The sequence below is a fragment of the Eubacterium sp. BIOML-A2 genome, from assembly GCF_009680135.1.
GTDB classification, from domain to species: Bacteria; Bacillota; Clostridia; order Lachnospirales; family Lachnospiraceae; genus Faecalicatena; species Faecalicatena contortus_B.
Map to the genome: position 1 here is coordinate 1 of NZ_WKZK01000039.1, position 45,217 is coordinate 45,217.

Sequence of the window (45,217 nt, forward strand, 5' to 3'; positions counted from 1 at the left end):
TTATTTCTGTATAGTTTAACATTTGGACTTACCTATGTCCTGAAACTTTTTACTTACCTATGTCCTGAAACTGGACAAGACGGGGCACGGCACAGGAGACATATTCCTCCTGTGCCGTGCCCCGTCTCTTTCTTTCCCCAGGCTGGTTCTTCCAGACGGCAGGAAAGACCGGACCCCCTCGTGGGGGCTACAGAGTGTGGTGGCGTATGAATTCGCTTAAGGGAACGTATTATTAATGGGAGTGAAGGAGAGCTTTCTGAAACATAGACATTAGCGAAAGATAAGAAAAAACGTATCAATAGTTAATTCATAACGCAAAATGCCAGCACAAATCCGCAGCTCCCGTACAAGTCCCCTAGGATTTGCTCTTAACTGCCGATTGGATGCAACAGCGAATGACAAGGCGGGGACGGTGCGCGGCGGGGGGATGTCTGCTGGTGAAAAGTCCATAAAGCAAGCGTTAGAAGCTGTTGAAGAAAGCGGAAGTAAAATGGAGGGCAAAATTTGCCTCACCAGGCAAATTTTGATGCCGCCTGCGGCGCGAATGCATCGGCATTCGGGCCAAATGCGGCATGTACCTCCATTTTACTTCCGCTTTCTTCAACAGCTTCTTCGCGAAGTGTCAGGACATTTCACCAGCAGACATCCCCCCGCCGCGCACCGTCCCCGCCTTGTCATTCGCGTCCCCCATTCGAATTCAAGAAAAACTCCCACCCCGTTGTACGCAAAAATAAACAAAAAATGGGGTACCCTGACTAGACTTTTGCCGATTTAGGCGATATAATGGAAGCACATGTGAAAAAATAAACTTTTACAATGTAATTTTAAGGAGGAACAAGAAATGGCAAGAAAAATGAAGACCATGGATGGTAACCAGGCAGCAGCTCACGTGTCATATGCATATACGGAAGTTGCAGCAATATACCCAATCACACCATCATCTGTTATGCCAGAACATATCGATGAATGGGCTACCGAGGGCAGAGAGAACATTTTTGGACAAACTGTTCAGGTAACAGAGATGCAGTCTGAAGCGGGTGCGGCCGGAGCTGTACATGGATCATTAGCAGCGGGAGCTTTGACAACCACATTTACAGCATCTCAGGGATTGCTTTTGATGATCCCTAACTTATATAAAGTAGCCGGAGAACAATTACCAGGAGTATTCAACGTATCAGCACGTGCAATTGCAAGCCATGCACTGTCCATTTTCGGTGACCACTCTGACGTTTATGCCTGTCGCCAGACAGGAGCAGCTATGCTCTGTGAAGGCAGTGTACAGGAGGTAATGGACCTGACAGCAGTTGCACACTGTGCAGCACTTGAAGGAAAGATTCCATTTATCAATTTCTTTGACGGATTCAGAACATCCCACGAGATCCAGAAGATCGAAGCATGGGATTATGAAGACTTGAAAGATATGGTAAACATGGACGCCATCGACGCATTCCGTGCACACGCACTGAATCCGAACCACCCATGCCATAGAGGTTCCGCTCAGAATCCTGATATCTTCTTCCAGGCAAGAGAAGCATGCAATCCTTATTATGATGCTCTTCCGGGAATCGTTCAGAATTACATGGACAAGGTGAATGCCAAGATTGGTACAGATTATAAATTGTTTAACTACTATGGAGCAGAAGACGCAGAGCGCGTGATCGTAGCGATGGGTTCTGCATGTGACACAATCGAGGAGACGATTGATTACCTGCTTGCTGCAGGCGAGAAAGTCGGCGTTGTCAAAGTACGCCTTTACAGACCATTCTGCGCAGAGGCTCTGATCAATGCGATTCCTGAGACTGTTAAGACAATTTCTGTACTTGACAGAACAAAAGAGCCGGGAGCGCTTGGTGAGCCATTATACCTGGACGTTGTAGCTGCACTCAAAGGCTCCAAGTTTGATGCAGTTCCGGTATTCTCAGGACGTTACGGCTTAGGATCCAAAGACACAACACCAGCTCAGATCGTAGCTGTATTTAATAACACAGAGAAACAGAAATTCACAATCGGTATCGAAGATGATGTGACAAATCTGTCTCTGGATGCAGGCGCTCCGCTTGTAACGACTCCGGAAGGAACAATCAACTGTAAGTTCTGGGGACTTGGAGCAGACGGTACTGTCGGCGCTAACAAGAACTCCATCAAGATCATTGGTGACAACACAGACATGTACGCACAGGCTTACTTTGACTATGACTCTAAGAAGTCCGGCGGCGTTACGATGTCCCACTTACGTTTTGGTAAGAAACCGATCAAGTCAACATACCTGATCAGACAGGCTAACTTTGTAGCATGCCACAACCCATCTTATATTGACAAATATAACATGGTTCAGGAGCTGGTTGACGGAGGAACATTCCTTCTGAACTGCCCGTGGGATGCCGAAGGACTTGACAAACACTTACCGGGACAGGTAAAAGCGTTTATCGCAAACCACGGCATCAAGTTCTACACAATCGATGGTATCAAGATTGGTAAGGAGATCGGACTTGGCGGACGTATCAATACAGTTCTTCAGTCAGCATTCTTCAAACTCGCAGCGATCATTCCGGAAGAGGAAGCAATTGACCTGATGAAGAAAGCAGCTAAGGCTACTTACGGAAGAAAAGGTGACAAGATCGTACAGATGAACTACGATGCAATCGATGCAGGCGCTAAGCAGGTTGTAGAAGTTACAGTTCCGGAGAGCTGGAAAGATGCAGCTGACGAAGGCCTGACAACTCCGCATGTAAATGAAAAAGGCAAGAGAGAAATCGTTGATTTCGTTAAGAATATCCAGGCAAAAGTAAATGCACAGGAAGGAAATTCACTACCGGTATCCGCATTTAAGGATTATGTAGATGGTTCTACACCGTCAGGTACTTCCGCATACGAGAAACGCGGTATCGCAGTAGATATTCCGATGTGGAAACCAGAGAACTGTATCCAGTGTAACCGCTGTGCATATGTCTGCCCGCACGCAGTTATCCGTCCGGTTGCCCTGACAGAAGAAGAGGCAGCGAAAGTTCCGGAAGGATTCCAGACAATCGATATGGTTGGTATGCCAAACATGAAGTTTGCTATCACAGTATCTGCATATGACTGTACAGGATGTGGATCATGTGCGAATGTCTGCCCGGGCAAGAAGGGTGAAAAAGCTCTTGTTATGGAGAACATGGAAGCAAATGCAGGTGTACAGGAATACTTCGACTTTGGCAGAGAGATCCCCGTAAAACCGGAAGTTGTAACTAAGTTCAAAGAGACAACCGTTAAGGGAAGCCAGTTCAAACAGCCTCTGCTCGAATTCTCTGGAGCATGTGCAGGATGTGGTGAGACACCTTACGCGAAATTAATCACACAGTTATTCGGTGAGAGAATGTACATTGCAAATGCAACAGGATGTTCCTCTATCTGGGGCAACTCTTCACCGTCCACACCATACACAGTAACACCAGAGGGCAAAGGACCGGCATGGTGCAACTCTCTGTTCGAAGATAACGCAGAGTTTGGATATGGTATGCTGCTCGCTCAGAATACAATCAGAGAGAGAATGAAAGGCCACGTTGAGAAACTTGCTGAGAATGCAGGAAACGAAGACGTTAAGGCTGCAGCTCAGGATTACCTGGATACATTTGCAAGCGGCGCTACAAACGGAACAGCTACAGACAAGCTGGTTGCAGCTCTGGAAGCATGTGGCTGTGATTCCGAAGATAAGGCAGAACTGCTGAAGCACAAGGATTTCCTTGCTAAGAAATCCCAGTGGATCTTTGGTGGTGACGGATGGGCTTATGATATTGGATTCGGCGGCGTTGACCATGTACTGGCAAGTGGACAGGACATCAACATCATGGTATTTGATACAGAAGTTTACTCCAACACTGGCGGACAGTCATCCAAGGCTACCAAGACAGGTGCAACTGCACAGTTTGCAGCAGGCGGAAAAGAAACAAAGAAAAAAGACCTTGCCGGAATCGCTATGAGCTATGGTTATGTATATGTAGCGCAGATCGCTATGGGTGCAGATTACAACCAGACAGTAAAAGCAATTGCAGAGGCAGAGGCATATCCGGGACCATCACTCATCATCGCTTACGCTCCATGTATCAACCATGGTATTAAGAAAGGTATGAGCAAAGCTCAGACCGAGGAGCAACTGGCAGTAGAATGCGGTTACTGGAACAACTTCAGATTCAATCCGGCAGCTGAGGGTGCGAAGTTCACACTGGACAGCAAAGAGCCAAAACAGGATGAATACCAGGCATTCCTTGACGGAGAAGTTCGTTACAATGCCCTGAAGAGAGCAAATCCGGAAAAAGCTGAAAAACTCTTTGCAAAGAATGAGAAAGAAGCTATGGAAAGATATGCTTACCTGAAGAAACTGGTTACTCTTTACGGAGAGGAATAAAAAGGCCGGTCTTCCCGCGGGAAGCGGCAGGTAATAAAAGGGGCGGTACACTTATTACAGTGTACCGCCTTTTAGATATAGCCGGCTATATGCATGGCCGGATAATGTCCTACGAGACGAGCTTGATTGTGAGGAGTCTGTATGAACGAAAATATATTTGTGGCACTGCTGATCGTCGGTATTCTTGTTATATTCTTCCTGATCTCTTTCTTTGACCAGAAAAGAAGGCTGCGGAAAATGAAACGGAGAATGCTTTACTATTACGGACGAGACAGAGAAATTGAATATTCGGACGAAATTCTTTCTGTGATCGGAGCCTATACTGAGGCAAAAGATACCATGGTGGACGACATCACATGGAATGACCTGGATTTGGATTCCGTATTTTTGAAGATGAACCATACATGGTCTTTTGCAGGGGAGGACTACCTGTATTATCTGATGCATATCCCGGCTGAGGGGCCGGTAACCTGCGGGGAACAGGAGGAAATGATCAGTTACTATCAAACCCATGAAAAAGAGCGTCTGCAGATGCAGATGGAATTTGCAGCAATCGGTAAGAATCATTCGTCTTCCGCCTACCATTATATTATGAACAGCATCCATCTAAGTAAAAATGTTCCGATCCAGCACTATGGTGCGCTGCTGCTTCTGATCGTGTCAGTTATATGTGTAATCGCTGCCCCAGCTACGGGAATTGGACTTTTGATTCTCTGTATGGGCGTGAATATCGCGTTGTATATGTCTCAGAGGAGAAAACTGGAGGCATCCATACAGGCGCTTCACCTCTTTTTGAAGCTGGAGGGAAGTGCGGGGAGAATACTGAAAAGAAAGCTTGTCTGCAGTGAGGAATACCGGAAGCGGCTGGAACAGGATTATAAAAAGCTGAAAAAACAGATTGGCAATGTATCATTTATTAAATCGGGAAACGCAGACAGCCAGTCATTGACGGAAATCGTGTTGGATTATATCCGGATGATTTCCCATGTAGACTGTATTCAGTTCTACAAGTGTATGAAAAGGCTGGAAAAATCTATAGATGTGGTGGAAGATATCATCAGTACTATGGGCTTTCTGGAGAGTCTCATATCCATAGGTTCTCTGCGGGAGTCGCTGCCGTATTACTGTATTCCTGAATTTACGGAAGAACCTGTGCTTGAAATTGTGGATGCCTATCATCCGGAATTATCCGAACCGGTGTCGAACTCCGTGAAAGCAGAGCGCGGAATACTGATTACCGGATCCAATGCCTCGGGAAAGTCCACATTTCTGAAAACGATTGCCTTAAATGTTATACTAGCGCAGTCCATCCATACCTGTTCCGCCAGACAATATAAGGGTGCATGGTTCCGTGTATTTTCCTCCATGGCCCTGCGGGACAATCTGTATAATGGTGAGAGTTATTATATAGCAGAGATCCGTGCATTGAAAAGGATCTTTGACTGGGAGGGAAATGAGACAGTTCTCTGTTTTGTAGATGAAGTACTCAGGGGAACCAATACAGTGGAAAGAATTGCGGCTTCCACACAGGTACTGAAGAAGTTCAGCGAGCGGGGAATTCTCTGTTTTGCCGCAACTCATGACATTGAGCTGACTTACCTGCTGGAAGAACGGTACGGGAATTATCATTTCCAGGAACAGATTCTTGAGGAGGAGGTAGTCTTTGACTATCTGCTCTATGAAGGAAGGTCCAATTCCAGAAATGCAATCCGGCTGCTGGAAATTCTCGGATATGATCCGGACATCACAGCCGGTGCAGAAAAGATGGTGGAAGGATTCCTGGCGACAGGAAAATGGACGCCGGCAGCCGGTTAATCAAACCAGTTTTTGATCTTAAACAGCCAGATCTCGACTAGTACAATCAGAAGACTGATGACACAGACCAGAATATAGCCATAAGGAGAATCCAGCTCCGGCATATTGACAAAATTCATACCGTACCATCCCGCAATCAGAGTCAGCGGCATGAATATAGTTGTGACAATCGTGAGGAACTTCATAATCTGGTTCTGGTGCATATCCACCTGAGTCTGATGCATCTCCCTCAGCTGCATGGAATACTCCTTGAGCATCTGGACATTGGAATACAGCCGCCCTGCCCGGTCAGCAAAAAGACCGAACAGGAGGCTGTTTTTTTCGTCCTCGGCACAGAAACCATCCGATGCGAAAGCCTCTCCCATATCCTGGAGCTGTTCATAGTAACTCCCTAAGACTGCAAGTTTTCTGCGCATTTGAAAGATCTGACGGTTAAAAGAGGCATCATTTTTATCCAGTAGCTGTTCCTCAAGCGATGTCAGAATTTCCTCAAAATGCTGGAGGAAGAAGACATCGTCCTTAATCAGATATTCCAAAAAAGCTGCAAAAAAGCGAAGAACAGAGGTGGGATGAGATAAAGGGATTTCCTTCATCTGTTCCAAAACAGAGGTGGAGAATCCCTGGTCATCAATAAAGACCAACTCTGTTCTTTCTATAAAAAAGGCAAAAGCGGACCGTTCTCCTGTCAGGGCTTCTCTGGACGGACATGAAAAGGAGCCGGATATGAAATCCCCCATCATATCGGCCTTACAGTACTGGATATTGGCAATCCCCTGCTTCATCATTCTGTAATGACCAGTTTCATGAAAAAGTTCTTCATATTCACTTGAGGTAAGAACAGTAACCAAGCCGGCCCCTTCCGGCAGGGTATCTCCCTCCTGGACCGAAGTTAATTTGTTGTATAAAATATATCTTACCATAGCTGGAATCTTCCTTTCTATACAGAGTGCGGATTCTCTTGCATAAAAACAAAGACATCCGAGTGGGTGAACAGTTACTGCGGAATCTATTTGGGCGTATACAGCAACGTTGAATAACCCCATCGAAAAGTCTGTTTTGGCCTGCTCGACATGTTTATCTAATTCTGATAGAATGAAAAAGGTAAACAGTAATTAGTTTTCCTCTTCCCTATCTGTGAATTCAACAACGTCGCAGATATCACAATTCAATATTTTACAGATATCCTGCAGCGTGTTCAAAGTGATGCTCTTATTTTTTCTGAGGGAGTCCAGTGTCCCGTTTGAAAAATGATATTCATTAATTAGTTTATATTGTGTGAGTCCCTTCTTTTTCAAGGTATCCCACAATGGAGCGTAACTTATGATAATTCTCACTCCCTTCATTCCGTTAAACTAATTATAGGAAAGATCGTAAAATTTCACATTGCCGGTAATCCGGCTATACTAAACGGTTCAGAGGGTAAGTGTTTATTAAATTGGTGTTATATGGGCGAGCCTGTAACAAACTGCGGAATAATGTATTTCTAAAAAAAACACATAAAGACCTGAAAAAATTTCCAACCTTTTAATAGTATATATGATAAACTAATAAAAAATAAAAACAATTACCGGCTTTAAGTTCCTGGCGCTATGTACAAGAGGGTGCAGGTGTCAGGCCAAGAGGGAACAAGGTGAGAATCCTTGACAGTCGTGCTACTGTATGCGTGTAGGTTTTTCAGAACCATTGTACACTGGGTGTATGAGAAGGGAAAAGCCGCGATTGCGTAAGTCAGGATACCTGCTTAGAGCTGCTGCCAGTTATTACACGCAATGATAAATGGAGTGGGAAATTGTCTTAGTTATGGTACAGTTTTTGCTGTAAGGGCAATTTTCTATTTGCATGTAATCAAACTGCGGCGGTGTAGGTAATCTGTTAATAGCAATCCATTTCGTATTGGATAAAGACAGAGGACGCAGCAAAAAACTGCGTCCCTTTATATTCAAATGGTTCAGTTTTTAAGTTTAGGAAAAGGGGAGAAACGTATGGCAGGGGTGGTATCTCTCTGGAAAGCATATGAGAAAGATACTCTGGATAAGGTGCAGGGGAAAAACAATGGAAACATAAAAGAATTGGTGGCAGACAGCCACTATAGAAAGATCGGCGAAAGGGCATTTAAAAACAATACAAAGCTCCGCCGTGTTATTCTGCCTGAAAATGTTGTGGAAATAGGGGCACAGAGTTTTTACAATACGATGCTGCGGGAAGTTGAGCTGAAAGGTACAATCTTAATCCGTAAGGAAGCATTTTATAACTGTACAAAGCTGAAGCAGGTAAAGCTTCCTAAAACTACTAACTTTATTGGAAACAGAGCGTTTGCGCAGTGCAAAAGTCTGGAGAGGATGGAGATTGATGTAGGCAGCATATGCAGAGAAGTGAAGGCGGAGGCTTTTTCCGGGTGTGTTAATCTAAAACACATTGCCCTTCCGGCAACGCTCGAAAAGATAGAGCGGCGGGCATTTTATAAATGTACGGCCCTGGAGCAGATTGTTTTGCCGGATAGATTAAGGGAGATCGGCGCAGAGGCTTTTTATCAGAACGCATTGACATCCTTGGAACTGCCGGAGGGACTAATAAAAATTGGGGACAGTGCATTTTTAAAATGCAACAGCCTGCAATATACAAAGATTCCCTCAACTGTAAAAGTAATCGAAAAGTGGGCGTTTCATGGCTGCAACAGGCTGAAAGTGCTTGAGATTGGTCATGATCCCGAAGAGATCGGGCCATGGGTCATCAACCGCAGTGCAAAGATACGATGTAAAAAGGGCGGGGCAGTGGAAAAGTACTGCCGTGATTCAGGGTTTGAAACAGAATATATCTAGGTAAAAAAAGAATTCAGGGGAACAGTCTGAATCGGGAGTGGAATATTATGGTATATGCAAGTCATCTTCTTAAGGATGAAGAGATGAGACAGGTAGTAGAAGCGACTGATGTTGGGATCGAGAGTATTGAGTTCTCCATTTCTGAAAATCTGGACTGCCTGAATGAAAAGATCGTTGAATACATAGAACGGTTAGAATACATAGGTACCAGGAACCTGACACTGCATGGGCCATTTCTGGATTTGAATCCAATGGCATATGACTCCATGGTAAGGGCAGTGACAAAAGCCCGTTTTACGCAGACATATGAGGCTGCGAAGAGACTGGGGGCCAAAAAGATAATTTTCCATACGGGCTTTCTTCCCGGTGTGTATTATCTGACAGACTGGGCAAAACGAATGGCTGAGTTCTGGAATGAATTTATGAAAGGAAAAAGCGGTGTCCAGATTCTTATGGAGAATGTGTATGATAAGGAAATATCGCCGATGATTGAAGTGGAACAGAAGGTTGAATCCCCGGATTTTAAACTGTGCCTGGATATTGGCCATGCACATTGCTATTCGCCCAGATCTTTGAGTGACTGGATTCAGACGTTTGGAGAGCACGCGGGACATGTCCATATCCACGATAACTGTGGGGACAGGGATTCGCACCTGGGGCTGGGACGCGGGAATATACCGATAGACGAGACATTGGAAATGCTTATGGCGTACATGCCGGATGCAGACTATACGATTGAGTGCAGCATAATGGAAGATGTGCTGATGTCCGGCAGGGCAGTGAGCAGCTGCAGGGAGAAAATGCAGTCAGCAATGAAGACCGGGTGATAAATATCGAATATTTTTGCATATCTATCTAGAAAAATTACCAAAGTTATATCTGGAAAATGGTAGTCTGATACAGTCTGTTAATGCTCTGTGAAATTGTGAAAAGTTGCGGAATTTTTTGTGAAAAATGTGAGAAAACCGTGTGAAAAAACAGTGGACTTTTACTAGTTGATACTATATAATGAACTACATAGATTAAATAGATTATTGTTGTTAGTAAGTAATTAAATATATATATTGCGGTGCATTTCCCGGATAATCGGGAAATGATAATAGGGAAACCGGTGCAAAACCGGTACAGTCACCTCTACTGTAACGTGGACGAAGAAACGATATACCATTGGCATTTATATGCTGAGAAGGTGTTTCGGAGGATGAAGCGAAGTCAGAAAACCTGCCGTGATGATTGTTACGATGTATTTCTGGGATGAAGAAATAGTCCGTTTTGTATACTTAAAATATAATATTATAAAAAAGATGAGCTCTTCTATCGGAATGATGGAAGAGCTTTTATTTTTTAGTTATAGGGTATTGGTTTGAAATAAATAGTATAGATACGGAAAAGAACAGAAGAATGCATTACTAAAAGATAGCTAACAGTCAATGCATGAAACGGGATGCTGGCTGTTTCTATAGTACATTTCAAGCCTATGGCTAAAAAGGAGAAACAGGAGGGATTAAAAAGAATGAAACGAAAGAAAAGAACAAGAAGGGGGTTGTCCTGGCTATTGGCGGTGGCAGTGATGATGACCACTGTATTTGCTGGAGGAATGCCGGTTTTGGCAGAAGGAACTGCAGCGGATACGAATATGTTGTCTGAGATCAGCTTTTCTTCTGATCCAAATGAAGAGGGTGAACCTGTCAAACTAATATCAGAGGTTGACCCTGAAACAAAAGAATGCACAGTAGGTGTTGTTGAAGAGTCGGGGACATTGGGCATATGTGCAGTTTTGAAGGAAGAAGCTGCAGGAGCTACAATTGAGGCTAAGTACCAGAATATTTATAACGATAGCGTGACAACAGCAATGACCAGTGGTGAAGAACTGCTGTTAGACAACTTGGTCGAGTATGGCGGGATCAAAGGTGGAGAGGTTCATATCACTGTCACATTAGACGACAAGATAGAAGAATATACAGTACACGTGGTTCGATTAACGCCTCTTATGGAAATTTTGGTAAAAGATGGAGATAATTCATATTTGACCGGCTTTGATGGAAGCAAAACAGAGTACGAGATTACAGTTCCGGGTGGGACAGAATCAGTTGAAGTCAGCCTGGTGGCCATGGTGTGGGGAGATATTGATAATAATGTATACACTGTCAATGGTGAGCCTGCTGTATTAGAAGACGGTGCTTTCTACGCAACACGCCAGGTTCCATTAACGGAAGAAAAAACTACAATTGTCGCCAAAGCAGAAAAGGAAGGGACTGTCGGGAAAGAATATACTCTTAATATCATCAAAGATATTAAAAAAGTCGACCTGACCGTTACAACGAACCCCGCAGATGCCACTGTAACCATTACAGACGATGCCGGAGCGGCAGTCCAGGGAACAGATGGAGTTTACAGTCTGGAGGCCGGAAAAGATTACAACTATACGATCGAAAGAGAAGGATTTGTAACTCAGACAGGGACGGTTAATCTGACTGACTCAGAGACCAAAAACTTCACACTGGAGTCCGCGGAAGCACCGCTTCTCCTGAAAGGTATTGAAGGATATCAGGCTCAAAATGTTGTATTTGACGTACTTACAAAAGAGGCAACGCTGGTATGCGACACATCCACAAACGTTCAATTAAGAGTCAAGCTGCATCAAGGCACGACAGATAAAGACATGAAGGTCGTTTATACTTATACGGATAGCGCAGGCAAGGATGTAAATGTTGAATCTACGGCAAAGAATCAGTATGAGTCTATGGCAGGTGCTATAAAAGATGATGGCACTCCTAATGATATCACCATTACTGCTACAAAAGGCGGGGTAACAGAAGTTTATACCGTGCATATAAAACAGCTCACGATTCTGACAGGCCTGCAGTTGAATTATGAAAATGGAGATACACTGAAATTTGATCCTGCATTTAAAAAAACAACCACAGAGTATAGGGCGAAAGTTCTGAGTGATGTGAATGCGGTTAACATTACAGTTAAGAATCCGGCTGCTGGTAATTCAAAGGTAATGGTTAACGGAACAGAAGTGACCGGCTCAACCTATAAAATGGATTTGGTTAATGGTGAGAATAAGGCTGTTATTAAAGTGGAAAAAGGGGCAGCAGAGCAAACTTCCTATACCGTCATTATCGATAGAGTACAGAAAGTTGAATTATCCGTGCAGGTGAACCCCAAAGATGCATTGTTTACGATCTATGATGAGGAGAATGAGCGTATATGGCCGGAGAATGGCAAGTATAATCTTTTCCCAGGTGACGATTACAGCTATGCAGTAACAAAACTCGGATATGTAGGCCAGTCAGGTATTCTGAATATCAGCCAGTCCGAGACAAAAGAATTTGAACTGAAGAAGGCGGCAGAAATCACGCTTCCTGAACTTGATGCGGATTATCCGGGCTTCCGTTCCGGCCGCGACAATATGTCAGTTGTGGATGCAAAGACTCCCATTACTCCTGATTCCATTGAAGTAAAGTGGGAACGCCAGACGGGGGAATATGTTAAGCCGACTAGCGGAACAACACCGATCATCGTTGACAACAAAGTCTACACACTTTCAGGGAATAAACTTTATGTTCTGGATAAGGAAACAGGAGAGATCCTGAAGACAAGCGAGACAGTAACACCAACCACATTTGGTTTGATGCCTCCTACATACGCTGAGGGAATGCTCTTTGTACCGCTGGGGAATGGTACAATTCAGTGCTTTAATGCAGAAACACTGGAATCCCTTTGGGTTTATGAGGATCCGGCAGGCGGACGGAGCGAGAGTGCAATTCGTTATGATGATGGATATATCTATGTTGGATTCTTTACCACTAAAAAATCAGGTTTCGTTTGTATTTCCGTAACTGATGAAGATCCATCTCAGCAAACGGAAAGAAAGGCAGCAACCTGGAGAGATGACACTCTTGGCAGCTTTTATTGGGATGGCTGCTGGACCAATGAAAATTATGTAATCTTGTGTACCAATAATGGAGTATTAAACTGTATTGATAAGATGACCGGTGAGATTAAGCAGCAGGTAGATTTAGGAGAACAGGTTCGCTGCGATGTTTCCTATTATAATGGAAGAATTTATGTTGCCAGCCAAAAGGGCAAAGTCCATTCTTATAATTTGAAAGAGGACGGAACACTGGATACAGAGAATCTGATTAATCCGCTGCCTATAGGCGTGCAGAGTACGAGTACACCGGCCATATACAATAACCGACTTTATGTAGGTATTAACGGCGGTGAAATGTTCGGCGTAGAAGGCAATGCGATCCTGGTGGCAGATATCGATCCGAAGACAGGGGCAATGACACCGGCATATGCAGTACCGACAGATGGTTACTGCCAGACTTCCGGTTTGATTATTACCGGTTATGAAAAAGAAGACGGATATGTGTATGTATACTTCCTGGCTAATTCAGCACACGGACAGTTATACATGATTAAGGACAAAGCTGGCCTGAAAGAGGCTGATCCGGCATCCGGTTTATTCTATACACCGACTCATGAGCAGTATTGCATCGCAAGTGCGGTTGCAGACAGCGATGGCAATCTGTACTTAAAGAATGACTCCGCATGGCAGTTCGTATTAAAGCGTTCAGACGTATATCTGAAAGAGGTAAATATAGACGGCGGAAACGGAATTATAGACGGTGGAAAACCATTTGACGGAAGTATCAATTCCCACACGATTCAAGTGGATCCGGGAACAGAAAGCTTCAAGCTGGATCTGACTGCAAATGAAGGTACAGAGGTTATGATTAATGGAGTACCTGGTTCAATGCAGGATATCAAACTTGTTGACGGAAGAGCTGAGATTGAAGTACAGCTTAAGAAGGGCGGTACAGTCAGAACATTTACTTTCCATGTTGTAACAGGACCGGTAGTAAAAGAAATCAGGATTGATAATTCTCCGAATGAAGGAATGGCAAGTGCAGCGTATTCGTTAGATCCTGCATTTGATCCGATGACTACCGAATATACGGCAGGTGTTGACAAGGTTATGAGTGATGCGTATATCTGGCCGACGCTTATGAGTTCAAAAGATAAGATGACAATGACCGTTATCAGTGGAGTTTATAATAAGAACGAAGGCGATGAGATTAAGGGCAGCATGAATTACAAAGGTAACACATATTTTAATGTTTCCTTTGCTGACAGAGAAAATCCAACAATTGCAAAGGTGAAGCTGACTGTAGCTTCAGAGGATGGAACACAATCTAAAGATTATACATTTACCCTGTTTACGCAGAATGCGCTTCCGATTATTACAACTGATGATGGCGCTGTCTCAGAACGTACAGATAACAGTGCAAAGATTAATATGACATCGAATAAGGCGGCAGAGCTGTATTATCTGGTTCAGGCAGCGGATGCAGCAGCGCCGGACAGCGCTAAGATTATAGCAGAAGGAACAAAGGCAGATGTTGTGGAAGGCAAGAATACGATTGAAGTAACGGGCCTGCAAAGAAATGCACAGAAGCTCTATATGGTTCTGAAAGACGCATCAGGCGCCGAATCTGCAGTACGTATTCTGGATATCGCATCTGTGATTATATCCGGTGACATGAATGGCGATGGGAAATTAACCAACCTGGATGTATCCATGCTGTTGAACAAGGTAACAGCAAACGAAGATGTTGATCTGGAAACAGGAGACATCAATGGAGATGGAAAGATAAGCAATTTAGACGTATCTATGCTGTTGAATAAGGTAACAGCAGGCAATAATTAAAATAATTTAGAAGGATGATAAGATGAAGGCTGGAATAGCAGAACACAGAAAACAGAAAAAAAGATGGATGGCGGGAATATTGGCTATGCTGACTGCTTTTTCAGCCATTATCTGGCAGCCGTTAGTCACGAAGGCGGAGGAGACCATTCCTGTGGAGGAATTTGTTCCTGCGGAAGAATCCGTTCCTGTGGAAGAACCTGGTGAAACGGTTCCTCTCGAAGGAATTAAACTTAATAAAACCGGCCTGGTGATGAAGTCGGGAGACCAGAGAAGCCTGACAGCACAACTGCTTCCGGAAGATACAACTGAGCAGCCGGAAATCATATGGAATTCGGATGATACGGAAGTTGCAGTAGTGGAAGGAAACGGAAATGAGGCAATTATAACTGCAGCAGAAGGTGGCGGAGGCACGGCTGTCATAACAGCATCGGCAGGAGATTTTTCTGCTGAATGTCTCGTTCTGGTAACCGTGCGGGAGCCGTTACTGGAGAGTATCATCTTTATGCAGAATAGTTCTGGCAGCAATCGGTATGAACTCACAGAAGGAGTACCGGGCAGCAATGAGTATACGCTCAGAATTTCGGAGAACACCAATGTGCTGTATGCCAGGCCCCAGCTCAGAGATGATGTGATGGGAACGATTACAGCCAGGTTCATGGATTTGAATACTGGTCAGGAAACTGCGGTTGAGATGCCGGTAGACGAATCCACATCTCTGACCAATAATACTACCGGGCGGATTATCAATGCCTATGATACAGAACCAAAAGAGCTGGTACTGGAAGTGACGGCGGATGATTGGACGGAAATTTATCAGGTTCATATCGTAAGGGGAACCTATCTGGGTGATTTTAGTCTTACGGATGACAAGGGGGAAGAGATTCCCTATACCCCTGATTTTAAAAAGACCGTTTATGAGTATGCCGTGCATGTGCCCTCGACTGCCGAGCAGATCAGGATTAACCTGTCACCGGCGGAAGAGACCAGTACAAGTCTGATGGTGAATGGAGAACCGGCAGAAAACGGCAGTTACATTTTGCCGCTGCAGGGTCAGGATACAACGGCAGTTTTGAGTGCCGGTGATGGATACCAGTCATCGCCTTATGAATACCAGCTTTCTGTGTATGTGGATCCGGTCTGCCGCTTGGATGTAAAGGTAGAACCGGAGGATGCGGTGTTTGCCATTTATGATGCCGGACATGTGAAGCTGACCCCAAAAGACGGAAGCTATGAACTGGTCAGTGGGGACGAATATACATATACTGTTTCCGCAGAGGGATATCAGACGCAGAATGGAGCAATCAGACTAATACAAGATGAAGAGAGGACTTTTACCCTGCATAAATCTTCCGGCAGCGGGCTTGAAGAACTGGATGCGCAGTGGGGCGGATACTGGAAAAATGAAAGCAATCAGAACATAGTAGATGCCATGGCGCCGGCTGCCCGATTGGAGGCGGAGGTTTCATGGCAAAAGCAGTATGGTGAGAATGCTGATTATGGTAAGAGTGTCAGTGACGGAATTCTTGTGGAGAATTATATCTGCTGCTTCAACGGCAATATACTCATGTATTTGGATAAGGATACTGGTGAGATTGTAAAAAGCGTAAAGATGGCAGCATGGGGGAACAGCTCTTTTACGAAGCCGTTATATGCAGCCGGGATGATCTTTGTTCCGCTCAGCGATGGAAAACTGCAGGCGTTTAATGCAAGAACGCTGGAGTCTATGTGGATCTATAAAGATAATGTGGGCGGAAATGCAGCATCGGCGCTTCGATACGATTCCGGATATATATATGCCGCATTTGCGAATGGCAATCTGGTGTGTATCTCTATAAATGACGAGAAACCGAACAGCACAAACGAAGAAAAACTCGCAGTGTGGAAACAGTATGACAGTAAGGGATATTATAGAACCGGTGTTTATACCAGTGAAAAATATCTGTTTGGCTGCAGTCATTCCACAACGTTGTACTGTCTGGATAAAAAAACAGGAGAGATCGTGCAGAAGACTTCTCTGCCCTTAGAGGCCGGGGCGGCTTCGACAGCGGTCAGTTACGAAAACGGGCGAATATATTTTGCCACAGAAAATGGATATTTATACAGTTATACATTGGCCGAAGATGGAAAGCTAGATACAGAAAGCAGCACATCCCTGAAGCTGGGAGGCGCAGTCTTTGGAACGCCCCTTGTCTACAATAACCGGATCTACGTAGGCAGTGCATCCAAAGATAAGTATGGTGTTGTCCAGGGGCCGTATTACCTGAATGTTGTACAGATAGATGAAACGGCCGGAAGTTTGACACTGGCGTATCAGATGGAGACTGAATATGGAGCAAAAGGGCCGGGTACTCTGACAACAGCTTATGAACAGCAGGATGGATATGTATATGTATATTTCACTACTGACAGTCCAAACGGAATGCTGTACCTCTTAAAGGACAAGGCAGGCGCAGATGCGCCGGGAGAGGGAAGCGGTTTATTCTATCAGCAGAGAGAGGTCTCGGGGGCTGGAAGCGGAAGTGTATTGATTGATCAGAATGGACACATGTATATTCGTTATGAATCCGCATGGCTGTATGCCCTGCGTCCAACAGGGGTATATCTGGAGGGCGTAGAGCTGGCCGGAGGCAACCCGGTGCTGGATGGTGGCCGGGAGTTTGACGGACAGGCGGTAAAGCACAGTATTCTGCTGGATAGTGGTGAAGATAAGGTCACTCTTACCCTGAAGGCCAATGAGGGAACGACGGTCTCTGTGGACGGCAAGGAGGGGAATGTACAGGAGATAACATTGACAGACGGCCGGGCGGAGGTGACCGTGATTCTGACAAATGGGCAGGAGACCCGCAGTTATCAATTCTCTATCCAGCAGAGAAGCAGCGATATATTATTGGAAAATCTGCAGGTGAGTTTTTCACCCATGGTAACTGTTATGGAGATGGAAATGGAACCGGCTTTCGAGCCGGAGCGTACAGATTATAAAGCCTCGATTTATGGTGAAAGCAGCCAGGCAGCTTATTATATCTGGCCAAGGCTGCCGGAGGGTTCTTCATCTACAATAAAAGTTACGGTCGAAAGCGGATCAAGTGCGGGGACAGAACTGAAGCCTGTGCCGATTTATCTTGGCAAGGAAGTGTTGCAGCGATATACATTACTTACATCGGGACTGATACCGACTGAGGTTGCGGTTACCGTAACGGCTGAGGACGGAAACACCCAAAAAGTGTATAGAATTACCTTATTTCAGAACAACGAGCAGCCCAAGATAACAGCCGGTTCAAACGCGCTGATTACCCGCGCGGAGAAAAGTGTGACGGTTCGTGTGAACGCGAGTATGGACGGATACTTATACTATCTGTCCGAGCCAAAGTCAGCGGTCACAAAAATGCCTACGGCAGCCGAGATACGAAAGAATGGGAAAAGGATGGCAGTGAAGGCCGGGGAAAATACCGTGACCATTGATGGGTTCGACCGGGAAGCCGCTGTTCTCTATCTCTATGAGATGAGTTATGCACAACGCTGGAGCAGCGGCGTGCAGATTGATATACCGGCTTACACATTTGTGCCGGTCGATCCCTCAGGAAAAGGCGACCTGAATGGGGACGGTAAGATAACCAATTTAGATGTGAGTATTCTGCTGGATGCAGTCACGGCGGGGCGACCGTTGTCACCGGATATAGCAGATATGAATAATGACGGAAAAGTAACCAATGTAGATGTAAGTGCGCTGCTGGATCTGGTAACGAAGGGCAGCTAAAACGCTTAGGGTGCCAGAAAAAGAGTGGACAACATGGTTTTTGAACCATGATAATCCTATATAAACAATATAATTACAAAGCAAAGGAGAATTATTATGAAAGTAAAAAGAAAGTGGGCGGCATTGTTAGGTGCAGTAGTTATGGCAGCATCCTGTGCCATGCTGTCTGATGGAAATGTCGTTAAGGCGGCCAGTAAACCTGTGGTTTCATCAAGTGCGGCAAATGCAACCGGAAATATTGGAGATACGATTGTAGTACCTGTCTCATTTTCAAGTGAGAGTGAAGATCTGGTTGCTATCCATGGGGAACCTTCTTTTGATACGTCAGTTCTGAAATTTGCAGGCGTTGATTATGTAGGGATTCCAGCAGGAATGCCCTCTGTGGCAGGTGGGAATTTTGGATTTGTAACAACAGAAAACTTCAGTAGCGGTACAATTAATGTGAAGTTTGAAGTTTTAAAATGTACTACTGATCCGATTACTGTAACAATTAATAATTTATACTACACCAGCAGTGAGGCAGACGGCGACCCAACAGTTGTTTCAGCAAATGTTACAGTGAACCATCCTGCTGACCAGAATCAGGTAGAAGAGACGAAAGCAACTTGTGTAGATCCGGGCCACAAGAAAGTGACTTGCGGTGTTTGCGGCAAAGTGCTTTCCGACGAAGATACTCCGGTTCTCGGACATGACGATGGAAAATGGAAAGTGGTAAAAGAAGCAACCTGTAAAGAAAAAGGTACAAAAGAATTACGCTGTACAAGAGATAATGCACTTCTGAAAACAGAAGATATACCGCTTCTTGACCATTCCTGGGATAAAGGAAAAGTAACAAAAGAAGCAACCTGCAAGGAAAAAGGCGAGAAAACTTAAACATGTAAAGTTTGCGGAGATACAAAAAAAGAAGCAATTGCAGTGAAAGAACACTCTTGGGATAAAGGAAAAGTTACAAATGAAGCAACCTGCAAAGAAAAAGGCGAGAAAACTTACACCTGCAGTATTTGCGGAGATACAAAAAAAGAAGCAATTGCAGTGAAAGAACACTCCTGGGATAAGGGGAAAGTAACAAAAGAAGCAACATGCAAAGAAAAAGGTGAGAAAGTTTACACCTGTAAAGTTTGCGGAGATACAAAAAAAGAAGCAATTGCAGCGAAAGAACATGAATGGGTTGTCAGTGATGATACCGATAAAGACGGATGGAAGGTAGTAACCAAGGCGACAACTACGAAAGAAGGAAGCAAAGAAAGAGTTTGCTCCATATGTGGTGAAAAAGAGACCGCTGTGATCGCTAAGCTTTCAGCAGATCCTGCAAAACCAGGAAACACCGATAATAAGAACAATACTGACAATAAAAAGAATACAAAGTCATCTACTGTAAAGACTGGAGATACCATGAACATTGCGTATCTGGTAGTGCTTCTTGCAGCAGCAGGCGGTGCAGCTGTTATTGCAGCAGGACGTCGTAAAAAAAATAAATAGCAATTAAAAAACAGTTTCTGCCCCAGGGTATCAGGTCATGCATACCTTTGGGCGGAACTGCGGCTTAACTGCAGAATAAGGCGTTCCCAAGGGCATTCCGTAATACATGCCCTGCGGGGATAAAGTGTTAGAGAATGATTCAGCCTTAAGCCTTCTGATCAGGGTTTTGAGGCTGGGTCATATTTTGAGTAAATTGGGAGTGGAGTTTAAAGTATGAAGCGACATAAGATGATAGAAACATTAAAAAAAATAGGTGCAGCATCCGCAGCAGTGTGTCTCGCAGCACTGTTTTTTATCATGCTGGCGGTTTCTGGCCATACAGCTCCGGAGAATCCCATGGAAGACAAAGATGCGGATGCATCCCGTATGTATTTGACATCGTCCACACTTGCTATGGATGAGACGCAGCTGGCAGATGTGGAGAATGCCAACATCAATACCGGAGAAGAAGGGCATAAAGAGGCCCAGGAGGAAAAAGAAAAGGAACAGGAAGAAGATCAGGCAGAGCAGGGGGAGATGCAGCAGGAGGATGATAATGCGCAGGAGAACCAGCGGGAACAGGTAAATGCGAATACCTCAGATCCGTCCTTAAGCACGCCTTCAAGAGACAGCTTGCTTGCCTTGATTGATAAGCATAAGAATAACGATCCATCCAATCCATCTCAAGGAGGAGAAGGACCAGGGGGGGAAGAAGGAGATCATGGCAATCAGGGAGGCGGGGAGCCGGGAGGAAATGGTAGCAAGCCTACGGAGGGCGGCAAGGTCATTACCTTGAATCCGGAGGAATCCAGTAATTTATTTGAGACCAATCTCAAGAATGGAAGGGTAGATGAACCAAAGTATGACTTAAAGATTACACTTACAGAGAAAGGGAAAAAATTAAAGTTACTCAGCCGAAAAGTAACTCGGAATGGTTCCTCATTCCTGTATCCGAAGGATAAGGGGATTTCACTCGAACAAGGGCACAATAAAGTTTCAGTGACGCTATGTTTCCGGGATCCAAAGACGAATGATCAGATTTATGCATCTACGGAGGTATATAATATTATCTACACACCGAAAGATCACTTTTTACTTACAGTACAGGTCTTAGGCACTAACGACATAGTATATCTAAAAAATGGAGACGATTATACCGTTTATAATAAAAACATCAGCCTAAGAGTTACTGTATCGAAGGGGACTAAGCAGTATAAAGAATATTTAAGGAAGATTCCCTCAGACGGGGACGATCTAACCCCCAGCGATTCTTCCGGCAGATATGATTTAAAGTTGAATGTGGGTCCTAATAAATATCGTGCACGTGGAGGAGATGGGCAAAACCAAGAAGTGTGTGAATTTACAATCACCTATAAAACAGAGATAGATACACTGCAGTTAATAAGCAGAGATAAGAAAATTGACGAAAAGGCTGAAAGTACCAGCTTTGGGGGTCGCAAGGAGCTAGACTATAAATCAAAGTCAGACGAACTTGAGTTTCTTGTTACTCTCTCAAACGGTAATGACCAGATAACAAGAGTCGATGTGGAGAATCGGTTAGGGTCTACCGCTCTGCATGAGCAGATATCTCCAGGTGAGTATATGTCTTATAAATTAGATGCCGCCGGGCCGACAAGTATAAAAGTGACATTTAAAGACTCCCAGGGGATGGAACAGTTTTATATTTGGGATATCAAATATGAACCAGACAGAAGTGAAAGCGAAAACAATGACAAGGCGCCGTTTATTAAAACTAATCTTGGATCAGAAAAAGTAGACCGCAGCCCGTGGCAATTTGAGGCTGCATTTTATGCACATGACGGGCGTAAACTTTCAGCAAGATACGCTCAGGTATATTTGAATGGAGAAGAATTGATATTTTCCGGTATAGCCGGTGAATTTTTTGTATATGATCTATACCTGACAGAAGGACCCAATTATCTCAGTGTTACAGTAACGGATGACGAACAGTATACAATCACGGAACAGTATACGGTGACATTTAGTCCGGATAAAGAAAGCGTTCAGGTGCGTTTGATTCTTTCGGCTAATGTAATAGGGCTGGGAACCAAGATAGATGAGTATGTGACTGTCCCTGGCGGACAGACCATTGCCCAGATTGTGAATGACCGGCTGGAGGCTTATGGATATACACCAATATATGAGGGCACTCCAACAGACGCTGCATATTTCCTGAATTATATCGATAAACCCGGGATTCTCGATGGATGGTCAATATCCGATGAACAGCGGGAAATGTATGAGTTGCAGGGAATTACTATTGAAGAGCCAGCCAGCAATGACAGTCTGGGAAAAGATGTATTCGCAAGCGGCAGCGCAGGGTGGATGGTTACACAGAATAATGGTTTTATCGGAAAGAGCATGGGCGTATATGGAGTTAGGGACGGTGATGTCATACAGGTAATGTTTACGATTAATAATGGGGAAGATATTAACGTGGATCCCAACAGCGGAGCCTACTAACAGCTAATAAGACGATGTACGAGGAGGAAGAAGAAATGAATAGTCAGACAGATTCGGTCATACAGGAGATTGAAAAGGTAATCATCGGCAAGCGGGAGGTGGTAGAGAGGGTGCTCATGGCGATCCTTTCAGAGGGGCACATCCTGCTGGACGATGTACCTGGTGTGGGAAAGACAACGCTTGCAGTTGCCTGCTCCAGAGTCATGGGGATGGATTATAACCGAATCCAGTTTACTCCGGATGTAGTGCCTTCCGATATTGTCGGATTCTCTATCTATAATAAAGAATATGGAAGCTTTGATTATAAGCCCGGCGTGGTGATGACAAATCTCCTGCTGGCAGATGAGATTAACCGAACTTCCAGCAAGACTCAGTCTGCTCTTCTGGAGGTTATGGAAGAGGGACAGGTGACGGTAGACGGCACAACCCATCTGCTTCCACGGCCATTTGTGGTGATCGCCACACAGAACCCCGTGGGGTCAGCAGGTACCCAGCTCCTGCCTCAGGCGCAGCTGGACCGTTTTATGATTAAACTGGAGATGGGGTACCCGGACTTTGAAAGCCAGGTGAATATCCTGCGGGACCGCCAGACGGCAAACCCCATTGACGAAACGGATGAAATTATCCACAGAGACACAATCCTTTCAATGCAGGAGGAAGTCCGTGGAATTCATGTCAAAGATTCCATTCTGGAATATGTAACGGCATTGGCTATGGAAACCCGGAAGGATGAGATGATCCGTCTGGGAGTCAGTCCCCGAGGCGCACTGGCGGTAGTAAGGATGGCAAAAGCCCACGCCTATCTGGACGGCAGAGATTTTGTGATGCCGGAAGATGTACAGCAGGTCTTTGTGGATGTCTGTGCACACCGTCTTATTATGAACCCGAAAGCAAGGGTCTCAGAGCTTTCGGCGGCGGATGTCCTGAAACAGGTTATGAATAGAACAAAATCTCCGGACAGCGGACGTTGAGGAGGCAGAAATGGTAAAATCCAGAGTTCTGTGGGCTATATGGCTGTTATTTACGGTATGCTTTTGTATAATGGCAGGCGGCACGGCCGGATATCTGCTGATTGCTGTTTCCGTGGTGCTGCCGCTTCTGGCAGGTTTGCTGACCAGGCTGGCAGCGTCCGGGCTGAAGGCAGAGCTTACAGCAGAGTCCTACAGTGAAAAAGGAGCCGCGGCATCCGGCCAGGTGATTGTTACGAATACCAGCTTTCTTCCGGCCGACCGCCTGCTGTGCAGGGTCAGCTGCGAGAATCTGCTGACCGGAGAAGTTGAGAATACAACGCTGCGGATGGCGGCACCAGGAAAGATGCGTGCGGCAACGGAAATAGAGATAAAAAGCCGGCATTCCGGCCGGGTGAGATTGACGCTGCGGCAGCTTACACTTTTTGATCCCTTCGGCCTGTTCCGGTTCCGCATCCGATTAGGCCGTGAGATTTCGGCGCTGACGATGTTTGCCCCGCGTACATTTTCTGTGGAAACGCAGATTGCCTATGGGGAAAATGCAAATCTGGACAGTGATGAATACTCCATGAAAAAGGCGGGATATGATCCGTCAGAGACATTTGCGGTTCGTGAGTATCAGCCGGGTGACCGGATCCGGCAGATCCACTGGAAGCTGACGGAGAAGTTCGATAGTCTTATGGTACGAGATTATGGCCTGCCGATTCAGAACACGATACTGCTGCTGCTTGAAACCGGAAGAATAAAAGGGACAGAGAAGACAGATCCGTCCTGTCTGGACGCATTGGCGGAGGCAATTCTCTCGGTATCCCAGGAATTGATCAGCCAGCAGATTGTACATACGATAGGCTGGCAGAATCATGAGGAGAATACGTTTTCCAGTATGGAAATTGAAACAGATGAGGATCTGAATATTGTGCTTCCGGGGCTTCTTGGAGCAGTTCCGGGAGAAGATGAGATGTCTGCTGCGGAACATTACCTGAAGACCCGTGAACAGCTGGAGTTTGCCCATGTGGTTCTGTTTACCCCGCAGCACCGTTCGGCATTAAGCTTTCTGGCAGACCAGTGTCTGCTGACGGAAGTTCTGTGTGAAGAAGGCGGGGCAGGTTATGACCGGCAGGATGGGATATCCATGATTGGAACCGGACCTGAGACAATGATGGAATATCTTTCTTATATAGAAATATAGAATCAACTGCAGTTGTAAATGAAAGCATATTAAGAATATATCAAGAGAAGTGGCGGAAGATAAGCAAATGGTAGAGAAAACAACGAAAAAAGCGAAGGCTGCTGAACAGAAAGCATTTCATCTGTACAGCGTTGAAAAACAGGGAAATAAGAAAAACAGAGCAGCGGCTTATCTTGTGGACTGGATTTTTTTGTGGCTGTATCTGGCCGGAAGCACAGGATGGCTGGTATCGGCGTTTCAGATTCCGGTCAGTCCGGGATTGTTCGCAGGTATGCAGGGAGTCATTGCCCTGCTGATGCTCCTGGCCGGAGCGGGCAGGGGAAAAGCCCGTTTTTTAAAGATCGCGGCATGGTGTGGCCTGTTGGCGGTTACGGTCCTGATGTTTAGGGATATCTGGAACGACGGCATACATATTTTATATAATCATGCGGTAGACGTACTGGGAAAGCAGTATCCCTATCTTTTGCCGGCTTATTATGTGGCGGCAGAGGGAACAATGGAGACGGCCTGCATGTATGCTGCACTGGCCTGGATGTCCGGAATGCTTGCAGTGTTAGGGCAATATCTGGTCCGGACCGGAAACAGACTTCTTCTGGGTATACAGATTGTGTTTATTCTGCTGGTGCAGATGGTTGTCGGGATCGCTCCGGAACTGTTATGGAATATAGGTTCTTTCTTATGCCTGCTTGCCGTGTGGATACGGGGGCATGGGGAGATGGTTCCGGCAGGGAAACAGCGTCTGGCTTCTCTCCAGGTATTCGCCCTCGTGGCAGCGGGAAGTGCTCTCCTGCTTTTGGGGGGCAGCATTGTACTTGGGAAGACCACTGTTACGGAGGATGATTTATTTGCAGGATGGAAAGAAACCTGGAAGTCTATGATGGAAGAGTCACGCTACAGCGGGGACGCAGAGGTTCTTCCGGAGGGCCGGTTTAAAGGGCTTGGATCTTTTGAAACCGAAAATAAGCCGGTACTGGAAGTGACCATGACAACACCGGAGTCCTATTACCTGAGAGGGTATACCGGCAGTCAGTATACGGGTACCGGATGGACAGATATTCCGTCGGAAAAGCTCTGGGAGGGAAGAAATTTGTTTTATTGGCTCCACCAGGGGGGATTCTACGGACAAGAATGTCTGGGAGATGCGGCAGTGGCGCTGGATGAAGAGGCGGCTGCGGAAGAAAAGAATACAGTCGCGGTCAGGAACCTGGCGGGCAGTTCCAAGTACTGTTATGTGCCATATGAATTACAGTCGGTGAAAGAAGCGGATCTGCAGACCAGGATGGATGCCCAGAAAATAGGAGATGCCGGACTGATTGCCGGAGGCTGGAATGGAGAACGAGAATATGTATTTCAGGCGCTTTCTAACCAGGTGACCAAATACCCGGCCTACGATGCCAGGCTGCTGGATGAGAAGAATCTTACGGAAGCGGGGAAAGCATACAAGCGAAACGAAGAATTCTACAATGAATTTGTTTATGCTACCTATCTGGATATCCCATTTGAACTTACGTCTGTCTTGCATGATCTTATCGATACGGGAGAGACAGAACAGGGTGAAAAGCATGTGGACTATGCAGAGGCGAAACAAAATATACTGTACGTGCTGACGGCAGATTATACGGATACGAAGAAGCTGGAGGGAAGCTGGAACGGGTCGGATTTCATACAGGAATTTCTGAATTATTCTAAAAAGGGATATTCTGTACATTTTGCAAGTGCAGCGGCTATGATGTTCCGTTACTATGGGATCCCGTCCCGTTATGTGGAAGGATATCTGATTACGCCGGAGGATGTCAAAGCAATGACGGCAGGAGAACCGTATATTCTGGATGATACTCATGCCCATGCCTGGGTGGAATACTATCAGGACGGTGTTGGCTGGCTGCCCTTTGAGGTTACCCCATCGTACATAGGTACTATGGATAAAGCGGAGGATTTCCAGGATATTTCCGGGCTTTCAGGCCAGGGATCGGAGAACCAGCCCGATGAGCCGGAGGAAGAAAAGGAAGAGCAGAAGAAAGAAGAGGAAGACGAGATTGACTGGCTTCTGATTCTGGAGATTGTTTTAATAGCAGGAATCTGTCTCATGCTCTTGGTTATGCTTGTATTTCTAATCTGGATCCTGCTGCAGAGACACAAAAGCAGGAAGACGAAAAAGCTGTTTGGCTCTGCGGACAGAAGGCTGGCGATCAGGGCGCTCTTTGAGTACAGTATGAATATTCTGTCCGTGGCCGGACTGGATATAAGGAACACGTCCCTTTACGATTACAGAGAACCGGTGGGGGATATGTTTGACGAAGAAACAGCGGCACAATATGAGGAGATCGTGAGAATCCGTCAGGAGGCGGTCTACAGTGACCATGAGATTACAGAGGAACAGCGGGAAATGCAGGATGCATTTAAAAATAAGATCTGGAATCGGATCTATAAGAATGGAAGCATCATACAGAAGTTCCGTCTGAAATATATCTATTTCCTGTAATAGAACAAATATGCCGGGGTTATGAATAAAAGGAAGCTGCAAGGAGGAAGAAATGAGGGAAAAAAACAAAAAATCACAAAAAAGGGTTCTGGCACGGATACTGGCATTGATCCTGATATTTACGATGTCTGTCACGCCGATTTCCCCGTTTCTTTCGGAGGTTCAGGCCGCATCCGTTGAGAATCCATGGGACGGGAAAACGATGACGGTTCCGGATCTGGATGAATACGGAACGTATCTGATCCGCACGGGGGCGGAGCTGGCCTGGTTTGCAGCAGAAGTAAACCGCGGGAATGGCGAGATAAACGGAAGACTGGAAAACTATATTTACTTGAACAACTATAATACGAACCATAATTGGACGATGATTGGAGATACAGAAGAGAATCCCTACAAGGGAAACTTTGACGGAAATGGTCAGAAAGTCGTCTATATGCGGGCCGAAATCACCCAAAAGGATCCCGAACACCGTTATGCGGGGCTTTTTGGAGTTATTGACGGAGGAAATGTCAAAAATGTGACAGTTCTGGGAAAAGTACTGCAGAATTATGGGAATTACGGACTGATAGGGGGAAGCGATGAGCTATATGTCGGCAGCGGCGGTATCGCAGGATATCTGAAGAGCGGGCAGATTACGAATTGTACAAATTATGCGCGGACAACGATGGACGGAGAAGCTATGTACCGGAATTTAGGCGGTATTGTTGGAATCTGTAAAGGGATAGTGATGCGCTGTACCAATGAAGGAAAGCTGTCTACAATCATTGCTTTTGCCCAGAATCATGTGGGCGGAATTGCCGGTCTGGTTTACGGAGCAAATGCCCAGGTGACGAATTGTATGAATAGTGCTACTGTACAGGGATACATTTGCGTCGGGGGTATTGCCGGAGCAGTTAAAGGCGGTTCAGAGATCAATGCAAGCTGTAACTACGGGACAATAAAAGCCAATTCGACTGCCGGCGGAATTGCCGGACGTGTATCCACGACAGGTCTGTACACAGATGGAACGGAAAAAGAATGTGCCGTACGTAATGTTTACAGCTTGGGCGATATGGCTACATACGGAACCGGAACAGGTGCTCAGATGGGCGGTATTGTAGGAGAAGCGGGCTATGACAACTGGACACAGGAGAAACTTCCGCCGAGGCCTGTAATTGAAAACGCCTACTCCACTGTGCAATTTAGTAATAACATGAATAGCAGGCGGGGGGGGATTATCGGCTATCTGATCAGCGGTGCTTATGGCACCGTTTATGGACTTGCTACTCCGGATAAAGGTCTGAATCCGGTTGGGGCAACAAGTGACAGGGGCATTCAGATTCTGGGTGAGGCGCTTATGTTAACGGAAGCAGAATTGAAGAGCGCGGGAATGATTGAAAAACTAGGCAATGGCTTCACTATGGCCGATACCTATGATATCCAGAACAATGGTTATCCGAAGTTGGTATGGCAGGGTCTTCCGTCTGCGCTGCTGTCTGCAATCGATGATTCCCTGATGGAGCTGAATGGCTGGCTGACAGCGGCAAACCGGAAAAAATATGGAAAAAATTATCCTCGGATTGAAAAATTAGTCAAAGATTATAAGGACAAATTGGGAGCAGTTATAAACCAGGAAGAGTTGGATACGGTCATGGAGGAGGCACGCGGAAAGCTGAAAGAAGTGAAACCGGGAATCGATGCGGATAATGAATTAATGGAAGCGATTGATAACAGCATAATAGCGCTGGAGAATTATCGGAGCAGGCTCATTGATAAGCATCCTGATCTGACAGAAGGGCAGAAGCAGAATCTGGATTCTGTAGTGAGCGATTACCGTAAAAAAATGAATGCGGCTGAGACACCAGAGGAGGTGCGCCTGCTGCTCAGGGACGGACGAGATACGCTGGATGCAAGAATTGCAGGTTTTGAGGCAGATAAGAGGCTGGAAGAATTACGGGCAGATGCTATCCAGCAAATGACGGATTACCGTGCAGATGAAAGTTACGACAGTCTCTGGATGTTTAAGATTCGTTTAGCACGTGAGAAAGCCTTGGAAGTGATTACACAGGCGAAAACGGCTGCGGAAGTTACAAGCGGCCTGGCAGAAGGGCAAAATAGTATTGATGCGGTGATCGACCAGATTCCTGAGGCAGGTGCATGGGATGGTAAGACCCTGACTGAGCCGGCAGTGAGTGAACGGGGGATTTATCAGATTACGAGTGGAAGTGAGCTGGCTTGGTTTGCAAATCAGGTAAACACCGTGCAAGATGCAGAGGGGATCAGCGGCGAACTGTGTAATGACATCAGTCTCGGTTTTAAAAACTGGAAACCGATTGGCAATACAAAAGCATATACAGGAAGCTTTGACGGTAAGGGATACCAGATCAGGGGGCTTTTTATTGAACGGGCAGATATTTATTCGGGACTGTTCGGTCAGCTGCGCGGCAAAAACCAGGTGATTCAGAACCTTTCGGTTTCGGGTACAATTCAGGCAGATGGCAAAGTGGATTATGCAGGAGGGGTTGCAGCCTATGTGTATGGAGCCGATTCAGCTAACCAGAGCCAGATGATAAACTGCCATAGCAGCGTCAGCATCAGACAGGATCAGATAAAGGCCTTAGGAGGCGGATCCGGTGGTATTGTAGGTTATGCGGCCAATGTGGCTGTATCAAACTGTTCAAACACCGGATCTGTGGTCATAGGTCCTGCGGGAAAAGGCGGGATCAGCTATGCGGCAGGCGGCCTGATTGGACAAATTGGACCTTCTGTCAGATTACAGACCAGTTATAATGCAGGAACTGTACAGTCAAGCCATACAGCAGGCGGTTTGGCGGGGGCAGTCGGCGGTAGAGGATCCGAAATCTATTCAAGTTATAATTGCGGAGAAATTTCTGCTAAGTATAATTCAGGCGGCCTGGTTGGCGGTGCTTTTACAGGATCCAGTATCAAATGGTGCTACACTTCCGGTTCTGTTAATCTGAATGAATCGGGCTTAAAAGCAGGGGCAATATTTGGAGATTTCAATCCGGGTGATTATGAGGTGTTATATGCACTGAAACGTAGTGACTCTCAGAAGATTGACCTGGTTGGCGGGTCAGAAGATTTCTCAGCGTCAGGAAGATTTCTGGAGTCGGACGCGTTGCACAGTGACGATGCGCTAAATGCCCTGAACGGGGGCGGCAGCTGCTTTATCCGGGATTACCTGGAATATCAGAACGGCTATCCGATCCTGAGCTGGCAGATAACGGTGGATGATTTTAGGACAGGAGCGGTTTCAGCACTTCAGAACTATAAAAAAGCAGAAGATTACAGTGGGGAAAACTGGAGTATTATTCAGCAGCTGATTGAGGAAGGAACGGCACAGATTCAGGAAGCAGAGGATATTGAGACAATTAACGCGGCATTAACCCAGGCAAGGAATATGATTGACGAGGTTGAAACAAAGGCCGAGTCCAATGATCGGGAGCTGCAGGCAGCTAAAGATAATGCCATCTATGAAATTGAACACTACGTAGATCTCAGTGAGTACCGTGATGAGGAAAAAACAAAGATTCTGAAGTATATTGAAGAAGCGAGAAAGTATATTTTAATGTCGCTTGACCTGGAAGAGGTCACCCGTCATTTGAATGAAGCGAAGGCAAATATCGACTATGAAGAAACAGCGTGGGAGCATGAGTATAATGAGAATCGGAAAGCCGCAGAGGAGGTTGAGACTTATATCGGAGAGATTGGTGAGGTAATATATATACCTTATGTGAAAACGTCAATTCAGACTGCAAGAAGTGCTTACGACAAGTTAACAGACAGGCAGAAAGAACTGGTAACAAACGTCCAGGTACTGCTGGATGCGGAAGCTGAATGGGAAAAGCTGGAAGAAGAGTATGAGGCCACAGAAATGGATAAGGAGATGGCTGCTATAGTTGACGAACTTATTGAAGCAATTGGTGAAGTAACCGCGGACAGCAAAGAGGCCATTGATGCGGCCCGAAATGCATTCGATGCACTAACAGAAAACCAGAAAGTACTTGTCAGCTATCCTGGAAAACTGACCGAGGCAGAAGCGGCATACAATAAGCTGTGTGCATCTGTTGTTGCGGGGATGATCGCGGCAATCGGGGACATTACCATGGACAAATGGGATGTGATAGCAGAGGCTCAGAGGGCATATGACGAATTGACAGATGACCAGAAGGCCCTTGTGAATGATTATCCGGTTCTTCAAAATGCAATAGCAACCTACCAGAACCTTACAGTGGCACAGAATGTAATTGAAATGATAGAAGCAATAGGAGATGTGACACTGGAAAGCCGTAATGTTATTATGGCTGCAATCAGCGCCTATAATGGGCTGTCCGGGGCTCAGCAGGAGCTTGTACACAATTACGACATGCTGGAAGCAGCGACAATTCTCTACGAATCGCTGTCAGCTATCCAGCAGGTAATAAAAATGATCGACCAGATCGGAACGGTAAGCCAGACAAGCGGTCCCCAATTGGAGGCTGCACGCAGTGCCTACAATAACCTGACACCGGATGAGCAGAGAAGAATCACCAACCTGTCTGTACTGGAGAATGCCGAGGCAGCATTTGCAGCATTGGAAACTCCTGAGGTAGATAATAATGACACACCGGAGGAAATTCCAACGAATGACAAAACGCTGCAAGAGGCCAATAAGAACAACGGGGATGGCGGCTCAGGGACGGAGAACGGAGAAACATCCGGCGGGGAAGAAGATAAAGAGAACAAAGAAGAGACAGCAGAGGCCGGTGTGGGAGTAGATGATAACGATGACCAGGATGGAGGGCTTCCCTCCTGGCTGGAGGATGAACTGGACGGAACAAATACAGAAGAGACAGCGAATCTTGCAGCAGAACAAAAAAAGACAGCGGCACGGAAGCGTTTCCTGCTGGTTCTTGGAATCATCCTGGCTGTATGTATGGTAACGACAGGAACGTTTGCTGTTGCTCTTCGCAAGTCAGCACACAAGCGAAAGGAAAAGAGAGTTCATTTTTAATGGCTTTTGAAAAAAGAGGGAGTGTTCTAAAGATGAATAGAATGTATAGAAATATAGAAAAAAGGGTGCTGCATAAAGTACTGGCGGTATTTTTGCTCCTGGCAGCAGCGGTTACCGCCGCCTATCCGAGGACAGTAACCGCTTACGCGGCTGAGAACTCAGTGGCAGAATTGCGTGGGATGCAGGATATGATTTTAAACTGGAAATATGCGAATGGCGGTGAAAATCAGATTTTAGCCGGAGATCTGCTGGATGGTGCAGGAGAGGGCGGCAGTGACTGGATTGCCTTTAATATCAGCAGAATGGGTGTAGAAGATAACCAGGCTGCATATTTGAGCAGGCTGCAGGACGTGGTGGAAAAATTATATCAGGATACGGAAGGCAATGGAAAAAAGTATCGTTTGTCAGATATATACCGGATGATTATTACTATTAAAGCGTGCGGCGGAAATCCCGAAGCATTCGGTAAAGATCCGGAGGGGAATTCCATTAATCTGTTAGATGACGGCATCTGGAACAGTATATGGGGAGACCCGGGAAAGCAGGGAATCAACGGTTACATCTGGGCGCTGATGGCTGTTGACAGCAAAGCATGGGAAGAGCCCCAGGATGCAGAATGGACAAGAGAGAAGCTTGTAACCTCCATTTTATCCAGACAGCTGGAAGACGGAGGATTCGGTTTGATTAAGACAGATGCATCGGATGTGGATCTGACTTCCATGGCATTGACCGCACTGGCGCCTTATGCAGGTTCAGAAGTACAGTATACATTTACAAGTGAAACAACCGGCCAGACAGTCACAGAAACCGTGGATAAAGCGGCAGAAGCAGCATTTACCTGTATTTCCGGTATGCAGCATGAAGACGGCAGTATGGTCACTTATGAGCAGCGGACATCTGAAAGCACCAGCTGGGCTTTGATGGCCCTGGCTTCATGGGGGCGTGATCCTGATACTGACGAACAGTTTATAAAGAATGGCAATACTTTGCTGGACGGATTGAGACAATTCCAGTTGGAAGACGGCAGTATCGTTCACAGTTTGGATGCAGAGAAAGAGGAAACCGAAGGAAATAATATGGCCGGCTATCAGGCCATGTACGGTCTGGAAGCTGTCTGCCGCCTGAAGGAAGGAAAATGTAACACCTTCGATCTGTCGGATGCCCCGACGGTTTCTGCAGAGGAGATAGAGAAAGCAGGCAACTCTCTGCCTGAGCTGAAAGCAGACCAGGAAAAAAGCGGCGAAGAGGCGCTGGAAGATACGAAAAACCGTACAGCTCTTATCACTGCAGGTATCGCTGCAGTGATTGTGCTGATCGTAATGATTTTTATAATTATGATGCTCAATAACCGCAAAAAGAAAAAAATGTTATCTGATCCTGATTCTGACAACAGTATAAGTACAGATGACGACGATGATGACTGGTAGAAACGGCGGGAGAAATGAGGGAAAGATTTGAAAAAGAATATTATAATGATTGGTGTTGTGATACTGCTGGTGGCAATTCTGGCTTCCGGCACGAAAATCCAGTCTGTTGACGAGTATTATCTGACCCATATGGAGGACATCAAAAAGGACTCGGAAACGGTGACCATCAGTATCCGCTGTGACACGGTCCTGGATAACTGGGACAAGCTGGACCCACAGCTGCGTGATGAGAAGTATGTGCCTTCTGACGGTGTCATCCTGCCGGAAACTACTTATGTCCTCCGGCCGGGGGACACGGCATTTGATATTCTGAACCGGGTCTGCCGTTACAACAAGATTCAGATGGAGTATCAGGGGATTGAGAACAATGCATACGGCAGCGCGTATATTAAGGGGATCAATTATCTCTACGAGTTTTCCTGCGGAAAGTTGTCCGGATGGATGTTCAGGGTAAACGGAGATTATCCGGGAAAAGGATGCAGTACCTACGAGATGAAAAATCATGATAAAATCGAGTGGATCTATACCTGTGACCTGGGCAGAGATGTAGGGAACGAATACAATGGTGCAGATATGCAGAAAGAGAAGGATAAGTCATGAATGGATTTGAAAGCTTTCATCCGGCAGTGCTGTTTATATATTATATTCTGGTAGTTTGTTTTTCTATGGTAAGCAGGCATCCGGTGGTCATTTTTGCGTCACTGGCCGGCGGATTCCTGTTCTTCGGGGCCTTAAACGGCCTTCGGAAAACGCTTAAGGAACTGTTATTTTCGCTCTGCCTGTTTGTGCCAATGGCAGTGACCAATCCAATATTTGTCCATAATGGAGAGACAATTTTATTTTTCATGAATGATAATCCAGTGACGCTGGAGGCTTTTATCTATGGAGGAGCGGCATCGCTGATGATTGTAAGCGTCCTGCTGTGGTGCAGGTGCTACAGTGCCGTTCTGACCACGGATAAATTCCTTTATCTGTTTGGAAAGGTGATTCCTAAGCTGGGGCTGATTCTTTCTATGGCGTTTCGTTTTATTCCCCTGTTTAAATATCAGATCCGAAAGATCAACCAGTCCCAGAAGACGATGGGGCTTTATGCTACGGACAGTGTACCTGACAGGATAAAAGGCGGGATACGCGTGTTTGACAGTCTAGTGTCCTGGTCCATGGAGAACTCTATTGACACGGCAGATGCGATGAAAGCCAGGGGCTACGGTCTTCATGGGCGGACAAATTTTTCTTTGTTCCGTTTTAAAAGGAGAGACGGAATTCTTCTTGGAAGTATAGGCTGCTTCACGGTTTTAATCCTGGCCAGCTTTGCGGCGGGGGGCTTTGCTTTCTATTATTATCCCTATGTGGCGCAGCTGCAGCGGGGGCCGCTGGATATCGTAAGGTATCTGATTATTTTTGCTTTTTATCTTATACCGGGCATCATAGAGGCCAGAGGGAAACTGACCGGAAAATATCTGAGGTCGAAAATCTGATTTTTCAGGGTGCAAAGACGGCCTTATGAAAAAAGATTGAAAACACTTTTTATAATTAGTAAAAGTAATAGGTTTTTAAAATTTTAAAGAGTGCACAAACGGCCCTGCTTTGTATGTCAGGGATAATGAAACTAAAGGAGAATCGTAACATGGAATTACTGAAAGTAGAGAATCTAACCTTTACCTATCCAAAGCAGGCAAAGGACACCAGCAGGATGGCTCCGGCGCTGGAAGATGTCTCATTCGAGATACAGGAAGGGGAATTTATAGTTGTCTGCGGGGAGTCGGGATGCGGGAAGACGACTCTGCTTCGGCTCTTGAAGAGGGAACTGGCCCCTGCAGGGGATATTACAGGAAAGATCTGGTTCTGCGGTGTAGAGCAGAAGCAGCTCTCTGAGCGGGAGGCCGCTTGTGATATCGGATATGTTCTCCAGAATCCGGAGAACCAGACTGTCACAGATAAGGTGTGGCATGAGCTGGCCTTTGGCCTGGAGAATATGGGTGTGCCGACGCCCGTGATCCGCAGGAGGGTGGCTGAGATGGCCTGCTTTTTTGGGATTGATGACTGGTACCGGAAGAAGACGACGGAACTGTCCGGCGGGCAGAAGCAGCTGCTGAACCTGGCTTCGATTATGGCGATGCAGCCTAAGCTTCTGATACTGGATGAGCCTACCAGCCAGCTGGATCCGATTGCGGCTTCAGACTTCATCAATACACTGGTGAAGATCAATAAAGATCTGGGCCTGACGATTTTGCTGACGGAGCACCGCCTTGAGGAGGTTTTCCCTGTGGCAGACAGGGCTTTTATTATGGACAAAGGGAAAATGCTTCTGATGGAATCCCCAAGGGAAGCAGGGAGAGACTTGAAATGCCTGAACGCAGACCACAAAATGCTTCTGGGACTGCCCAGTGCCCTTCGGATATATCACGGGCTGGATGCACGGGATGCCGAATGTCCTCTGACCGTACGGGATGGCAGAAGCTTTCTGGAAGAATATTATGATAATGAAATAAAAAGGCTGCACCGGGAAACGGACAGTACCCATGGAAAACAGATTACCATGCGTATGAAGGATGTGTGCTTCCGATATGAGAAAGATCTGCCTGATGTGCTGGAAGGCGTAGAGCTGACAGTTTACGAAGGGGAGATAGTCAGTATTCTGGGCGGCAACGGGTCCGGTAAGACGACTCTGTTAAGCGTAATTTCAGGAACCTATAAGCCATACAGGGGAAAGCTTGAAGTATTTGGAAAAAGAATACATAAGTATAGCGGTAAGGAATTATATGTGAAGAATCTGGCCTCTCTTCCACAGAATCCGCAGACCGTTTTTATTAAGATGACTGTCCGGGAGGATTATGATGAAATCCGTCATGTAATGGGATACAGCGAGGCCGAGATGAAGGAAAAGATTGAAGAAACAGCAGAGCTCATGGGAATCAGTCATCTGCTGGACCGGCATCCTTATGACTTAAGCGGCGGTGAGCAGCAGAAGGCCGCGATCGGCAAAGTGCTTCTCCTTCAGCCACGGTTCCTGCTTCTGGATGAGCCGACAAAAGGGATTGATGCATGGTCAAAAATGCAGTTGCAGAAGCTTTTAAAGGGATTAAAGCAGAGGGGAATTTCCATTTTAATGGTCACGCATGATGTAGAATTTGCGGCAGGAGTATCAGATCGGTGCGGACTGTTTTTCGACCATGAGATTACATCTGTGGACACTCCGGAAGAGTTTTTCTGCAATAATAATTATTATACCACGGCGGCAAACCGGATCTCCAGACAGAGATACGAGAACGCAGTGACCTGTGAGGATGTCATTGAGCTGTGCAGACAGAACGGACGGATACAGAAGGAGGGGAAACGCATATGCGGGAAAGTGACGGCATAAAAAATGAAAACACGATCGTGCACGCAGACGAGAATCTGCTGGAAAATACCCTCCCTTACACAAAAAAAAGAGTGGCAGTCTGGATTTGCCTGACGGCAGGGGTTATCCTTTTGATTGTTTTGGGGATCCGGCTGATGGCAGACCGGAAATACAATCTGGTATCCGCCATGATTGTACTGATCGCATGCGGTGCCTTTTATCTCGCATATGAGAAGCGGGAAGGGAGCATCCGGCGGATGGTGCTGCTGGCAGTGATGACGGCAATTTCTGTGGTGGGACGATTTATTTTTGGACCGATCCCTTTTTTCAAACCCGTGACGGCTATCGTGGTATTGACAGGAATCTATATGGGGCCTGAATCCGGATTTCTGGTAGGTTCGCTATCGGCAGTTGTTTCCAATATCTTTTTCGGGCAGGGGCCGTGGACACCTTTCCAAATGTTTTCCTGGGGAATCATCGGAATGATCGCAGGATTCCCAGGGCTGCGGGCACTTCTTCGTCACCGTATGCCGCTGATTTTTTACGGGATATTCTCAGGTATCGCTTATTCAGGGCTTATGGATATCTGGACAGTGTTCAGCCTTGAGGGAGGCTGGAATTGGTACAGGTATCTGGGGGCGCTTGCAACTGCGGTGCCGGTCACGATTACGTACTGTGTATCTAATGTAGTATTCCTGATGCTGACTATCAAACCGATTGGGGAAAAGATGAACCGGATTCAGATAAAACATGGGATTTTTTAAACGTATATATTTTCATGGGAGGGCATTGGGAAAGGGGCCGCCTGCTGAAAGTCTGCCGGGGAAGGTACGGCGGGACACATACGGGCATTTTGGCTGCGGGCCATTTGCTAACGCCCTCTAATATCAAAATCGGACTCTTATATGGAACCACCGACATTCACCGTGGAATTCTGATGAATTCCACGGTGAATGTCGGCTTGATGGGGCTGGCTTGCCGGGAGATATAGCCTGCTTTTAGTGTATATTATGGAATGAGGGATGTTTTATTCGACTTCGAGGGTCAGGTATCTGCCGCGGGGGATAGGGGCGGAGAATTTAATGTCCAGGGGCGTCTTGAAGAGGGGACCTCCTGTTACGAAGGTGTGGTATTCTCCGTTTTCCCCGCAGACGTCGATGTTATCTTTTTCCATAGCGGCTATGAGGTCAGTGGTCAGGGGCAGGCCCAGGTAGTCAGGGGACATTCGTTCGGTGTCTACTACGGTGATGTGGGGGGTGAAGCCTGCCTCAAGGAATTCCAGGACGGCCTGCCTGCGGCTTTTCTGCCAGAGCGGAAAGCATGGCTGGAGGCCGGTGTTCTGGCAGCGCGCGCTGCACCAGGCCAGATGTTCTTCCAGGTCGATGTCACCGAAGACACAGACCTCGGCTCCTGCTGATTTCTGAGTCAGGAGTTCTTTTTCGAAATTTTTTTCGTAATCCTCCCCGCTTGTTTTGATCAGGTTGATAGGAAGGCTCATGGATGTCTCAAGTTTATGGATGACTTGGGGGCTGATTCCGTGGAACCAGCTGCGTTCACGGTCTGTGTTGTAGGTCATGATCAGACCCATGGGAATCATGCCGGACTGTATTGCTTTGTAGATGGACAGGGTGCTGTCTTTTCCGCTGCTGTAGGATGCAACGAATTTTTTACCTTTTAGCTCATTCATTTGTTTTCCTCCGGATAATAGTGAAAGGAAACAGCCTGCGGCTCGATTAAGCCGGTGTATTTCCTATATGAATAGCCGTCTATGGGACAGCCTGTAAACGGTAGATATGATTTAGTATAACATAAAAGAGACAGTCAGGCACTCGTGATACCGGCAAGAAAATATAATTTTAATGAATTAAGCAATTGCAGAAAAGGAGATGCAATTCCTCTCTTTATTAAAAGCAAAGTTTCCATGTTCCTGGAATCGTGTTATGATGGAAGAAACAAAACGGAATATCAAAATAAATTATACAGACTAGGAGGAATATGCTATGAAACTTGCAGAGGCATTACAAGAGAGAGCCGATATAAACCGGAATATCGAACAATTAAAAAAACGTCTAAATAATAATGTATTAGTACAAGAGGGAGAACAAACAGCAGAAGACCCGGAAAAACTAAAGCAGGAATTAGATAATTCACTTGAGCGTCTGACATATTTAATCGCCCATATCAATCAGACAAATTGTGAAACTAAAATTGATGGCGAAACACTAACAGAACTTATAGCAAAAAAAGATACGCTTTTGCTGAAACTTAGTGTATATAAAGATATTGTTTATTCTGGAAGCCAGACATCATATCGGGCAAGAAACACGGAAATCAAGATAAAATCTGCTATTTCTGTGAGTGGCTGGCAGACAGAAATCGACAGGCTGTCTAAAGAATTACGGCTATTGGATAATAAATTACAGGAAACCAACTGGAACACGGATTTGATAGGGGAATGATTGTTTGGTAGCAGAAGCAGAGTGAATGTCACGCGGCGACAGCGCAAGTCGTATCTGGCGAACATTGAAGAGCAGATGTGAGGTTCGATTCCTCAAGAATTGTTAAGCTCCGACCGCGCACAAATGTATCGTGATCAATAATTGTTATTACCAGACATTGGCTGCATCTGTGAGGGTGGGAACGGGGAATTTATACAATCATTATGTAAGATGGACGTAGACGAGTTAGAAAGATGCAAAGATTGCGCGAAAATACAAGACAATCCATTCAATAAAAAAGCCGGCCGAGCCGGTTAACGATTCCATCCAAATAAAAAAGTCATGGCACCTAACTTTTCCACAAAACGACTCAATTCGCCACCCCCGCCCAAGATCCCCCGTGCAGAAGGAGGTGTCTCCCGTCATGATGCGACCAGCTGTGGGGAATTGGAATATGCCGGCTCCGATTTTGATTAGCGGCACTTATGCCCTGATTCCGCATCCAGGAGAGGCATATTCCAATTCCGCACAGCGGCCCCCATACCAGCCCCCCGCCCCCGCTACACATAATCGAAATCATCGGGCCCCTTAAACCAGCTGCTCCGTCCCAGATGCAGTATGAAGCACAGTACCGCCATGGAAAGATACCCAATCATAAAAGGTGATTTCGGATAGAACCCCAGAGCCGCGCTGTGTATAAAGCCAAAGAAGGAGAGCGCTGCCCCTGCGAGCGCTGTTACCGCCGCCAGATTTAATTTTTTATCTATAATAAATGCGGTCATGGTTCCCAGCAGGATTCCGATAATGATGGCTCCGGGTTTGACCGCCGGGACACCGTTCCACATAACGCCTGCATCAAGCAGGGACTGGGTGACGTCCGGTGTGTATCCGGAGTATCCTGACGGAAGTGTTTCCGTCCAGACATTGGCAAGGCCTGCGGCTCCCGTGATCTGCGTGAACAGGTAGTCTGCAACCGGCGGGATCATGGCGATTCCGACTGCAGCATAGTGTTTTTTGCTGCAGTCCTTGAAGGCCTGGCACACCATAACGATGGCGCACCATAGATAAGTGACGGCACAGACGGCCGGCGGTACCAGGCTGCTCAGGAAGGTGAAGAGCCCTAGCAGTCCGGCAAGGCCCAGCACCAGACCGGAGATGAAGGAATAGCCGATGCCGGCCTTTGCTTTTTTCAGTCCGGCATGTCCAAGCCACACGGTATTCGGTACGACGCCTCCAAATATGGCAGAGATCATGGTGCAGACACCGTCTGCAAACTGCGCTTCCCGTACATGATAGTTGTCCCCGGCGGCGTTTGCAGCCTCTACATTGTCCATTGTCTCGATAAAGTTATAGATCTCAATCGGGATGATAATCGTGAGATAAGGAGCGACTATGGCAAAGCCGCTTAACAGATGCTGGATGCTGTTTACCGGGTTCGGAAAATAAAAGCCGATCCCGCTGAAATCAAGGCTGGTCCGCCCCAGACAGAAGGCATAGACGATGCCGCCCACGATTGCGACCACAAGCGGAGGAATCTTCCCGGGAAACAGGTAACCGCCGAATACGCCGATCAGGGCAAGAATCAGGATCGGCATGCCGATGACCGGATCGCTGAATACGTCAAATACTCCCTGTGTCGCCATCCAGATGAATCCGATACCGGCGACGGTTCCGAGCAGTGCAGCCCTCGGGATTTTTCTCTTCATCCAGGGGCCGATGAAACCGCCGAAGAATTCGACCGCACCTCCCAGAAAGCAGGCTGCAATGGCTGCGGACCATGCCAGTTCCGGATCCTCCAGAGCGTAGTGAAGCGGCATGATTACACCGTAGAGAATTACAAACATGGCAGGGGTGGAGACTCCGGAAGGCAGCGCGGTCACATCCGAACGCATTTCCCTTTTAGACAGCCTGTATGCCATAAAGGCGTAGTAAAAGCCACTGAGCATCAGGCCGATTGACATTCCGGGGATGACTCTTCCGTATACAATCTCGTCCGGCCAGCCCAGGACACCGGATAAAGTAGCGATTACGATCAGATAGTTTACAATATTATTGGTGATGGAATAAGCCATTCCCCCAATATCTCCTCTTTGGAATAAAGGAACAATCGCCTTCTTCTCTCTCAATACCCCGCCACCTCCATCTATTCTGCTTCCACAGGAATAAAGTCAAACTTTGTTACGTCGAATAAGCCCATATCGGTCAGCTTTATTTCCGGGATGACTGCCAGTGACATGAAGCACAATGTCATAACAGGTTCTACATCTCTGCTGATTCCCAGCTCTTCATGGGCGGCCTGGTGAATGCGTGTCAATTTATCATCTACCCACTCCCCGCTCTGGTCGCTCATCAGGCCGCCGATGGGCATGGGCATAGATTCCGTGACATGCCCGTCTTTTACAAGAACGATTCCGCCGTTTTGGCGGATTAACTCCTGTACGGCAAATTCCATATCCTCGTCGGTTACGCCTACGGTAATGATATTATGTGAATCATGGGCTACAGATAAAGCGGCTGCGCCTTCCCTGATTCCGTAGCCCCGCAGAAATGCGGCGGCAACATTTCCGGTCTCCTGGTGGCGCTCAATCACGGCTATTTTCACAAGATCCACATCGGGGTCTCTGACAAAGTCACCGGTCTCATCCAGTTCGACGTTGGCAGTGCCTTTTCCGGTTACTACGCCGCCTGGTAGAATGTCTATTACGTTAACATGTCTCGATTTCAGATGCATTTTCAGTTTGTTTTTTGAAAAATCTTTCACATGAAAGCTTCCTTTAACCGATGAGATATCCCGCTTTTCAACCGGAAGCAGATAGTTTCCTTCCGCAGCGGCAAGGGTTCCCCCAATCCAGACTTTGGAGACGGAGAAGTCTCTCAGATTATCGAGCAGTACGATGTCCGCGCGTAGGCCCGGTGCGATGGCTCCGCGGTCGTAAAGACGGAAACATTCCGCTGCATTCAGGCTTGCCATTCGGATCGCGGTAATTGCATCGATCCCCTCCTCCACGCAGATGGATAGATGATTGTCCAGATGCCCCTGTTCCAGAATCGTTTTGGGCTGGAGGTCGTCGGAGCAGAGCAGACAGCGCCGGTTGTTCATAGGGGTCAGACCCTTAAGCAGAGTCCTCAGGTTGTGGCATGCGGAACCCTGCCTCAGGAGTACATACATTCCCCGGGAAATGCGGTCCAGCATCTCCTCCACAGTGGAACATTCGTGGTCTGTGTGGATCAGAGCGGCGGCATAGGCATTCAGATCCCGGCCCGAGACTCCGGGGCTGTGGCCGTCTATCAGTTTTCCAATTTCTTTTGCGGTCATAATTTTATCGAGATCGCTTTCACACCCATGAATCAGACCGGGGAAGTTCATGTACTCCCCGAGGCCCAGGATTCTTTCGTCCTGAATCGGGCCTTTCATAGCCTCTGCATCTATATTGGCGCCTGCATGTTCAAAGGGAGTGGCCGGGACGCAGGAGGGAAGCATATATTTGATATCCAGGGCAGTGCCTTTGGCGGCCTGCAGCATGTAATCCAGGCCTCGGATTCCGCATACATTTACGATTTCGTGTGGGTCGGCGATTATGGTAGTGGCACCGTGGGGAACCAGAAGGCGTCCAATCTCTTCCGGGCTTACATAGGCGGATTCGATGTGAATATGGCTGTCGATGAAGCCGGGGACTGCATATTTTCCTTTTGCGTCTATTTCTTCCCGTCCCTCATAGTTTCCGATTCCGGCAATCAATCCCCGGATCACTGCAATATCGCCCTCAATGATACTGCCGTTTAAGACGTCAACAATCCGGCAGTTCTTGATGACGATATCCGCGGTGTTTCTGCCGGCCGCTGTGTCGATCAGTTCCTTCAGAGCCTCTTTGCTCATTTCATTCATGCATATTCCTCCTTGCTGGAAATCATTATGGACAATTGTTCTATTGTAACCGTTTAGGCAAGCCTGAACTGTTACATTCTGTTCTATTGTTCTCTCAGATTTAAAATCGGATCAAAAATAGTCAGATTTGTATAATCAACAGGCCCCACATCAGTGATTGCGTAATCCGGAATCGCGGTGATCGGGAGGAAGAACATATACATCAGTGGTTCGGACAGCGTAGAGCCGAGCTCCTGCGCCGCCTTGTTCAGACGCTTTTCCTGTGCTGCGATGGTTTCCGGTTCTTCATCGCTTGCAATACCGCCTACCGGCAGCGGCAGGAATTCCAGAATCTTGCCGTCCGCGGCAACGACCTGTCCGCCGCCCTGCTCGATCAGATAGTTCACGGCGAGCGACATGTCCTCTGCACTGACTCCCATCACGATCAGGTTATTGTCATCCGGTGCGGCGGAGGAAGCCATGGCTCCCTTTTTCAGGTTCCAGCCGGAACAAAAAGCGAGGGAACGGTTGCCGTTTCGTCCAAACCTTTCCAGGACGGAGACGAGAGCCACATCCTGTTCGGGATCGGGAAGCACAATCCCGTTCTCTACCTTTAAGACAACGTCTCTTCTCTTGCGTACAAATGGCCCCTGGACATCCATTGCCAGTACGTCGGCTGTACCATTTTGGATGGAGGTTTTGTATGAAAAGTCTGCTTTTGTTGTTTTCTTACATTTCAAGACACTTTTGAGGACAGAACTTCTTTCCGGCGCTTTCAGTTCAAAGGCAAGCCTGCCGTCTCTCGCGGCGGGGCGGCCGTTGGCAATGACTGCCTCCACATGGAATTCCTCCGGCGAATCTACGAGCAGAATATCCGCAATTCTTCCGGGAGAGATGGAGCCGACCAGATGATCGATGCGGTAAGCTTCCGCGCTGTTTATGGTACCCATCTGAATTGCCGTCATAGGATCCACGCCTGCGGCTATTGCCAGCCGGACAACATGGTCCAGGTGTCCCTTCTCCAGCACATCCGTAGCGGTTACGTCGTCCGTACAGAAGCTGACACGGCGAGCCATCAGAGGGTTGACTTCCGTGACCGCGCGGATATTTTCCGCCAGAAAATGTGTAACAGAGGATTCACGGATCAGCATATGCATACCTTTCCGAATCTTCTCCACAACTTCTTCGTGGTCATAGCTTTCATGGTCCAGACGGACGCCGCCGCAGAGATAACCGTTTAAGTCCTTCCCCCTGGCCATCGGCGCGCATCCGAAAACAGGGAGGCGGTTTTTAAATGCCTGTTCAATTGCGCCCAGCGTATCCTCGTCTTCTTCCTGAAGAAATTCCCTCACGGTTTCCCATACCCCGAAGCATTCCGGCCACTGCTGCACTTGTGCATGAACTTCCTTTTTAATGTTGAAGGCTACCGTAGATTCCGGAATTGTATATGGGGTTTTGAACGGTGCACCCCAGAATACTTTGAGCGGACTTTTCTTTACTTCCGCCAGCACTTCCTTCAGTCCGTCCAGCCCGGATACGGAAATGTACTCGTCCAGTCCGGATATGATGCTAGTTGTGCCGCAGGGGACCACGGCTTTTGCAAAGCTGGTGATGCTGAGTTTGCTGCATTCGCTGTGGATATGTCCGTCAATCAGCCCGGGAACCAGGTACTTTCCGGTCGCATCAATGACTTTTGTCTCAGATCCCATATAGTGTTCAATATTCCCGACGGCCGTAATCATATCCTTGTAAATAGCAACATCTGCAGGATAGATTTCGCTTGTCATGACGTTAACCAGGAGGCCTCCTCTAATGGCAATATCTGCAGGAATAATTCCTCTACCTGCACGAATCATTTCTTTTAAATTTTCGATGGTTCTTTCCATATATAATCCTCCCGTTTATGGATGGTAGTGTCAAGTTTCACTACCTTTTTTTATTGTTAAACCTTGATTTTATGGGAGTTTGCAATAAAAAGAGCATTGACCTCCCTTTTTCTGGTATAATGTCAATCGCCAAACCAACCTTAAACCAAGGAGACAATGCTCATGGACATTATACTGTATTTACTTC

25 protein-coding genes and 2 riboswitches are annotated in these 45,217 nt (G+C 46.6%); of the genes, 19 read left to right on the forward strand and 6 right to left on the reverse strand.

Annotated elements, in window-relative coordinates; genetic code table 11:
• Positions 1 to 841: 841 nt before the first annotated feature.
• Together nifJ and GKG43_RS13925 are read left to right on the forward strand one after the other, a co-directional pair.
• Positions 842 to 4,384, forward strand: coding sequence for a pyruvate:ferredoxin (flavodoxin) oxidoreductase (gene nifJ, locus GKG43_RS13920; protein ID WP_025655100.1), 3,543 nt, complete (start codon positions 842 to 844; stop codon positions 4,382 to 4,384).
• A 141-nt stretch (positions 4,385 to 4,525) separates the two neighbouring features.
• Positions 4,526 to 6,199: a hypothetical protein gene (locus tag GKG43_RS13925; RefSeq protein ID WP_055154540.1), complete on the forward strand. Its 1,674-nt coding sequence runs from the start codon at positions 4,526 to 4,528 to the stop codon at positions 6,197 to 6,199.
• Here the strand turns inward: GKG43_RS13925 and GKG43_RS13930 are convergent.
• Together GKG43_RS13930 and GKG43_RS13935 are read right to left on the reverse strand one after the other, a co-directional pair.
• Positions 6,196 to 7,119 carry a CorA family divalent cation transporter gene (locus GKG43_RS13930; RefSeq protein WP_055154541.1) on the reverse strand — a complete coding sequence of 308 codons (924 nt, stop codon included), beginning with the start codon at positions 7,117 to 7,119 and terminating at the stop codon, positions 6,196 to 6,198. The genes GKG43_RS13925 and GKG43_RS13930 overlap by 4 nt on opposite strands.
• 192 nt (positions 7,120 to 7,311) lie before the next feature.
• Positions 7,312 to 7,542, reverse strand: a complete 231-nt coding sequence (locus GKG43_RS13935) for a helix-turn-helix transcriptional regulator (protein ID WP_154253336.1) — start codon at positions 7,540 to 7,542, stop codon at positions 7,312 to 7,314.
• A 215-nt stretch (positions 7,543 to 7,757) separates the two neighbouring features.
• Positions 7,758 to 7,959: riboswitch (cobalamin riboswitch) on the forward strand.
• 222 nt (positions 7,960 to 8,181) lie between these two features.
• Between GKG43_RS13935 and GKG43_RS13940 the strand changes: the two genes are divergently transcribed.
• The 16 genes from GKG43_RS13940 to GKG43_RS14015 all read left to right on the forward strand — a co-directional run bounded on the left by GKG43_RS13940 (position 8,182) and on the right by GKG43_RS14015 (position 37,605).
• Positions 8,182 to 9,018: a leucine-rich repeat domain-containing protein gene (locus tag GKG43_RS13940; RefSeq protein WP_055154543.1), complete on the forward strand. Its 837-nt coding sequence runs from the start codon at positions 8,182 to 8,184 to the stop codon at positions 9,016 to 9,018.
• Between the two features lie 47 nt (positions 9,019 to 9,065).
• Positions 9,066 to 9,845, forward strand: coding sequence for a sugar phosphate isomerase/epimerase family protein (locus GKG43_RS13945; protein ID WP_055154544.1), 780 nt, complete (start codon positions 9,066 to 9,068; stop codon positions 9,843 to 9,845).
• A 223-nt stretch (positions 9,846 to 10,068) separates the two neighbouring features.
• Positions 10,069 to 10,262, forward strand: a riboswitch (cobalamin riboswitch).
• Positions 10,263 to 10,531: 269 nt separating this feature from the next.
• Entirely contained in the window at positions 10,532 to 14,743 is a 4,212-nt protein-coding gene (locus tag GKG43_RS13950; RefSeq protein ID WP_055154546.1) for a cadherin-like beta sandwich domain-containing protein, read from the forward strand.
• Between the two features lie 22 nt (positions 14,744 to 14,765).
• The gene (locus tag GKG43_RS13955; RefSeq protein WP_055154548.1) at positions 14,766 to 18,497 is read left to right on the forward strand and encodes a cadherin-like beta sandwich domain-containing protein; all 3,732 of its coding nucleotides are present in this window, start codon (positions 14,766 to 14,768) and stop codon (positions 18,495 to 18,497) included.
• Between the two features lie 96 nt (positions 18,498 to 18,593).
• Positions 18,594 to 19,370, forward strand: a complete 777-nt coding sequence (locus tag GKG43_RS13960) for a hypothetical protein (protein ID WP_129879217.1) — start codon at positions 18,594 to 18,596, stop codon at positions 19,368 to 19,370.
• Positions 19,371 to 19,412: 42 nt separating this feature from the next.
• Positions 19,413 to 19,976, forward strand: a complete 564-nt coding sequence (locus GKG43_RS23720) for an LPXTG cell wall anchor domain-containing protein (RefSeq protein WP_129879218.1) — start codon at positions 19,413 to 19,415, stop codon at positions 19,974 to 19,976.
• A 213-nt stretch (positions 19,977 to 20,189) separates the two neighbouring features.
• Positions 20,190 to 22,439, forward strand: a complete 2,250-nt coding sequence (locus GKG43_RS13970) for a hypothetical protein (protein WP_055154550.1) — start codon at positions 20,190 to 20,192, stop codon at positions 22,437 to 22,439.
• Positions 22,440 to 22,474: 35 nt separating this feature from the next.
• A complete protein-coding gene (locus GKG43_RS13975) occupies positions 22,475 to 23,410 on the forward strand; it encodes a MoxR family ATPase (protein WP_025655112.1) in 936 nt (311 codons plus the stop codon).
• 10 nt (positions 23,411 to 23,420) lie between these two features.
• The gene (locus tag GKG43_RS13980) at positions 23,421 to 24,596 is read left to right on the forward strand and encodes a DUF58 domain-containing protein (protein WP_025655113.1); all 1,176 of its coding nucleotides are present in this window, start codon (positions 23,421 to 23,423) and stop codon (positions 24,594 to 24,596) included.
• 67 nt (positions 24,597 to 24,663) lie between these two features.
• A complete protein-coding gene (locus tag GKG43_RS13985; protein WP_025655114.1) occupies positions 24,664 to 27,078 on the forward strand; it encodes a transglutaminase-like domain-containing protein in 2,415 nt (804 codons plus the stop codon).
• A 52-nt stretch (positions 27,079 to 27,130) separates the two neighbouring features.
• On the forward strand, positions 27,131 to 32,071 hold the full coding sequence (locus GKG43_RS13990; protein ID WP_129879219.1) for a hypothetical protein: 4,941 nt from the start codon (positions 27,131 to 27,133) through the stop codon (positions 32,069 to 32,071).
• A 32-nt stretch (positions 32,072 to 32,103) separates the two neighbouring features.
• On the forward strand, positions 32,104 to 33,498 hold the full coding sequence (locus tag GKG43_RS13995) for a hypothetical protein (protein ID WP_129879220.1): 1,395 nt from the start codon (positions 32,104 to 32,106) through the stop codon (positions 33,496 to 33,498).
• Positions 33,499 to 33,525: 27 nt separating this feature from the next.
• Positions 33,526 to 34,098: a DUF4430 domain-containing protein gene (locus GKG43_RS14000; protein WP_025655118.1), complete on the forward strand. Its 573-nt coding sequence runs from the start codon at positions 33,526 to 33,528 to the stop codon at positions 34,096 to 34,098.
• Positions 34,095 to 34,976: an energy-coupling factor transporter transmembrane component T gene (locus GKG43_RS14005; protein ID WP_025655119.1), complete on the forward strand. Its 882-nt coding sequence runs from the start codon at positions 34,095 to 34,097 to the stop codon at positions 34,974 to 34,976. Before GKG43_RS14000 ends, GKG43_RS14005 begins: the two co-directional genes overlap by 4 nt.
• A 149-nt stretch (positions 34,977 to 35,125) precedes the next feature.
• Complete coding sequence (locus tag GKG43_RS14010) at positions 35,126 to 36,862, forward strand: ABC transporter ATP-binding protein (protein ID WP_055154555.1); 1,737 nt, start codon at positions 35,126 to 35,128, stop codon at positions 36,860 to 36,862.
• Positions 36,841 to 37,605 carry an ECF transporter S component gene (locus GKG43_RS14015; protein WP_025655121.1) on the forward strand — a complete coding sequence of 255 codons (765 nt, stop codon included), beginning with the start codon at positions 36,841 to 36,843 and terminating at the stop codon, positions 37,603 to 37,605. Before GKG43_RS14010 ends, GKG43_RS14015 begins: the two co-directional genes overlap by 22 nt.
• A gap of 263 nt (positions 37,606 to 37,868) precedes the next feature.
• Here the strand turns inward: GKG43_RS14015 and GKG43_RS14020 are convergent, their stop codons facing one another.
• On the reverse strand, positions 37,869 to 38,528 hold the full coding sequence (locus GKG43_RS14020) for an ATP-binding protein (protein ID WP_025655122.1): 660 nt from the start codon (positions 38,526 to 38,528) through the stop codon (positions 37,869 to 37,871).
• A gap of 313 nt (positions 38,529 to 38,841) precedes the next feature.
• On the opposite strand from GKG43_RS14020, the gene GKG43_RS14025 reads away from it, so the two are divergent.
• Positions 38,842 to 39,300, forward strand: coding sequence for a DIP1984 family protein (locus GKG43_RS14025; RefSeq protein ID WP_025655123.1), 459 nt, complete (start codon positions 38,842 to 38,844; stop codon positions 39,298 to 39,300).
• Positions 39,301 to 39,839: 539 nt separating this feature from the next.
• On the opposite strand, the gene GKG43_RS14030 is transcribed toward GKG43_RS14025, so the two are convergent.
• The 3 genes from GKG43_RS14030 to GKG43_RS14040 form a co-directional block, all read right to left on the reverse strand.
• Positions 39,840 to 41,405: a hypothetical protein gene (locus tag GKG43_RS14030; protein ID WP_055154559.1), complete on the reverse strand. Its 1,566-nt coding sequence runs from the start codon at positions 41,403 to 41,405 to the stop codon at positions 39,840 to 39,842.
• Positions 41,406 to 41,422: 17 nt separating this feature from the next.
• Positions 41,423 to 43,165: an adenine deaminase gene (gene ade, locus GKG43_RS14035; RefSeq protein WP_330377726.1), complete on the reverse strand. Its 1,743-nt coding sequence runs from the start codon at positions 43,163 to 43,165 to the stop codon at positions 41,423 to 41,425.
• Positions 43,166 to 43,248: 83 nt separating this feature from the next.
• Positions 43,249 to 45,030, reverse strand: a complete 1,782-nt coding sequence (locus GKG43_RS14040) for an adenine deaminase C-terminal domain-containing protein (protein ID WP_055154561.1) — start codon at positions 45,028 to 45,030, stop codon at positions 43,249 to 43,251.
• Positions 45,031 to 45,217 lie beyond the last annotated feature (187 nt).

Coding starts and splice junctions, on each gene's coding strand:
- GKG43_RS13955 (WP_055154548.1), top strand. CDS start 14,766: ATGAAGGCTGGAATAGCAGAACACAGAAAACAGAAAAAAAGATGGATG.
- GKG43_RS14010 (WP_055154555.1), top strand. CDS start 35,126: ATGGAATTACTGAAAGTAGAGAATCTAACCTTTACCTATCCAAAGCAG.
- GKG43_RS13970 (WP_055154550.1), top strand. CDS start 20,190: ATGAAGCGACATAAGATGATAGAAACATTAAAAAAAATAGGTGCAGCA.
- GKG43_RS14015 (WP_025655121.1), top strand. CDS start 36,841: ATGCGGGAAAGTGACGGCATAAAAAATGAAAACACGATCGTGCACGCA.
- GKG43_RS13940 (WP_055154543.1), top strand. CDS start 8,182: ATGGCAGGGGTGGTATCTCTCTGGAAAGCATATGAGAAAGATACTCTG.
- GKG43_RS13975 (WP_025655112.1), top strand. CDS start 22,475: ATGAATAGTCAGACAGATTCGGTCATACAGGAGATTGAAAAGGTAATC.
- GKG43_RS13985 (WP_025655114.1), top strand. CDS start 24,664: ATGGTAGAGAAAACAACGAAAAAAGCGAAGGCTGCTGAACAGAAAGCA.
- GKG43_RS13945 (WP_055154544.1), top strand. CDS start 9,066: ATGGTATATGCAAGTCATCTTCTTAAGGATGAAGAGATGAGACAGGTA.
- GKG43_RS13925 (WP_055154540.1), top strand. CDS start 4,526: ATGAACGAAAATATATTTGTGGCACTGCTGATCGTCGGTATTCTTGTT.
- GKG43_RS14025 (WP_025655123.1), top strand. CDS start 38,842: ATGAAACTTGCAGAGGCATTACAAGAGAGAGCCGATATAAACCGGAAT.
- GKG43_RS13995 (WP_129879220.1), top strand. CDS start 32,104: ATGAATAGAATGTATAGAAATATAGAAAAAAGGGTGCTGCATAAAGTA.
- GKG43_RS13950 (WP_055154546.1), top strand. CDS start 10,532: ATGAAACGAAAGAAAAGAACAAGAAGGGGGTTGTCCTGGCTATTGGCG.
- GKG43_RS14005 (WP_025655119.1), top strand. CDS start 34,095: ATGAATGGATTTGAAAGCTTTCATCCGGCAGTGCTGTTTATATATTAT.
- GKG43_RS13980 (WP_025655113.1), top strand. CDS start 23,421: ATGGTAAAATCCAGAGTTCTGTGGGCTATATGGCTGTTATTTACGGTA.
- nifJ (WP_025655100.1), top strand. CDS start 842: ATGGCAAGAAAAATGAAGACCATGGATGGTAACCAGGCAGCAGCTCAC.
- GKG43_RS13935 (WP_154253336.1), bottom strand. CDS start 7,542: ATGAAGGGAGTGAGAATTATCATAAGTTACGCTCCATTGTGGGATACC.
- ade (WP_330377726.1), bottom strand. CDS start 43,165: ATGAATGAAATGAGCAAAGAGGCTCTGAAGGAACTGATCGACACAGCG.
- GKG43_RS13930 (WP_055154541.1), bottom strand. CDS start 7,119: ATGGTAAGATATATTTTATACAACAAATTAACTTCGGTCCAGGAGGGA.
- GKG43_RS13960 (WP_129879217.1), top strand. CDS start 18,594: ATGAAAGTAAAAAGAAAGTGGGCGGCATTGTTAGGTGCAGTAGTTATG.
- GKG43_RS13990 (WP_129879219.1), top strand. CDS start 27,131: ATGAGGGAAAAAAACAAAAAATCACAAAAAAGGGTTCTGGCACGGATA.
- GKG43_RS14020 (WP_025655122.1), bottom strand. CDS start 38,528: ATGAATGAGCTAAAAGGTAAAAAATTCGTTGCATCCTACAGCAGCGGA.
- GKG43_RS14040 (WP_055154561.1), bottom strand. CDS start 45,030: ATGGAAAGAACCATCGAAAATTTAAAAGAAATGATTCGTGCAGGTAGA.